The 45,779-nt window shown below is 68.1% G+C and carries 38 protein-coding genes and 1 tRNA gene; 13 read left to right on the forward strand and 26 right to left on the reverse strand.

All coding sequences use genetic code 11. From position 1 onward, the window contains the following. Positions 1-1,593: TonB-dependent receptor domain-containing protein (locus tag KK7_RS22840; protein WP_010543858.1), on the forward strand; the 1,593-nt coding region annotated here is incomplete at its 5' end. 84 nt (positions 1,594-1,677) lie between these two features. Here KK7_RS22840 and KK7_RS0106645 read toward each other — a convergent pair. Both KK7_RS0106645 and clpB read right to left on the reverse strand, forming a co-directional pair. After that, the gene (locus KK7_RS0106645) at positions 1,678-3,141 is read right to left on the reverse strand and encodes a tetratricopeptide repeat-containing sulfotransferase family protein (protein WP_010543859.1); all 1,464 of its coding nucleotides are present in this window, start codon (positions 3,139-3,141) and stop codon (positions 1,678-1,680) included. Positions 3,142-3,218: 77 nt separating this feature from the next. After that, positions 3,219-5,798, reverse strand: coding sequence for an ATP-dependent chaperone ClpB (gene clpB / locus KK7_RS0106650; protein ID WP_010543860.1), 2,580 nt, complete (start codon positions 5,796-5,798; stop codon positions 3,219-3,221). A 263-nt stretch (positions 5,799-6,061) separates the two neighbouring features. Between clpB and KK7_RS0106655 the strand changes: the two genes are divergently transcribed. Further along, positions 6,062-8,362 (forward strand): TonB-dependent receptor domain-containing protein, encoded by a 2,301-nt coding sequence (locus KK7_RS0106655; RefSeq protein ID WP_010543861.1) that lies wholly within the window; start codon positions 6,062-6,064, stop codon positions 8,360-8,362. 80 nt (positions 8,363-8,442) lie between these two features. Here KK7_RS0106655 and KK7_RS0106660 read toward each other — a convergent pair whose 3' ends face one another. From KK7_RS0106660 to KK7_RS0106670, 3 genes are read right to left on the reverse strand one after another with little or no spacing between them, the layout of a single operon-like run. Beyond that, positions 8,443-8,670, reverse strand: coding sequence for a hypothetical protein (locus KK7_RS0106660; protein ID WP_010543862.1), 228 nt, complete (start codon positions 8,668-8,670; stop codon positions 8,443-8,445). Further along, positions 8,670-9,620: an aldo/keto reductase gene (locus KK7_RS0106665; protein WP_010543863.1), complete on the reverse strand. Its 951-nt coding sequence runs from the start codon at positions 9,618-9,620 to the stop codon at positions 8,670-8,672. The genes KK7_RS0106660 and KK7_RS0106665 overlap by 1 nt, the downstream gene beginning before the upstream one ends. Positions 9,621-9,657: 37 nt before the next feature. Beyond that, positions 9,658-9,891 (reverse strand): hypothetical protein, encoded by a 234-nt coding sequence (locus tag KK7_RS0106670; RefSeq protein WP_010543864.1) that lies wholly within the window; start codon positions 9,889-9,891, stop codon positions 9,658-9,660. Between the two features lie 117 nt (positions 9,892-10,008). On the opposite strand from KK7_RS0106670, the gene KK7_RS0106675 reads away from it, so the two are divergent. From KK7_RS0106675 to metH, 4 genes are all read left to right on the forward strand, one after another. Beyond that, complete coding sequence (locus KK7_RS0106675) at positions 10,009-10,959, forward strand: ArsR/SmtB family transcription factor (RefSeq protein WP_010543865.1); 951 nt, start codon at positions 10,009-10,011, stop codon at positions 10,957-10,959. A 14-nt stretch (positions 10,960-10,973) separates the two neighbouring features. Then, a complete protein-coding gene (gene metF / locus KK7_RS0106680) occupies positions 10,974-11,873 on the forward strand; it encodes a methylenetetrahydrofolate reductase (protein ID WP_010543866.1) in 900 nt (299 codons plus the stop codon). 133 nt (positions 11,874-12,006) lie between these two features. Further along, entirely contained in the window at positions 12,007-13,053 is a 1,047-nt protein-coding gene (locus tag KK7_RS0106685) for a homocysteine S-methyltransferase family protein (protein ID WP_010543867.1), read from the forward strand. Between the two features lie 146 nt (positions 13,054-13,199). Beyond that, positions 13,200-15,800, forward strand: a complete 2,601-nt coding sequence (gene metH / locus KK7_RS0106690) for a methionine synthase (protein WP_010543868.1) — start codon at positions 13,200-13,202, stop codon at positions 15,798-15,800. 264 nt (positions 15,801-16,064) lie between these two features. Here metH and KK7_RS0106695 read toward each other — a convergent pair whose 3' ends face one another. From KK7_RS0106695 to KK7_RS0106725, 7 genes are all read right to left on the reverse strand, one after another. After that, on the reverse strand, positions 16,065-16,316 hold the full coding sequence (locus tag KK7_RS0106695) for an ATP synthase F1 subunit epsilon (RefSeq protein WP_010543869.1): 252 nt from the start codon (positions 16,314-16,316) through the stop codon (positions 16,065-16,067). A 149-nt stretch (positions 16,317-16,465) separates the two neighbouring features. Then, complete coding sequence (atpD, locus tag KK7_RS0106700; RefSeq protein ID WP_010543870.1) at positions 16,466-17,938, reverse strand: F0F1 ATP synthase subunit beta; 1,473 nt, start codon at positions 17,936-17,938, stop codon at positions 16,466-16,468. A 27-nt stretch (positions 17,939-17,965) separates the two neighbouring features. After that, on the reverse strand, positions 17,966-18,841 hold the full coding sequence (locus KK7_RS0106705; protein ID WP_010543871.1) for a F0F1 ATP synthase subunit gamma: 876 nt from the start codon (positions 18,839-18,841) through the stop codon (positions 17,966-17,968). Between the two features lie 14 nt (positions 18,842-18,855). Further along, positions 18,856-20,385, reverse strand: a complete 1,530-nt coding sequence (gene atpA / locus KK7_RS0106710; RefSeq protein ID WP_010543872.1) for a F0F1 ATP synthase subunit alpha — start codon at positions 20,383-20,385, stop codon at positions 18,856-18,858. A gap of 11 nt (positions 20,386-20,396) precedes the next feature. Next, the gene (locus KK7_RS0106715; RefSeq protein WP_010543873.1) at positions 20,397-20,951 is read right to left on the reverse strand and encodes a F0F1 ATP synthase subunit delta; all 555 of its coding nucleotides are present in this window, start codon (positions 20,949-20,951) and stop codon (positions 20,397-20,399) included. A 236-nt stretch (positions 20,952-21,187) separates the two neighbouring features. Beyond that, a complete protein-coding gene (locus KK7_RS23355) occupies positions 21,188-21,898 on the reverse strand; it encodes a PEPxxWA-CTERM sorting domain-containing protein (protein WP_010543874.1) in 711 nt (236 codons plus the stop codon). Positions 21,899-22,179: 281 nt separating this feature from the next. Beyond that, positions 22,180-23,679: a DEAD/DEAH box helicase gene (locus tag KK7_RS0106725; protein WP_010543875.1), complete on the reverse strand. Its 1,500-nt coding sequence runs from the start codon at positions 23,677-23,679 to the stop codon at positions 22,180-22,182. A 294-nt stretch (positions 23,680-23,973) separates the two neighbouring features. Here KK7_RS0106725 and KK7_RS20250 point away from each other — a divergent pair, with 294 nt between their 5' ends. Further along, the gene (locus KK7_RS20250) at positions 23,974-24,351 is read left to right on the forward strand and encodes a PilZ domain-containing protein (RefSeq protein ID WP_010543876.1); all 378 of its coding nucleotides are present in this window, start codon (positions 23,974-23,976) and stop codon (positions 24,349-24,351) included. 67 nt (positions 24,352-24,418) lie between these two features. On the opposite strand, the gene KK7_RS22510 is transcribed toward KK7_RS20250, so the two are convergent. The 3 genes from KK7_RS22510 to KK7_RS0106740 form a co-directional block, all read right to left on the reverse strand. Next, positions 24,419-24,817, reverse strand: coding sequence for a surface-adhesin E family protein (locus KK7_RS22510; RefSeq protein ID WP_138983926.1), 399 nt, complete (start codon positions 24,815-24,817; stop codon positions 24,419-24,421). Between the two features lie 83 nt (positions 24,818-24,900). Beyond that, positions 24,901-26,532, reverse strand: coding sequence for a glycoside hydrolase family 43 protein (locus tag KK7_RS0106735; protein ID WP_010543877.1), 1,632 nt, complete (start codon positions 26,530-26,532; stop codon positions 24,901-24,903). Further along, on the reverse strand, positions 26,529-27,779 hold the full coding sequence (locus tag KK7_RS0106740; RefSeq protein ID WP_010543878.1) for an MFS transporter: 1,251 nt from the start codon (positions 27,777-27,779) through the stop codon (positions 26,529-26,531). Before KK7_RS0106740 ends, KK7_RS0106735 begins: the two co-directional genes overlap by 4 nt. 137 nt (positions 27,780-27,916) lie before the next feature. On the opposite strand from KK7_RS0106740, the gene ada reads away from it, so the two are divergent. Then, on the forward strand, positions 27,917-28,960 hold the full coding sequence (gene ada / locus KK7_RS0106745) for a bifunctional DNA-binding transcriptional regulator/O6-methylguanine-DNA methyltransferase Ada (RefSeq protein WP_010543879.1): 1,044 nt from the start codon (positions 27,917-27,919) through the stop codon (positions 28,958-28,960). A gap of 1 nt (position 28,961) precedes the next feature. On the opposite strand, the gene KK7_RS0106750 is transcribed toward ada, so the two are convergent. From KK7_RS0106750 to KK7_RS0106760, 3 genes are all read right to left on the reverse strand, one after another. Beyond that, positions 28,962-30,512, reverse strand: coding sequence for a S1C family serine protease (locus KK7_RS0106750; RefSeq protein ID WP_193377998.1), 1,551 nt, complete (start codon positions 30,510-30,512; stop codon positions 28,962-28,964). Positions 30,513-30,571: 59 nt separating this feature from the next. After that, positions 30,572-32,083, reverse strand: coding sequence for a hypothetical protein (locus tag KK7_RS0106755; RefSeq protein WP_010543881.1), 1,512 nt, complete (start codon positions 32,081-32,083; stop codon positions 30,572-30,574). Between the two features lie 87 nt (positions 32,084-32,170). Further along, on the reverse strand, positions 32,171-34,336 hold the full coding sequence (locus tag KK7_RS0106760; RefSeq protein ID WP_010543882.1) for a primosomal protein N': 2,166 nt from the start codon (positions 34,334-34,336) through the stop codon (positions 32,171-32,173). Positions 34,337-34,413: 77 nt separating this feature from the next. On the opposite strand from KK7_RS0106760, the gene KK7_RS0106765 reads away from it, so the two are divergent. From KK7_RS0106765 to KK7_RS0106780, 4 genes are all read left to right on the forward strand, one after another. Continuing rightward, positions 34,414-34,866, forward strand: a complete 453-nt coding sequence (locus tag KK7_RS0106765) for a hypothetical protein (protein WP_010543883.1) — start codon at positions 34,414-34,416, stop codon at positions 34,864-34,866. 65 nt (positions 34,867-34,931) lie between these two features. Continuing rightward, entirely contained in the window at positions 34,932-35,348 is a 417-nt protein-coding gene (locus KK7_RS0106770) for a hypothetical protein (RefSeq protein ID WP_010543884.1), read from the forward strand. A gap of 36 nt (positions 35,349-35,384) precedes the next feature. Beyond that, entirely contained in the window at positions 35,385-36,038 is a 654-nt protein-coding gene (fsa, locus tag KK7_RS0106775; protein WP_010543885.1) for a fructose-6-phosphate aldolase, read from the forward strand. Between the two features lie 164 nt (positions 36,039-36,202). Then, a complete protein-coding gene (locus tag KK7_RS0106780; protein WP_010543886.1) occupies positions 36,203-37,096 on the forward strand; it encodes a tyrosine recombinase XerC in 894 nt (297 codons plus the stop codon). A gap of 104 nt (positions 37,097-37,200) precedes the next feature. On the opposite strand, the gene KK7_RS0106785 is transcribed toward KK7_RS0106780, so the two are convergent. From KK7_RS0106785 to rsmI, 4 genes are read right to left on the reverse strand one after another with little or no spacing between them, the layout of a single operon-like run. Then, a complete protein-coding gene (locus KK7_RS0106785) occupies positions 37,201-37,788 on the reverse strand; it encodes a DedA family protein (protein WP_010543887.1) in 588 nt (195 codons plus the stop codon). 15 nt (positions 37,789-37,803) lie between these two features. Continuing rightward, on the reverse strand, positions 37,804-38,760 hold the full coding sequence (gshB, locus tag KK7_RS0106790; protein WP_010543888.1) for a glutathione synthase: 957 nt from the start codon (positions 38,758-38,760) through the stop codon (positions 37,804-37,806). 30 nt (positions 38,761-38,790) lie between these two features. Beyond that, the gene (locus KK7_RS0106795) at positions 38,791-39,150 is read right to left on the reverse strand and encodes a YraN family protein (RefSeq protein ID WP_010543889.1); all 360 of its coding nucleotides are present in this window, start codon (positions 39,148-39,150) and stop codon (positions 38,791-38,793) included. 1 nt (position 39,151) lies between these two features. Next, positions 39,152-39,985, reverse strand: a complete 834-nt coding sequence (gene rsmI / locus KK7_RS0106800) for a 16S rRNA (cytidine(1402)-2'-O)-methyltransferase (RefSeq protein ID WP_029622977.1) — start codon at positions 39,983-39,985, stop codon at positions 39,152-39,154. 11 nt (positions 39,986-39,996) lie between these two features. On the opposite strand from rsmI, the gene KK7_RS0106805 reads away from it, so the two are divergent. Continuing rightward, the gene (locus KK7_RS0106805) at positions 39,997-41,196 is read left to right on the forward strand and encodes a penicillin-binding protein activator (protein ID WP_010543891.1); all 1,200 of its coding nucleotides are present in this window, start codon (positions 39,997-39,999) and stop codon (positions 41,194-41,196) included. 4 nt (positions 41,197-41,200) lie between these two features. On the opposite strand, the gene hemW is transcribed toward KK7_RS0106805, so the two are convergent. The 4 genes from hemW to KK7_RS20255 form a co-directional block, all read right to left on the reverse strand. Continuing rightward, positions 41,201-42,343, reverse strand: a complete 1,143-nt coding sequence (hemW, locus tag KK7_RS0106810; protein WP_010543892.1) for a radical SAM family heme chaperone HemW — start codon at positions 42,341-42,343, stop codon at positions 41,201-41,203. 11 nt (positions 42,344-42,354) lie between these two features. After that, positions 42,355-42,428 (reverse strand) — tRNA-Gly (locus tag KK7_RS0106815). Positions 42,429-42,466: 38 nt separating this feature from the next. Further along, complete coding sequence (locus KK7_RS0106820) at positions 42,467-43,984, reverse strand: efflux transporter outer membrane subunit (RefSeq protein ID WP_010543893.1); 1,518 nt, start codon at positions 43,982-43,984, stop codon at positions 42,467-42,469. Next, the coding region (locus KK7_RS20255) for an efflux RND transporter permease subunit (RefSeq protein ID WP_010543894.1) at positions 43,981-45,779 on the reverse strand (1,799 nt) is incomplete at its 5' end. The genes KK7_RS0106820 and KK7_RS20255, both read right to left, overlap by 4 nt.

A 45,779-nucleotide genomic window follows, 5' to 3' on the forward strand; every position in this document is an offset into this window, starting at 1 on the left:
CCCCCCGCCTATAACGCTGGATATGGCGGTGCGGGCCTCACCTATCAGGTCGCCGCCAACGGTCAGGTCATCCTGAACTACTATAATTCGGGCGGTGCGTTCGACGCGAAGAACAAGGCGTTCTACCTGCAGGACGAGTGGCGGATCACCGACCGGCTGACGCTGAATCTCGGCGTTCGTCGCGACGACTTCTCGGTCAACCGTCCGGACGGCAAGCGTCTCGTCAACCTCGACAAGAACTATGCGCCGCGCATCGGCGCGACGCTGAATCTGTGGGGCAATCAGTCCGGCAAGCTCTATGCCTCCTATGGCAGCTATTTCCTGCCGTTCGCCAGCAACACCGCGTTCCGCCAGACCGGCCGCGAGGTCTATTTCCGCGAGCGCTGGCGCTATTCGGGATTCGACGGAAACGGCATCCCGATCCTGACCACGCAGGTGGCCACGAACGTGAACTACCAGGTCGCCTGCCCGTTCAAGCTGACGCCGACGTCGAGCGGGCAGAACTGCTCGGTGACGGGCAACGGCACTGTGCCGGATTCGAGCACCGCAATCGCCGCCAACCTGAAGGCGACCAAGGAAAACGAACTCGTGTTCGGCTATGAGCACAAGTTCGGCCGCTGGACGGTGGGCCTGAACTTCACCCACCGCACCCTTGTCACCAACGCCGAGGACGTGGCGATCGACCAGGCCGTGCTCGCCTATTGCACCGCCAACAAGATCGCCGGCTGCGAAGACATCTGGACCGGCTTCCACCAGTATTCGATCGTCAATCCCGGCAACGACGTGACGATCAATCTGTCGGGACTCGACGGGCGCCAGGTGACCTTCAAGGCCAACACGCTCGGCTATCCGAAGGCGAAGCGCACCTATGACGCGGTCGACCTCACCTTCAACCGTCCGTGGGACGGCAAGTGGAGCGTGGGCGGCAGCTACACCTGGTCGCAGGCCAAGGGTAACTCGGAAGGCTTCGTCCAGTCCGACTTCGGCCAGAGCGACGCGGGCATCACGCAGGACTTCGACCAGCCGAGCTTCCTGCAGGGCGCCTATGGCTATCTGCCGACCGACGTTCGTCACCGGATCAAGCTCTGGGGGTCGGTCGCGCTGAGCGATGCCTTCACCTTCGGTACCAACATCCAGGTGCAGTCGCCGCGTTCGCTGAGCTGCTTCGGCTACAACCCGGGCTCCGCGCCGGGTTCGAGCGATCCGTACAGCGACTTCGGCAACGTCTATGACCAGGCCTCGCGCTACTGCGCGGGTGGCCAGCAGATCGGCGTGTCCGACAGCGGCATCCCGGTCTATGGCAGCGTCTTCACGCCGCGCGGTACGGCGCAGAAGAGCCAGTGGCAGTCGACGATCAACCTGTCGGCCCGCTACAACATCAAGTTCGGCGAGCGTACCGTCACGCTGCGCGGCGACGTGTTCAACCTGTTCAATTCGCAGGCGATCACCAAGCGCAACGAGGTGGGCGATCTGCTCGGCGTGGTCACCGCGACCAACGGCCGGGTCGGGGTCAGCAAGAACCCGAATTACGGCCTGCCGACCGTCTACCAGGCGCCGCGCTACGTGCGTCTCGGCATCGACGTGACGTTCTGATCCCGGCGATCGGAATGCGGGGAAGGGGCGGGCATTGCCTGCCCCTTTTTCGTTTCAGACGACCGCCTTCACCGCGCGAGCGTTTCAGGTGCGATAGGCGTCGCTGAATGGTTTGAGCAGGGTTGCGAGCGGGCGTGCTCGGCCGACGCTTGCGGTCGAGATCGGTCCGCGTACCTGCTGGACGCTGGCCGTCCCGACGCGCCGCTCGGCCTGGTGGGCAGAAAACTGCCCCGGCTCCACCGCAAGCCCGGCATGTGCCGCAATGCGCGGAATCCACTCTGTAGGATCGCGCACGAGGTCCTCATACGGCACCGCCAGGATGCGATCGGGGAACAGTGCCTGCCAATGCGCGAACAGCCGGTCTTCCTGTCGGAAATGGCGGGCGAGCCGTTCGGGCGTCCAGCTCCAGGGCAGCGGCGTGTTGAAGAAGGTGCGCAGGCACGACAGCGCATTGTCTTCCGGGTCGCGACGGATCCAGATCAGACGCGCGTCGGGCAGGGTGTGGAACTGCAGCCCCAGCAGGTGCGACTGGTTGAGCGTCTTGTCGACGACATGGCCGGGAACCGGGAAGCGTTCGGCGAGCAGCCGGTGATAGGTGGCGCGCACCCGGCCCCAGGGGTCCTTGTCCGCCTCCCGCGCCTGGTAGGCGAGCGCGCCGGCCAGCGAGCGATCGCCCGTCGCGAGCAATGCCGGCCCCATCAGGTTGATCTCGCCGCCATCGGCCACTGCCGAATGCGCCGCCAATATCTGTTCGACCAGCGTCGTGCCGGAGCGGGGCAGCCCATGCACGAAGAGGGCGCGCGACTTCTCCTGTTGCCGGGGCGGCGCGAGCCGCGCCAGCCCCTCCGGCGTGAAATCGGCGATGCATCGGGCGGTCTGGCGTTCCACCGCCTCGGGATCATAGGGTGCCTCGGATGCGCGCAACCGGCCGCTTTCGGCGTAAAGCCTGAACGCCGCGGCCGTATCGCCGCAGTCGTCGAGCGCCTTGCCCCGGGCGAAGCGCAGCCGGGCGCGAAGCGGCGCCGGAGCCTGGGCGAGCGCACGTTCCGCCTGCTCGAGCGCGGCAAGGTCAGGGTCGCCGGCATGGAAGCGCTTGATCATCGCCAGCGCCAGCCAGGTGGCCGGTTGGGCCGGGGCGCGGTCCAGTACCTGCCGGTACAGCCCTTCCGCCGTGTCGAACGCACCCATCTCGCTCGCCAGCGTCGCCCTAAGGTGAAGGATGGCGGGGTGCTCCTGCACCGCAGGCGGCAAGCCGGCCACAAGCGCTGCGATCTCCGCATCGCGACCGAACGCCGCCAGATCCTCGCAGAGCGCCAGCAGCCGCTCCAGGCTGAACGGTTCGGTCCGGGCGTAACGGCGCGAGGCTTCGATCGTCAGCTCGATCTCGCCAATCTGTCGGGTGAGCATCGCGACGCTGCGCCAGCGATCCCCACTGGAGGGGCCGTTGCGAAACTCCACGTGAAGGAGGCCAAGCGCGGCATCGCGATCGAATGCCTGCAGCGCACGGATAGCGGCGGGGATCTGGCTGAGAAGCGGGGCGGGAGACATGGCCCGTTGGTAGAGCAAGCTTCCCGCGCTGCCTATGGCGGAGGCGCGGGCCACCTTCAGCCCGCGCCCCTGTCGATTCACCCCACCCGCAGCGCCAGCGCGCCGTCGCCTTCATCGACATGGACGGTGGACCCGTCCTTCACGGCGCCGCGCAGGATGAGGTCCGCCAGCGGATCCTGCAGATAGCGCTGCACCGCGCGCTTGAGCGGCCGTGCGCCGTAGACCGGGTCATAGCCCACCCGGCCCAGCCATTCGCGCGCTGCCGGGGTGAGGTCGATCGTCACCTTGCGGTCCTTCAGCAGCTTGCCCACCCGGCCCACCTGAATGTCGACGATCGGCGCCATATGGTCCGCGCCCAGCCGGTGGAACAGGATGATCTCGTCCAGGCGGTTGAGGAATTCGGGGCGGAAATGCGCCCGCACCACGTCCATCACCTGCGGCTCGACCTCCTCCACCGGATGACCGTCGGCCAGATTGGTGAGATACTGGCTGCCGAGGTTCGAGGTGAGGATCACGATCGTGTTCGCGAAATCCACCGTGCGGCCCTGGCCGTCGGTCAGGCGACCGTCGTCGAGCACCTGGAGGAGGATGTTGAACACATCGTTGTGCGCCTTCTCCACTTCGTCGAACAGCACGACCTGATAGGGGCGCCGGCGAACCGCTTCGGTGAGCACGCCGCCCTCCTCATACCCGACATAGCCCGGCGGGGCGCCGATCAGCCGCGCGACCGCGTGCTTCTCCATGAACTCGCTCATGTCGATGCGCACCATCGCGTTGGGGTCGTCGAACAGAAACTCGGCGAGCGCCTTGGTCAGCTCGGTCTTGCCGACGCCCGTCGGCCCGAGAAACAGGAAGCTGCCCAGCGGCCGGTTCGGATCCTGCAGCCCCGCGCGGCTGCGGCGCACGGCGGTGGAGACCGCCTTGACCGCATCGGCCTGGCCGATCACCCGGCGCCCAAGCTGCTGTTCCATCTGGAGCAGCTTCTCGCGCTCGCCCTCCAGCATCCGCTCCATCGGGATGCCGGTCCAGCGCGCGACCACCCCGGCGATGTCGTCCCCGGTCACTTCCTCGCGCAGCATCGCGCCCTTGGCGGCGCTCTGCGCCTCGTCGAGCTGGCGGGTGAGCTGCGGGATCACGCCGTAGGACAGTTCGCCGGCCCGCGCGAGGTCGCCGGCCCGCTGCGCCTGCTCCAGTTCCAGCCGCGCCTGGTCGAGCTGGCCCTTGAGCACCGCCTCGGCGTTGATCTTGTCCTTCTCCGCCTGCCAGCGGGTGGTCAGCTCGGCCGATTGCTGCTCGAGATTCGCGAGATCCTCCTCCAGCGTGGCGAGCCGGTCGCGCGAGGCTTCGTCGGTCTCGCGCTTCAGCGCCTCGCGCTCGATCTTGAGCTGGATGATCCGCCGGTCGAGCGTCTCGATCTCCTCGGGCTTGCTCTCCACTTCCATGCGGATGCGGCTGGCGGCCTCGTCCATCAGGTCGATCGCCTTGTCGGGCAGGAAGCGGTCGGCGATGTAGCGGTTGGAGAGCGTCGCCGCGGCGACGATCGCCGCATCGGTGATCCGCACGCCGTGGTGCAGCTCATACTTCTCCTTGAGCCCGCGCAGGATCGAGATCGTGTCCTCGACCGTCGGCTCGCCGACGAACACCGGCTGGAACCGCCGCTGCAGCGCGGGGTCCTTCTCGACATGCTTCTGATATTCGTCGAGCGTGGTCGCACCGATGCAGTGCAACTCGCCACGGGCAAGCGCGGGCTTGAGCAGATTGCCGGCGTCCATCGCGCCCTCGGCCTTGCCGGCGCCGATCAGCGTGTGCATCTCGTCGATGAACAGCACGATCTGGCCCTCGGCGCCCTTCACCTCGTCGAGCACGCCCTTGAGCCGCTCCTCGAATTCGCCGCGATATTTTGCACCCGCGATCAGGCTGCCCATGTCGAGCGCCATCAGCGTGCGGTCCTTCAGCGTATCGGGCACGTCGCCATTGGCGATGCGCAGCGCGAGACCCTCGGCGATCGCGGTCTTGCCGACGCCGGGCTCGCCGATTAGCACCGGATTGTTCTTGGTGCGGCGGGCGAGGATCTGGATCGTGCGGCGGATTTCCTCGTCGCGGCCGATCACGGGATCGAGCTTGCCGGCACGCGCCGCCTCGGTCAGGTCGCGGGCGAACTTCTTGAGCGCGTCGTACCGGTCCTCGGCCGAAGACGTATCGGCGGTGCGGCCGCCGCGCATGGCGTTGATCGCGGTGTTGAGCGCCTCGGGCTTGGCGTTCGCCGCCTGCAGCGCCTTGCCGGCGGCGGTGTTGAGGCTGAGCGCCAGCGCGACGAGCAGCCGCTCGACGGTGACATAGCTGTCGCCAGACTTCTGAGCGATCGTCTCGGCCTGATCGAGCACGCGAACGAGGTCGTTGTCGAGGCCCGGTGTCGACTGCGCGCCCGAGCCGCTGACGGCGGGGATCTTCGAGAGCGCGAGGTCGGTCTCGCTCAGCGCGCGCTTGGCGTCGCCGCCCGCCGCCTGGATCAGGCCGCTCGCCATGCCCTGCTCGTCCTCGAGCAGCGCCTTCAGAAGATGTTCCGGGCTGATCCGCTGATGGTTCATGCGGATCGCCACGGTCTGCGCCGATTGCAGGAAGCCCTTGGCGCGGTCGGTGAATTTCTCGAGGTTCATGCCTGATCCCTGTTCGAATGTGACCAGCAGATAGTGTTGCAAATCAGCAACACAAGAGGGGGCTCCTGCGTGCCATGCGTTCGGTGCACCGCCAGAGGATTACCGGAAATGCGGAGTTTTCCGAGCGTTGCTTGCGACGTCACCGAAATGTCGCGCAACCGCCGCCATTCTGCAACCGGAACAGCCCGATGTTGCAACGCAGCGCGCGTAGCGGCCGCACAGCACGGGCGAGGGGTCCGGGCTTTCCCAAGGGGTTCTTGCGCATGCGCATCCGTATGCTTGCCGCCGGCCTGCTCGCCGGCACGTCGCTCTTCACCGCCGGCGCCGCCTTCGCGCAAACCGCACCGGCCGCCACCCTGGTCGACGACACCGCCCCGCAGAGCGGCGGCGACGAGATCGTGGTGATCGGCAAGGGCGAGACCCGCCAGATCCAGACCCTCACGCAGAACGACATCGCGCTACTCGCTCCGGGCACCAGCCCACTCAAGGCGATCGAAAAGCTGCCGGGCGTCAACTTCCAGGGTGCCGACCCGTTCGGTTCCTATGAATGGGCGGGCCGCATTTCGATCCGCAGCTTCAACCAGAACCAGCTCGGCTACACGCTGGACGGCATCCCGCTCGGCGATGCCAGCTACGGCAACGTCAACGGCCTGCACATCAGCCGCGCGATCATCAGCGAGAACATTGCCGAGACGCGCGTGTCGCAGGGCTCGGGCTCGATCGACACCCAGGCGACCAACAATCTCGGCGGCACGCTCGAATTCCTGTCCAGCGATCCCAAGGAGACGCTGGGCATCGACGTCAACGCTACCGGCGGCAGCGACAATTTCTGGCGCGTGTTCGGCCGGCTCGATTTCGGTGAGCTGACGCCCGGCGGCACCCGCGCCTATCTGTCCTATCTCCACTCCGATACCAACAAGTGGAAGGGCTGGGGGGCGCAGCGCGTCAATCAGGTCAACGGCAAGATCGTCACGCCCCTGAGCCCGGACCTGCGTGCGGTGGGCACGTTCGATTTCTCCGATCGTCGCGAGAACGACTATCAGGACATGTCGCTCGAGATGGTCAAGCGCCTGGGGTATGGCTGGGACAATATCTCGAACGACTACGCCAAGGCGATCCTGGTCTCGGACATCGGCGCGAACAACGGCTATACCGGTTTGACGCCCACCAATCCCGGTGCCGGCAAGGTCTATCCCGCGCCCTTCGCCAACCCGGACGACGCCTATTACAACGCCGCCGGCTTGCGCCGCGACTATCTCGCCTCGGCAGGTCTCGAGACGACCGGCGGCGACGTGCACGGCGTGCTCAAGGGCTATTTCCACAACAATCACGGCCAGGGCCTGTGGTACACGCCCTATGTCGCCTCGCCGAACGGCGTGCCGATGTCGCTGCGGACCACCGAGTACGACATCCGCCGCGGCGGCGTGTTCGGCAATGTCGGCACCCGGATCGGCGCGAACGACGTGACCGTGGGCGGCTGGTACGAGCGGAACAACTTCCGCCAGGCGCGGCGCTTCTACGCGCTGGACAGTCGCACCGATCCCGGCCGCGACAGCCTGGCATTCCAGAGCAACCAGTTCGCCACCCAGTGGTACTGGCGCTACCAGACCGATACTGTCCAGTATTACGTCCAGGACAAGATCGAGCTCGGCGCACTGACCGCGAACCTTGGCTGGAAGGGCTTCGCCGTCACCAACCGCGCGACGCCGATCGTCTCGGGCGGTCTCGCGGGCGGCAAGATCAAGGTAACCGACTGGTTCCAGCCCCATGCCGGCCTCAACTACCGCGTGACTCAGAATGCCGAGCTGTTCGCCGGCTTCACCCAGGTCACCCGCGCCTTCGTGTCGGCGGCGACGAGCGGGCCATTCGCGACCACCCAGGCCGGCTTCGACGCGCTCAACAGCGGGTCGACCAAGCTGAAGCCGGAAGCCTCGGACACCTATGAGGTGGGCGGCCGCTTCCGTTCTGGCATCTTCACCGGCTCGCTGGCGGGCTATTACGTCAACTTCCGCAATCGCCTGCTGGCGGTGACGACCAGCGCCGGCATCGTCGGCAACCCGGCGATCCTGCAGAATGTCGGCGACGCCCGCTCGATCGGTGTCGAGGCGACCGGCGACCTGCGCTTGCCGATGGGCTTCGGGCTGTTCGGCTCGTACAGCTACAACGACTCGACCTATCGCGATGACGTCCGCACCGCCACGGCGGTGATCCCCACCAAGGGCAAGACGGTGGTGGATTCGCCGAAGCACATGCTGAAGGGCGAGGTGACCTGGACCGGACAGGGCTTCAACGCCCGCGTCGGCGCCAACTACATGAGCAAGCGCTACTTCACCTACACCAACGACCAGTTCGTGGATGGCCGCGTGGTGGTGGATGCGACGCTCGGCTACAAGTTCGACCTTGGCGGCCGCAAGCTCGAGGTCCAGGCGAACGCGACCAACCTGTTCGACAAGAAGTATATCTCGACGATCGGCACCAACGGCTTCGGCAACAGCGGCGACAACCAGACGCTGATGGTCGGTGCGCCGCAGCAGTTCTTCCTGACGCTGAAGGTCGGCCTGTAAGGTCTGCCAGGAGAGGGTGAGGGGGGCGGGGCACTGCGGTGCTCCGCCCCTTTTTTTCGCCGGGATGACGGTGCGAGGGTTCAGCCCGTCACGATCGGATAGGTGATCCGCAGTTCGTCGAGGAGCTTCTCCACCGCCGCGACGTCGCCCGCCGCACCGCTGGGGGCGAGCGACCAGTTGCAGTGCGGGTGCGTCTCGGCGTCATAGACGCGCACCTTGCCCAGCACCGTCTTCCAGCGCCGTACGGTGCCGCCATGACGGCGGACGAGCTGGGCCACGATACGGTCGATCAGGTCGGCTGCGGTCATCAGGCCCCGGCGGCGGTCAAGCGGTCGAGCTGGTCGCGGCTGAGCGCCACATCCCAGGCGCCGATCAGTTCGTCGAGCTGCTCGATGCTCGTCGCGCTGGCGATCGGCGCGGTGACGCCGTCCTGCGCGGCCAGCCAGGCCAGTGCGATCTGGGCGAGGTTCGCCCCGGTCTCGGTCGCGACCTCGTCCATCACTGCCAGCACCGCGCCGCCCTTGCCGGCGAGCAGCTTGGCCATGCCGCCGCCGCGCACGCTCTTCGCAAGATCGGCTTCGCTGCGATACTTGCCGGTGAGGAAGCCGGAGGCGAGGCCGTAATAGGGGATCACGCCGAGATTGTGGGTGACGCACAGATCCTGCAGCTCGCCCTCGAACTTGCGGCGGCTGACGAGGTTGTATTCGGGCTGGAGCACGCGGAAATGTGGGAGGCCTTCCTTCACGGCGAGGTCGAGCGCCGATTTGAGCCGCATCGCATGGAAGTTGGACGCCCCCAGCGCGCGGACCTTGCCCGTGTCGATCAGTTTGCCGAACGCCGCCAGATAGTCCTCCTGGGGCATGTCCTCATCGTCCTGATGGGCGAAATATAGGTCGATCGTCTCGATGCCGAGCCGCTGAAGCGAGGCTTCCGCCGCCGCAGCGATCCGCGCCGGCGCCAGCTTGGCCCCGCCCTCCCCCGGCAGCATGCCGACCTTGGTGGAGATCAGCACCTGGTCGCGCTTGCCGGAGGTGCGCAGCCATTCGCCGATCACGCTTTCCGATTCGCCGCCCGTATGGCCCGAGACCCAGGCCGAATAGACATCGGCGGTATCGATCATCACCCCGCCGCGTTCGGCGAAGCGATCGAGGATGCGGAAGCTCGTGGCCTTGTCGGCAGTCCAGCCGAACACGTTGCCGCCGAGGACGAGCGGCGAAATCTCGAGGCCCGAGGCGCCGAGGTGGCGAAGATGCGGCATGGACGGTCTCCGATGGAAGGGGAGGGCGAGGAACGCGTCAGTCGGTAATCTCGTTGCCCGCCGGGCCCGAGCTATTCGAATAGGCGCTCTCGGCGTTGGCGAAGGCGGCGTCTTCGGCGGCGTTCACGTCGGCGACCGCATCGCCCATCGTGTTGCTGTCGCCGGCCATTGCCTCATTGGCTTCGGCAGCCTCGTTCTTCGCCTTGTTGCCGCAGGCGGCGAGGCTGGTCAGCGCCAGTGCGGCGACGGGAAGGAGGAGAAGCTTGCGCATGGGAATGGGTTCCTTCACGAGAGTTGCAGCCGGGGCTAGCCAGAGCCGCAAACGCACGCAACCGCACAGCGATGCGTTGACCTGATATAAAGATATCTTTATATCTATAAGCCGCCAATGACAGAACCCCTCGCCATCTTCCGTGCGCTCGCGGATTCGACCCGGTTGCGGATCGTCGCGCTGCTGCGCGCGATGGAGTTGAGCGTGGGCGAGCTGGCGCAGGTGCTGGGGCAGAGCCAGCCGCGCGTTTCCCGCCATGTGAAGATCCTGTGCGATGCCGGCCTGGCCGAGCGGCGCAAGGAAGGCAGCTGGGTGTTCGTGGCGCTCGGCCGGCGTGCGGTGACCGCGCCGGTGCTCGCCGCGCTTGATGCCTGGGAACTGGCGGGCGATCCCTCGGTCCTCGCCGATCAGGCGCGGCTCGATGCCGTGCGCGCCGATCGCGCCAGTGCGGCCGAAGCCTGGTTCGAGAGCAATGCCGGCCAGTGGGACGCAATCCGCTCGCTCCACGTCGCCGAGAGCGAAGTCGAAGCGGCGATGGGCGCGGCACTGGGCGAGGGCTCGCTCGGCACGCTGGTCGATATCGGCACCGGCACGGGCCGCATGCTCGAGCTGTTCGGCCCGCGCTCGGCCCAGGCGGTGGGGATCGATCGCTCCTCGGAAATGCTGCGGCTGGCCCGCGCCAAGCTGGCCGATCTCGGCCATGCCGAGCTGCGCCAGGCCGATCTCTATGCACTGCCCTTGGCGGACGGCGCTGCGGATACTGCTATATTGCATCATGTGCTCCACTTCGCCCAGCAGCCGGCAGCGGCGATCGGCGAGGCGGCCCGCGTGCTCGGCCCCGGCGGGCGGCTGCTGATCGTCGATTTCGCGCCGCACGAGCGCGAGGAACTGCGTACCCGCGATGCGCATGCGCGCCTGGGGTTCTCGGACGAGCAGATGCTCGGCTGGTTCGATCGCGCCGGGCTCGCCCCGGTGCAGGTGCAGACGCTGGAAGGCGGTGCGCTGACGGTGAAATTGTGGCTCGGTCGCAAGACCGGGGAGATTGCAGAGAAGGTGAAGGCGGCATGAGTATCCTAGACCCCATGGCGCCGCCCCTGTTCGCCGATGTGGCGGGCGATGTGGCGGTGAGCTTCGAATTCTTCCCGCCCAAGACCGAGAAGATGGAAGAGACGCTGTGGCAGTCCATCGAGACGCTGTCGCCGCTCGGCCCCCGCTTCGTGAGCGTCACCTATGGCGCCGGCGGCACCACCCGCGAGCGTACCCATGCCACGGTCTCGAAGATCGCGCGCGAGACGCCGCTGGCGGCCGCCGCGCACCTCACCTGCGTCGAGGCGACGCGCGAGGAGATCGACCAGATCGCCGAGGAATATTGGGCGGCGGGCGTGCGCCACATCGTCGCCCTGCGCGGCGATCCGCCCCGTGCCGGCGAGAAGTATCGCACCCATCCCGGCGGCTATGAGAATGCCGCGGACCTGGTCGCGGGCCTGCGCCGGCTCCACCCGTTCGAGATTTCGGTGAGCGCCTATCCCGAATGCCATCCGGATTCGCCGAGCCCCGAGGCCGATCTCGACAACCTGAAGCGCAAGATCGATGCCGGCGCCAACCGCGCGATCACCCAGTTCTTCTTCGAGGCCGAGACCTTCCTGCGCTTCCGCGACCGCGCGGCGGCGGCCGGGATCGATGCCGAGATCGTGCCGGGCATCATGCCGGTGATGAATTACGCCAGCGTCGTGAAGATGTCGGCGATGTGCGGGACGGACGTGCCGGCCTGGATGGAGAAGCTGTTCGAGGGGCTCGACGAGCATCCCGGCGCGCGGCAGCTGGTCGCGGCGACGCTGGCGGCGGAACTCTGCCGCAAGCTCTATGCGGGCGGCGTGCGGCAGTTCCACTTCTACACGCTCAATCGCGCCGAGCTGAGCTACGCGATCTGCCACCTGCTGGGCCTGCGCCCGCGGCAGCAGGCGGCGGTGGCGGCGGCGTAACCCAACCTAAGCCCCTCCTCCTGGGAGGAGGGGTTGGGGGTGGAGGGATGCCAGACCCTCTGTTGGTCTAGGTGACACCCTGCCCCACCCCAACCCCTCCCCTGAAGGGGAGGGGCTAAAGTAGGAAATTGACATGACTGCACGCGAGAAACTGCTGGCCGAAGCCGCCAAGCGCATCCTGATCACCGACGGGGCGTTCGGCACCGAGATCCAGAACTGGAAGCTCGACGCGGCCGCCTATGCCGGCACCCTCGGCCTTGCCCATGACCAGAAGGGTAACAACGATATCCTCGCGCTGACCAAGCCCGAGGTGCCCGGCTCGATCCACCGCGCCTATTTCGAGGCCGGCGCCGATATCGCCGAGACCAACACCTTCTCCGCCAACCGGATCAGCCAGGCCGATTACGGCGCCGAGCATCTGGTCCGCGAGATCAACATCGAGAGCGCCAAGCTCGCGCGGCAGATCGCCGACGAGTTCGAGGCCAAGGACGGCCGCCCGCGCTTCGTCGCCGGCGCGCTGGGCCCGACCAACAAGACGCTGTCGCTGAGCCCGGACGTCAACGATCCCGGCTATCGCGAGATCGACTTCGATACCCTCAAGGACGTGTACCGCGAGCAGATCGACGCGCTGGTCGAAGGCGGCATCGACTTCGTGCTGATCGAGACGGTGTTCGACACGCTCAACGCCAAGGCCGGCATCATGGCGGCGATCGAGGCGGGCGAGGCGCTGGGCCGCGACCTGCCGATCATGCTGTCCATGACGCTGACCGATCTGTCGGGCCGCAACCTTTCCGGCCACACGGTCGAGGCGTTCTGGCACGCGGTGCGCCATGCCAAGCCGGTGACGATCGGGCTCAACTGCTCGTTCGGCGCCGAGCAGTTGCGCCCGCATGTGAAGACGCTGTCGGCGCTCTGCGATACGCTGATCATGGTCTATCCGAATGCGGGCCTGCCCAACGAACTCGGCGCCTATGACGAGCTGCCGGCGACCACCGCGGGTCTCGTCAAGGAATGGGCCGATGCGGGGCAGGTGAACATCCTCGGCGGCTGCTGCGGCTCGACGCCCGCGCATATCGGCGCGATCGCCAAGGCGGTGCAGGGGCTGAGCCCGCGTGCCATCCCGACGCCCGAAGTGCGCACGCGGCTGGCGGGCCTCGAACCGTTCACCATGGCGGCTTGAGGCTTGCGATCCTCCCCTGCAAGGGGAGGTGGCAGGCCGAAGGCCTGACGGAGGGGTGTCCCCCTCTCGATAGCGCGATACCCCTCCACCATGCTTCGCATGGTCCCCCTCCCCCTCGGGGGGAGGATCGAAGAAGAAGAAACCCGATGACCACGCCTTCCTCCACCAACTTCGTCAATGTCGGCGAGCGCACCAACGTCACCGGATCGGCCCGCTTCAAGAAGCTGGTGATGGCCGGCGACTATACCGCCGCCGTCGAAGTCGCGCGCCAGCAGGTCGAGAACGGCGCGCAGGTGATCGACGTCAACATGGACGAAGGCCTGCTCGACGCCGTCGAGGCGATGACCACCTTCCTCAAGCTGATCGCCGCCGAGCCGGACATCGCCCGCGTGCCGGTGATGATCGACAGCTCGAAATGGGAGGTGATCGAGGCGGGGCTCAAGTGCGTCTCGGGCAAGCCGATCGTCAATTCGATCAGCATGAAGGAAGGCGAGGAGGCGTTCCTCGCCCACGCGCGCAAGTGCATGGCGTACGGCGCCGCCGTGGTCGTCATGGCGTTCGACGAGGTCGGCCAGGCGGACACGCAGGCGCGCAAGGTCGAGATCTGCGAGCGCGCCTACAAGCTGCTCACCGGCATCGGCTTCCCGCCCGAGGACATCATCTTCGATCCCAACGTGTTCGCGGTGGCGACGGGCATCGAGGAGCACAACAATTACGGCGTCGACTTCATCGAGGCGTGCCGCGAGATCAAGAAGCGCTGCCCGCACGTCCATATCTCGGGCGGCCTGTCGAACTTGTCGTTCAGCTTCCGCGGCAACGAGCCGGTGCGCCGGGCGATGCACAGCGTGTTCCTCTACCACGCGATCCCCGCGGGCATGGACATGGCGATCGTCAATGCCGGCCAGCTCGACGTGTATGACGCGATCGATCCCGAGTTGCGCCAGGCGTGCGAGGACGTGGTGCTCAACCGCGATCCCGAGGCGGGCGAGCGGCTGGTCGCGCTCGCCGAAAAGTATCGCGGCACCGATGCGGTGGCGGAGAAGCAGGCGGCCGAATGGCGCAGCTGGCCGGTCGCCAAGCGGCTCGAGCATGCGCTGGTCAAGGGCATCGACGCGCATGTCGTCGAGGACACCGAGGAATGCCGCCTGATCTTCGCCCGCCCGATCGAGGTGATCGAGGGCCCGCTGATGGACGGCATGAACGTCGTCGGCGACCTGTTCGGCTCGGGCAAGATGTTCCTGCCGCAGGTGGTCAAGTCCGCCCGCGTGATGAAGAAGGCGGTCGCGCACCTGCTCCCCTATATCGAGGCGGAGAAGGAGGAAGGCGCCAAGGGCAAGGGCAAGATCGTGCTCGCCACGGTGAAGGGCGACGTGCACGATATCGGCAAGAACATCGTCGGCGTCGTGCTCCAGTGCAACGGCTTCGACGTGGTCGACCTCGGCGTGATGGTGCCTTGGTCGACCATCCTGCAGGCGGCGATCGACAACGATGCCGACATGATCGGCCTGTCCGGCCTGATCACCCCCAGCCTCGACGAGATGGTGACCGTCGCCGAGGAGATGCAGCGCGCGCAGATGACGATGCCGCTGCTGATCGGCGGGGCGACCACCAGCCGCGTCCACACCGCGCTGCGCATCGATCCGGCCTATACCGGCCCGGTGGTCCATGTGCTCGACGCCAGCCGCGCGGTGGGCGTGGCGACGGCGCTGGTCTCCGACACCCAGCGCGATCCCTATGTCACCAAGATCGCCGACGAGTATGAGCATGTCCGCGTCACCCGCGCCGGCAAGGGCCAGAGCGAGCTGCTGCCGCTGGAGGATGCCCGCGCCAACGCCTTCGAGGCGGACATGACCCTCAAGCCGGGCAAGCCGCGCATGCCGGGCGTCCACACGTTCGACGACTGGGACCTGAAGGACCTGCGCGACTATATCGACTGGACGCCCTTCTTCCGCGCCTGGGAGCTGGCGGGCAACTATCCGGCGATCCTCACCGACGAGGTGGTCGGCGAAAGCGCGACCTCGCTGTTCGCCGATGCGCAGAAGATGCTCGACAAGATCATCGCCGAGCGCTGGCTCACCGCGCGGGGTGTGGCGGGGCTGTGGCCGTGCCGGCGCGAGGGCGACGACGTGATCGTCCACCTCGACAACGAGGAGCATGTCCGCCTTCCGTTCCTCCGCCAGCAGATCGCCAAGCGCGAGGGCCGCGCCAATATGTGCCTGGCCGACTTCATCGATCATGACGGCGACTGGATCGGCGGCTTCGCGGTCTCGATTCACGGCATCGAGCCGCACCTCGCCCGCTTCAAGGCCGCGATCGACGATTATTCGGACATCCTGCTCAAGGCGCTGGCCGATCGCCTCGCCGAGGCCTTTGCGGAACGCCTCCACAAGTTCGTCCGCACCGCGCTCTGGGGCTATGCCGAGGGCGAGCAGCTCGACAATGACGCGCTGGTGCGCGAACAGTATCGCGGCATCCGCCCGGCGCCGGGCTATCCGGCCTGCCCCGAGCACAGCCTCAAGCCGATCCTGTTCGACCTGCTGGGCGCCCACAAGCGCACCGGCATCAGCCTCACCGAAAGCTTCGCGATGCTGCCCACCGCGGCGGTGTCGGGCTTCTATTTCGGCCATCCCCAGGCCGAATATTTCGGCGTGGCGCGCGTCGGGCCGGACCAGCTCAAGGATTACGCGGTCCGCCGCGGTATCAGCGAGGAACTGGCGGCCCGCTATTTGCGGCCGAACCTCGACTGAGGTTGCCCGCGGGCTCCCCTGCACGGCGTGGGGAGCCCGACAGCCATGATTGCAGGACAATCGTCACGACGGCCCCCGGTGCACGGGTCGCCGCCCTGTATCTGGTCGCAATGCTTTGGATCGTAGGAGATGCGGGCCGGGAGGTTTGTCCTCTACCGTGCCCCGGGGCTGCCTATGGCTGCCATGTCCCCCGATGGGGGCCGCCCCGCGCTGGCGGGGGGCGGCGGGTAGGTCGGAGCCGGGTAGTCGTGCCCGGCGTCCTGCTTATTCAGCGCGTTCGGCCAGCACGGTCAGGCCGCGCTCGTTGACTTCGGCGAAACCGCCCTCGACGCGGATCAGTTCGGGCGTGGTGGAGCCCGCCTTGTAGACCTCGATATTGCCGTCGCGGATCGTCGACATGATCGGCGCATGGCCTTCGAGCACGCCGAAATCGCCCTCGCTGCCGGGGACGACGACCATATGGACCTCTTCCGAGCGGACGAGACGTTCCGGGGTGACGAGTTCGAAGTGCAGCATCTTTTCAATCCTAAGCCCCTCTCCTTTAGGGGAGGGGTTGGGGTGGGGGACACCGCCCCCGACGTCGGTATTCGCTGGGGTTACGGGGCGCTCGCTTCGCTCGCGCCCCACCCCAACCCCTCCCCTGAAGGGGAGGGGCTAGTAGTAGCTTACGCCTCGTCGGCGAGCTTCTTGGCCTTGGCGATCGCGTCGTCGATGCCGCCGACCATGTAGAAGGCCGCTTCCGGCAGGTGGTCATATTCACCGTCGACCACCGCCTTGAACGAGCGCACCGTGTCTTCCAGCTGCACGAAGGCGCCCGGAATGCCGGTGAACACTTCGGCGACGTGGAAGGGCTGGCTGAGGAAGCGCTGGATCTTGCGGGCGCGGGCGACGGTCAGCTTATCCTCTTCGGAAAGCTCGTCCATGCCCAGGATCGCGATGATGTCCTGCAGCGACTTGTACTTCTGCAGAATGGCCTGCACCGCACGCGCCGTCTCGTAATGCTCCTGGCCGACGACGCGCGGCTCGAGCACGCGGCTGGTCGAGTCGAGCGGATCCACGGCCGGGTAGATGCCCAGCTCGGAGATCGCGCGGTTGAGCACGGTCGTCGCGTCCAGGTGGGCGAACGACGTGGCCGGTGCCGGATCGGTAAGATCGTCGGCGGGCACGTACACGGCCTGCACCGAGGTGATCGACCCCTTGTTGGTGGAGGTGATGCGCTCCTGCAGCGCGCCCATGTCGGTCGACAGGGTCGGCTGATAGCCCACGGCCGACGGAATACGGCCGAGCAGTGCCGACACTTCCGCGCCCGCCTGGGTGAAGCGGAAGATGTTGTCGACGAAGAACAGCACGTCCTGGCCTTCGACGTCGCGGAAATATTCGGCGATCGTCAGGCCCGAGAGCGCGACGCGGGCGCGGGCGCCCGGCGGCTCGTTCATCTGGCCATAAACGAGGGCGACCTTCGAACCTTCCGAGATGGCGTTGCCGTCGGCGTCCTTGGCGATAACGCCGGCGTCGAGGAACTCGTGATAGAGATCGTTGCCCTCACGGGTACGCTCGCCGACGCCCGCGAACACCGAGGTGCCGCCATGGCCCTTCGCGATGTTGTTGATCAGTTCCTGGATGAGCACGGTCTTGCCCACGCCGGCGCCGCCGAACAGGCCGATCTTGCCGCCCTTCGCATAGGGCGCGAGCAGGTCGATCACCTTGATGCCGGTGACGAGGATGGCGCTGTCGGTCGACTGGTCGACGAACAGCGGGGCCTCGGCGTGGATCGGCGCGCGCAGGTCGGTGCCGACCGGGCCGCGCTCGTCGATCGGCTCGCCGACGACGTTGAGGATGCGGCCGAGCGTTGCCGGGCCGACGGGCACCTGGATCTGGTTGCCGGTGTCGGTGACGGTCTGGCCGCGGGTCAGGCCCTCGGTGGCGTCCATCGCGATCGTGCGGACGGTGTTCTCGCCCAGATGCTGCGCGACTTCGAGCACGAGGCGCTGGCCGTTATTCTCGGTCACCAGTGCCGAAAGGATCGCGGGCAGGTTGTTCTCGAACGTCACGTCGACGACCGCGCCGATCACCTGGCTGATGCGGCCGACATTGTTGGTGCCCGTGGTCGGGGGGGTGTCTACAGCGGCGGTTGCCATTGTTGCTTTCCTTGCTTCGTGCAGCTTTTAGAGCGCTTCGGCGCCCGAAATGATTTCCACCAGTTCGGTCGTGATCGCGGCCTGGCGGGAACGGTTATACTGGATCGTCAGCCGGTTGATCAGGTCGCCGGCATTGCGCGTCGCGTTGTCCATCGCGGTCATCGACGCGCCCTGCTCGCTGGCCTGGTTCTCGAGCAGCGCCTTGAACAGCTGCACCGTCAGGTTGCGCGGCAGCAGATCGGCGAGGATCGTCTCTTCGTCCGGCTCATATTCCACCGCCGCGCCCGAGCTGGCCTCGGTGGTCGCGGGGACCGAAACCGGGATCAGCTGCTGCTCGGTCGGCACCTGGGCCAGCGCCGAGCGGAAGTGCGAATAGAACAGCGTCGCCACGTCGAACTCGCCCGCGAAGAAGCGGTCGGTCACGTCTTTGGCGATCGCGCGGGCCTCGTCGAAGCCCGGGGTGCGCACCGCGGTCGTGTCGAACTGGGCGACGATCATGCCGGGGAAGGTACGGGCGATCACCGCGCGGCCCTTGCGGCCGACGAGGTAGAACTTCACCGTCTTGCCCTCGGCGATCAGCGCGCGCGCCTTGAGGATCGCCGCCTTGACGATGTTGGCGTTGAACGCACCCGACAGGCCCTTGTCGCCATTTGCGACGAGCAGCAGGTGCGTGTCCGCCTTGCCGGTGCCGGCGAGCAGACGGGGCGCGCTGTCGCTCGCCCCCACCTTGCTCGCCAGGCTGGCGACCACGCCCTCGAGGCGCTGGGCATAGGGGCGCGCGGCTTCCGCGGCGGCTTGCGCCTTCCGCAGCTTCGCCGCCGCGACCATCTGCTTGGCCTTGGTGATCTTCTGGGTCGACTTGACCGAGGCGATCCGGCCCTTGAGTTCCTTGAGGTTGGCCATCCGGCTGACGTTCCTTAGGCGAAGGTCTTGGCGAAGGCGTCGAGGACGGCCTTCACCTTGTCTCGCGTGCCGTTCTCGAACGCCTTGGTGGTGCGGATCTCGTCCAGCACCGCGGCATGCTGCGAACGGAAGTGCGCGAGCATCGCAGCTTCGAAGCGGACCACGTCCTTGACGGCGACGGCATCGAGATAGCCGTTGGTGCCGGCGAAGATCGAGATGGTCTGCTCTTCGAACGGCAGCGGGCTGAACTGCGGCTGCTTGAGCAGCTCGGTCAGGCGCGCACCGCGGTTGAGCAGCTTCTGGGTCGAGGCATCGAGGTCCGAACCGAACTGCGCGAACGCGGCCATTTCGCGATACTGCGCCAGCTCGAGCTTGATCGAGCCCGACACCTTCTTCATCGCCTTGGTCTGCGCCGACGAACCCACGCGGGACACCGAGAGGCCGACGTTGATGGCCGGACGGATGCCCTGGTAGAACAGGTTGGTCTCGAGGAAGATCTGGCCGTCGGTGATCGAGATCACGTTGGTCGGGATATAGGCCGACACGTCGCCCGCCTGGGTCTCGATGATCGGCAGCGCGGTCAGCGAGCCCGAGCCGTTGGCGTCGTTCATCTTCGCGGCGCGCTCGAGCAGGCGGCTGTGGAGATAGAACACGTCGCCCGGATAGGCTTCGCGGCCCGGCGGACGGCGGAGCAGCAGCGACATCTGACGATAGGCGACGGCCTGCTTCGAAAGATCGTCATACACGATCACGGCGTGCATGCCGTTGTCGCGGAAATACTCGCCCATCGCGCAGCCGGTGTACGGTGCGAGGAACTGCAGCGGCGCGGGCTCCGACGCGGTCGCGGCGACCACGATCGAATATTCCATCGCGCCATTCTCTTCGAGCTGGCGGACGATCTGCGCCACGGTCGAGCGCTTCTGGCCAATCGCGACGTAGATGCAGAAGAGCTTCTTCTGGTCGTCGTCCGACGCGTTCGGGCCCTTCTGGTTGATGAAGGTGTCGATCGCGACGGCGGTCTTGCCGGTCTGGCGGTCGCCGATGATCAGCTCGCGCTGGCCACGGCCGATCGGCACCAGGGCGTCGATCGCCTTGAGGCCGGTCTGCACCGGCTCGTGCACCGACTTGCGCGGGATGATGCCCGGTGCCTTCACTTCGACGCGGCGGCGCTCGGTATATTCGATCGGGCCCTTGCCGTCGATCGGGTTGCCGAGACCGTCGACGACGCGGCCGAGCAGGCCCTTGCCGACGGGGACGTCCACGATCGTGCCGGTGCGCTTGACGGTGTCGCCTTCCTTGATCTGGGCGTCCGAGCCGAAGATCACGACGCCGACATTGTCGGCTTCGAGGTTGAGCGCCATGCCCTGCACGCCATTGGCGAATTCGACCATCTCACCGGCCTGGACATTGTCCAGCCCGTGGATGCGCGCGATGCCGTCGCCGACCGACAGCACCTGGCCGATTTCCGACACCTGGGCGTCGGTGCCGAAATTGGCGATCTGGTCCTTGATGACCTTCGAGATTTCTGCGGCGCGGATATCCATCTTCTTCAGCCTTAGCCTTTCATCGCGTGCGCGAGGGAGTTCAGTCGGGTCTTGATCGACGAATCGATCATCTGGCTGCCGATCTTCACGACCAGGCCGCCGAGCAGCGAGGGGTCTACCGACAGGTCGACCGAGACCTCGCGGCCGATACGGGTGCGGAGCTGCTGCTTGAGCGCGTCGACCTGTTCGGCGTCAAGCGGGTGTGCCGAGGTCACTTCCGCGGTCGTCTCGCCGCGATGACTGGTGGCCAGCGCGCGGAAGGTGCGGATGATCGCCGGCAGCTGCGCCAGACGACGGTTCTCGGCGAGCACGCCGAGGAACTTGGTCGTCGTCGCATCCAGTGCCATCGCACCCGCTGCGGCGGCCACGGCCTTGCCGGCGTCCTTGCGGCCGATCAGCGGACTGGTGGTCAGCGCCTTGAACTCGGGCGATTCGTCGAGCGCCGCCCGCACGGTCGCAAGGCTGGCTTCGACGGCCTCGATGGCCTTGGCGTCACGTGCCAGCTCGAACAGCGCGGTTGCGTAGCGTCCGCTTAGGCTGGCCTGAATACCGCCGGAATTCTCCACGCGATTCGTTTCCTCTCGGAGGGTCGGAAGTGACCCCATGCACAAAAGGGGGGCGACGCATACTGCGCCCCCGATGGGTTGCCGGGCTGCTAGCATCGCGGTTGAAGGGATGCAACCCGAGTCGCCGAAACGTCACACGCCCATTTCATCTTCGTGCTTCGACATGTTGTGACGGGCGCAGGAAAAAGGGCGGGCGAGGGGATCGCCTGCCCCGATGTTGCGAGTCGCTGGCGCGCTCAGGCGAGTCGATAGGCGGCGGACCGTCGGCGACGCAGCATGCCGCCGACCAGTGCAAAGCCGCCGATCATCGTTGCCCAGCTGGCCGGTTCGGGTACCGCGCTCAGGAAGACCTGGCTCTGCCGGTCCTTGGAGAAGAGCAGCTGGAGCTTGTGCCCGGCAACCGCTGTCCAGCCGCCCGTGGTGATCTGGGTAAGATAGCTGTTGGCGAGCGCGCGGGCATCGTCGCTGTTGCCGCCCATGGTGTAGAATTGGCCGCTGGTGGTGTCGTAGCTGCCGCCATGCTCCTCCATGATCTCCCACACCGCCAGCTGGGTGGCGGCGGAGATGGTCTTGCGGGCGAGCAGGTCGGTTTCCTTGCCCAGCAGGAGATCGGAGTGGGTGAGCAGCGTCAGCAGTTGTTGCTGGCGAGTGGTATCGCCAAGCAGCACGGAGATATTCGCGCGCTCGAAGGTGCCGGTATCCAGTGCCGTTAGCGCAGCGACGCAGTAGGTCAGGAACTCGACGGCCTTGCCGTTCTCGGTACCCGTGAAACGGAAGCGGCTCATGCCCGGGTCGGTGCCCTGGAAGCCGGCGGGCGTGTAGACCATCAGGTCGCCCTTGAGATAGCCGGGATCGTCGTCGATGCCGGTGATCACCACGCTGGCGTGTGCGGCGGCGGGCATCACGGCGCCCAGCGCCAGAGCGGCGGCCATCAGTGCAGTGCGCATCGTCGTCTGTTCCCACCCGTTGAGTGGGCCGAGCGCTACCGCGCGGGTTGGACGGCCGCTAGATTATTGAAATTGGTGAATGACCGGCTTTGGCACAGCCGTGCCGGGTTGGGACGGGAAGGCATCACCAACGCCCGGAAGCCGTCATCCCCGCGAAGGCGGGGATCCATTTGCCAGGACGACACAGCAAGCGCCGATACGTTCCCACCAATGGATCCCCGCCTGCGCGGGGATGACGATCGCTAGAAAGGGCCGCGCGGACAAGCCCCGCGGCCGATCGCTCAGCGCGCGCGCCCTGCGCCGCCGCCCTGGCCGCGATTCCCGCCGGGGCGGCCCTGGCTGCTGCCGGCCGGGCGCGCGTTGAACTTGCGCTTCGGCGCGCCCGGGCCGCGACCCGCGCCAGCACCTGCGCCGGCATGGCCGGCACCGTCCTGGCGACGCGGCTGGTCGCTACGCGGACCGCCCTCGGCCCGGCGCTGCTCGCCACCGCGCGGCGCATCGCTGCGCGGACCACCGCGACCGCCGCGCGCCGGCTGGCCGTCGCCACGACGACCCTGGGCATGCTGCATCGCGCGGCCGTTGCGGCCGTTCTGCTCGTCGCGGCTCGCCGGCATCGGCGAGCGGGTCGACTTGATCTTGTCGGCCTCGGCCATGAAATTCTCCGGCAGCGGCTGCACGGTGAGCTTCTGGCGGGTCAGCCGCTCGATGTCCTTCAGGTACGGACGCTCGTCATCGGCGCAGTAGCTGATCGCGATGCCGTCGGCGCCGGCGCGCGCGGTGCGGCCGATGCGGTGGACATATTGCTCCGGCACGTTGGGCAGCTCGAAGTTGAACACATGGCTCACCCCCGACACGTCGATGCCGCGCGCGGCGATGTCGGTCGCCACCATCAGCTTGACCTTGCCCGAGCGGAACTCGCCCAGTGCCCGCTCGCGCTGCGGCTGGCTCTTGTTGCCGTGGATCGCGTTCGCGGCGATGCCGTTGCCGGCGAGCAGCCGCACGACGCGGTCGGCACCATGCTTGGTGCGGGTGAAGATCAGCGCGCGATCGATCTCGAGATTGCGCAACTGCATCGTCAGCAGCGCCTGCTTCTCGGTCTGGTTCACATAGGTGACGAACTGCTCGACGCGCTCCGCCGTGGTGGCGACCGGGGTCACCTTCACTTCGACCGGATTGTGGATGAACTGGCTGGCCAGCTCGCGGATCGTCTTGGGCATGGTCGCCGAGAAGAACAGCGACTGGCGCTTGGCCGGCAGCTCCTTCACGATGCGGCGCAGCGCATGGATGAAGCCGAGGTCGAGCATCTGGTCGGCTTCGTCGAGCACCAGGATCTCGATGCCGAGCAGGATCATGTAGCACTGGTCGAGCAGGTCGACGAGGCGGCCCGGCGTGGCGACCAGGATGTCGACGCCGCGCGCCAGATCGGTCTTGTTCTTGTGGACCGAGGTGCCGCCGAACACGGTGGCGATGCGCAGGCCGGTGCCGCTGGCATAATGCTTGGCATTGTCGGCGATCTGCGCGGCGAGCTCGCGGGTCGGCGCGAGGACGAGCATGCGGCAGCCGCGCGGCTGGGCGCGCTTGCCGCTGGCGACGAGGCGGTCGATCGAGGGGAGCATGAACGCGGCGGTCTTGCCGGTGCCGGTCTGGGCGATGCCGAGCAGGTCGCGGCCTTCGAGCAGCGCGGGGATCGACTGCGCCTGGATCGGCGTAGCTTCATTGTAGCCCTTCGCCGAAAGCGCAGCAAGGACAGTCTCGGAAAGGCCGAGGTCTTTGAACAACATGGAAAACCCTTACAAATGGGCCGGCGCACGGCCGTCTTCGAAGGGCGCGTGCGTAGGCGGGGTCAACAAGTGACGCCCCGCGTGATTTGGGAAGCCGGTAAGGACGAGGCAGAGCCGAGCGGCGCTTTTCCCTGGATAGGGCACGCGCCGCCGATCACGCTGCATGTAAATGCCTCGTCGTGAGGGCGCATATGGCAGCGATGCTGCGGCGCGTCAAGAAGCGCCGGCATGTTGGTCGTCCGTTAACTTCGATGGCTGTAGATTCGTGCATCTTGGGGCAAGGGAAAGGCGCTGGTGCTCGTCGCGAGGCTGGAAGTATGGGGCAGCATGGACGCGCGCGGCGCAGTGCGCTTCCTCGTGCAGAGCGAAACCACGGTGCGCGGCATGGACGGGCGGCCGTTCGATGCGGTGGTCGAGAATTTCTCGCGCACCGGCTTTCTGTTCAAGGCCGAGGTCGCGCTGGCGCCCGGCACGCTGATCTGGATCGGCCTGTCGGGCGCGGGCGCGCGCGAGGCGCGGGTGGTGTGGCGCGAGGAAACCCGCCACGGCTGCGAATTCCTGATGCCGCTCAGCCAGCGCGACCTGCAGCATGCGTTTCGGAGCCGGGAGCGCATGGTGGAGGATCTGGAGGCGCGGCTGCGGCGGGCGAGCATGTTGCGCGAGGGGGAGTAGGGCGTCTGCTCAGCATAGTTCGGTAGGCAGTGTCGCGCGGCAGCTCCCGCCCCAGTTGTGGAAATTCCTACAAAGCCGGTGCTGCGTCAGGGGTAGGTTTCATCAATTTGCAGACATGCTCCATTGTCACCCAGTCGATTGAGTTGGGGATGACGGGCAAGTATCGCTTTTCCGGCTTGTATCTGTCATTGCCGATGGATCCGCTAGCCAGATAACTGATCGCTGCAATGTATTTGCTGGTCCGCTCGTGGCAGTTGAATGAAATGAGGATCTTTTCGCGAGCGTATTTACTGCCGGGCAAATTGTCGCGCCGCGTCCAAACTTCTGCCACTCCATCCGACTTTGAGATGATCGTGGAATCATCCACGAAGAAGGATGTTCCATCCTTGCTCTGGCCCAAGGCACGCCAGTTCGGTTGAGCCTCTTGCGGCACCGGACTCACAGCAGACAACCAAAACAGTAGCATCGACGCCCCCCCCCTAGCGGGGAAATAACAACGCTAATTACCGCTTTCCACCAGATTCGGCTATGGGTGACGTGCCTATGCCTTTAGCCCGTCGGATCCGCCACATACTCCCGCTCCCGATATTCAAACCAGTCGAAATCCGCCGGCGTGCCCGTGCCGCCCATGTCCTGGCAGGCCATGCCGATGAACGCGCCGGTGAAGTTGGGCAGGCCGGGGGCGCTTGCCTCGTCGGAGAGGATCGAGGCGTCGAACAGGTCGGGGAGCCAGTGCCAGGCCTCGCTGCCCATCATGCGCCAGCCGAAGCGCAGCCGCTCGTAATCCACCTCGCAGCGCAGCTCGACCGGACCTGCCGGCAGCGGGACCGGCGTGGTGAACGCGTCGCCTTGGGGCGCATCGGGCAGGGCGGTCATCACGCGGAGATGGCGGCCCACGTCCTCGTCGTGGCTGACATGGAGATAGTGGAACTTGGTGCCGCTGTAATAGGCGACCAGCCCCGCCGCCTGCTGGAAGTCCTTTGGCTCGAAGTCGAGCGCGCAGCTGGCGGAGTAGCAGAAGGCCTGTTGCCGCCGCGCGACCAGCGCCTGGGTGAAGACGCTGCCGATCGTCTCGCGCCCGAACAGTCGCAGATGACCGGGCCGGGCGGTGAGGCTGAAGATTCGGGATGACTCGGGGGTGCGCAGCCATTGCAGGTCGATCGGCAGCATCGTCAAGTCGAAGTCGTGCCGTTCCTCGGTCGCGCGCGCAGGCGAGGCCGGGCCGGGCAGCGCCTGCATGTCCAGTTCCGGCAGCCCGAGGCCGTTGCGGGTGTACAGCCAGCCGTCCTCGCCCCAGCGCATCGGCTGGATTGCGGTCTCGCGTCCCAGCACGCAGCGCCCGCGACCGGGCAGCGGACGGCCGCACAGATAGGCGAGCCAGGGCTCTCCCTCGGGCGTGTGGACGAGATCGGCATGGCCGGCGCGCGCCAGCACCGCGTCCGGCCGGGTGCGGCTGGAGAGGATATGGGTGTCCGGGTGCAACTCGTACGGGCCGGTGATGTGGCGCGACCGGGCCATGGTGACGGCGTGGTTCCAGCCGGTGCCGCCCTCGGCGGTGATCAGATAGTAATAGTCCCCCCGGCGATAGAGGTGCGGTGCCTCGGTCAGCCCCAGCGCGGTGCCGGGAAAGATGTTGGTGCGTGCCCCCACCAGCATGCCTGCGATCGGGTCATATTCCTGCAGCACGATCCCGGCGAAGCGGTTGCGCCCCGGGCGGTGGTCCCACAGCTGGTTGACCACCCATTTCCTGCCATCCTCGTCGTGGAACATCGAAGGGTCGAACCCGCTCGAATTGAGGTGGACCGGATCGGACCAGTCGCCGTCGATCGTCTCGCAGGTCACGAGATAGTTGTGAAAGTCGCGCAGCGACGCGCCCGAGGCGCCGCCCACCGTAGTGCGGCCATAGCGCTTCACATCGGTGTAGCAGAGGAAGAACCGCTCGCCGTCATGGGTGAGGCATGGCGCCCACACCCCGCAGCTGTCCGGATCGCCGCGCATGTCGAGCTGCGCGGCGCGGACGAGCGGTCGCGCCACCAGCGTCCAGTTGGCGAGATCGCGGCTGTGGTGGATCTGCACGCCGGGGAACCACTCGAAGGTCGAGGTGGCAATGTAGTAATCGTCGCCGACGCGGCAGATCGACGGATCGGGGTTGAAGCCGGGGAGGATCGGGTTTCGGATCATCGGGGCGCCTTGACGAGGGTCCAGAGAAGCAGCGCGGCGAGCAGGTCGAGCAGCCCGAGCGCGACGAAGAAGGGGCCATAGCCGAGCGAGGCGACCAGCCCGCCGATCAGCAGCGAGAAGATCAGGATGCTGCCATTGGCGAAGGTGCCCGCCAAGCCGGCGACGGTGCCGAGCTCGCTGCGCGGGAACAGGTCGCTGGCCATGGTGATGACGGTGACCGACAGGGTCTGGTGCGCGAAGCCGCCAAGGCAGAGCAGCGCGACCGCCGCCCAAGCGCTCTCGACGCTGGCGACGAACACCATGCCGGTCATCAGCACGGCGCCGAAGGTGAAGGTCCAGCGCCGTGCGTTGATCAGGCTGATGCCGCGCCGCTGGAGGAACAGCGCCAGCGCAGGCCCGAACATGCAGCCGAGGTCGGCCGCGATGAAGGGCAGAAAGGCGGAGACCGCGATCTCGCCAAGATTGAAGCCGCGCACCTTCACCAGATAGAGCGGCATCCAGAAGGTGAGCGTGCCCCAGGTCGGGTCGGCGAGGAAGCGGGGTAGCGCGATGCCCCAGAAGTTTTGCTGGGTGAGCAGCCGGACGAGCGAGGGGCGCTCGCCGCGGTCCTGGATATGGGGCTCCTGGCCGCTGAGAATCAGGTCGCGCTCGCGCGCCGAAATGCCGGGATGGGCTTGCGGCGAGCGGTAGTTGGCGAGCCACAGCAGCGCCCAGAGGAGCGCCAGCACGCCGGTGACGACGAAGGCCGCGCGCCAGTTCCACAAGGCGATCGATCCCGCGACCAGCGGTGCGGCCAGTGCCGCGCCCGCCGAGGCACCGAGATTATAGATTCCGCCCGCGAATCCGCGTTCGCGCGCCGGAAACCATTCGGAGACGACCTTCAGCCCGCCTGTGTGCGATGTGCCCTCGGCAAAGCCCAGCATGCCCCGCAGCGCGAACAGCCATTGCCAGCTGAAGGCAAGGCCGTGCGCCATGCTCAGCAGACCCCAGCCGGCGGCGAACAGCGCCAGGCCCGAGCGCAGGCCGACCACGTCGAGGATATAGCCGACCACCGGCTGCAGCATGATGCCGCCCTGGAAGGCTGCGGTGATGTAGGAATATTGGCGCTCGTCGATATGGAGATCGGCCATGAAGCTCGGCGCGGCGACCGCCAGCGTGCTCCGCGTCAGATAGTTGAGCATCGTGCCCAGCATGACGATGCCGATGATCCACCAGCGCAGCGCGCCCGTGCGGTGCCAGAAGGCCATTCCCTCTCCCTTTCGCGCGCCACTACGCCTGTTAACGTTAACGTTGCCAGCAAAGTCGGCCGGCCGCAAGGTGGTAGACGGATTTGATCGCACGTCCCAGGATGTGTGGCCGCACATCGGCGCGTATAGCAAGCATCATGACCGATGCCGCTGCCCCGGATGATCCCCGCTGGACCGCCTTCGTTGCGCGTGATCGGGCGCAGGACGGACGCTTCGTCGTCGCGGTGACGACAACCGGCATCTACTGCAAGCCCAGCTGCCCTGCACGGCGCCCCCGCCCGGAGCATGTCCGCTTCTTCGAGCGGGGCGAACAGGCCGCCGCATCGGGCTTTCGTGCCTGCCTGCGCTGCAAGCCGGATGATGCCGCGCGCGATGCGACGGCGGTAGCACGGGCGACAGCGCTGCTGGACGCGGCGGAAGAGACGATCGGACTGGAGGCGCTGGCGGCGGCGGTCGGCTATGCGCCGCACCATTTCAACCGGCTGTTCAAGCGGGCGACCGGCGTGACCCCGGCGGCGTATGCGCGCGGCCTGCGTGCCCGGCGCGCGGCTGCGGCGCTGAATGCGGAGGATAGCGTGACCCAGGCGATCTACGCGGCAGGCTATTCGGCGCCCAGCCGCTTCTATGCCGAGGCGGGCGCCCGGCTCGGCATGGCGCCGAGCGCGTGGCGGGCGGGCGGTGCAGGCGTCACGATCCGCTGGACGATCGCGGCGACCAGTCTCGGCCCGCTGCTGATCGCCGCAACGCCCAGGGGCCTATGCCGCATCGCCTTCGACGAGGATGCCGCCATGCTCGCCCGCCGCTTCCCCGCAGCGACGGTGGTGCCCGGCGACGCGGCGTTCGCGGCGCTTGCGGCGGAGGTGGTGGCGCTGGTCGAGGACCCCAAGCGCCAGCGCGATCTGCCGCTCGACGTGCAGGGCACCGCCTTTCAGGAGGCGGTGTGGCAGGCGCTGCGAACGATTCCCGCGGGCGAGACCCGCAGCTATGCCCAACTCGCGGCGATGGCAGGCAATCCCGGCGCGGTGCGTGCGGCGGGCACGGCGTGCGGCGCCAATCCGGTCGCACTCGCCATCCCCTGCCACCGCGCGCAGCGCGGCGACGGCAGCATGGGCGGCTATGCCTATGGACTGGCGCGCAAGCGGGCGCTGCGGGCGCGCGAAGGCGTGCGCGAGCGGAAGTAGCTTATTGCCCCGGTGCGGGCGCGCACCGGTAGACCAGCTTCTCGTTATAGGCCGGCGGCAGGCTTGCCCGCATCAGCTGCTGCAGGCTGGCGAGGCTGGCGCGCTTGGCCTGGTCGGCGGTGCATTGGGTCACCGGCACCGGCGCCTTCACGTCGCGCACCTTCTGCATGTCCGCGGCGGAGAGGAAATAGCGGGTGTCGGTCAGCGTCGCGGCATCGGGATCGAATTCGCGTACCGTCACCGTCTGCTCGTCGGTGGGAACCAGTACGCGCTGCCAGCGCCGGCCCGATTCGGCATATTGGGTGCCGCCGTCGACGCAGCCGTCCGGCCCCACATTCACCCGCACCGGCTCGCCCGCCGACACCGTGATCCGGCTCCGCTCCGGCTGAAGGGTGCAGAGCAGCGGTCCCTGCGCCGCATCGGCCGGTAGCTTCGCCTCGGCGGTTTCGTTGCCGGTGCCGGGCGCCGCGATGCTGGCTTCGTCGAAGCTCGGCCGCAGCACGAACAGCGCGACCGCGCCGAGCAGCAGCGCCCCGCCGCCTACCGCGGCCCAGATGCCCGGTCGCTGCTGGTCGCGCGAGAGCAGCAGCCCCGCCGCGCCCAGCGCCAGCGCGCCGAACACCAGCAGCACGGCCGCGCCCGCCATATAGGTCTCGCGGGTCGATTCGTTCGCGGCGCGCGCCCTGTCGATCGCCGCCTCGCGGGCGCGGGCCGCCGCCGATTCGGCCTGCGCCGTCCGGCTCGCGGCGTCGGCGCGGTCCTTCTCCTCGTCCGCCTTGTCGAGCGCCATGCGCTGCTCGACGCTGATGCACGGCGCCGCGATCTGTACGAAGGGCTGCTTGGCCTGGGTGAGGAAGCCGGTCAGCTCGCTGTCCGAAATGGCGAAGGCGAAGGTCGCGTCGCCTTCCTCGCTGTTGGTGATCGCCGAATTGACGCCGAGTACCCGCCCGCACGCGTCGAGCAGCGGCCCGCCCGAATTGCCGCGGGCGATGTTGGCGGTGTGGAGCAGCACCGAAATGCCCTCCAGCGTGCGCGTGCCGGCAAAGCCCCCTTGCGAGCGCACCGGCGACTGGGGTGTGATGAAATCCGCCGCCGAGCGCGCCGTGGCGATGTCGACATTGCCGGGATAGCCGAGCGCGATCAGCGTCTCGCCATCGGTGGCGGTGCCGCTGAACAGCGCGAGCGGCGGCAGCTTGGCGCCGGTGAATTCGATCAGTGCCAGGTCGCGCTTGGTGTCGATCGCGATCAGCTTGCCCTGGAACGACTTGCTGCCTTCGGACGGCACGACGCCGATCACCACGTTGCCGGGATAGCGCGAGGCGAGCTCGACGACATGGGCGTTGGTGACGACGCGGTTGGGCGCCACCGCGAAGCCGCTGCCATGGCCGAAGCCGACCACCTCGTCGTCGGCCACCGCGATGGTGACGATCCGCACCACGCCGCGCCCCGCTGCCGAGATGTCGTCCGCCCGCGCGGGCGAACTCCAGGCGAGCAGGAACGCCACCAGCATGATCATCTGCCGCATGCGCGGAAACACCCCGGTTGTAGCCATGCGCGGCGCTTTCGGCGAAAAGCGGCGGCGGTTCAAGCCGCGGCGGGGCACCGGCGCGGCTATTTCGCCGGTCCCGGCGCTGGGCCCGCGCCGTTCTTCCGCGCGTCGATCGTGTCGATCAGCGTCGAGGCGGCGGCGCCGATTCCCGAGGCGTGCGGATCATAGGTGAGCGCCAGCAGGAGGGATCGTGCCTGTGCCGGCTTGCCGTCGGCCAGCAGCATCGTCGCCGTCTGCATCCGCAAGCCGCGGTCCTGCGGCGCCAGTTCATAGGCGTGGAGCAACCCCTCCCGTGCGATCGGGGGCGGCATCTGGCCGAGCGCGGCATAGCTGTTGAAGAACAGGATCAGCGGCCGGGGATCCTCGGTGTCCAGGCGGTTGGCGCGGCCGATGGTGCGGCGGATCTCGGCCCAGCTCTCGGGCTTGCGGTCGTTCGCCGCCTGCGCGATCGCCATCAGCGCCATCGCCCGGTAGCAGTGCGCCTCGACCAGGCCGGGATCGAGCGCGATCGCCCGGTCGGCGGCGGCCAGCGCCGCGGCGTACTCGCCCGCGTCATAGGCCGCCTCCGCCAGCGCCCGCTGCACGCCGGCATGGTCGGGAAAGCGGGCGGCGACCTTGCGCGCCTCGGCCAGTATCTCGGGCGCGGTGCGTGCGTTCACGCCGGCCTGCGAACGGACGATCACCGGGAGGATCGCCGCTTCGGCCGGCCCCAGCACCCGGATCGCCACCGGGGGGATCGCCAGTTGGTCGGCCGCGATGCGGAAGCCGCTGATCCGCGGCTTGCCGAGGAAGCGCTCCAGCTCCCGGTTGAGCGTGCCGAGATCGCCGAACACCGAGGCCGCCGCCTCGGGCGTTTTGCGCTCGCGGCTGATCGCGTCGAGATAGGCGCCGAGCTGCCCCTTCCGGCTGGGTTCGAAGGTCAGATAATGGACCAGCGCCCAGCCGCGCCCGTACAGCGCGTCGGTCTGGTCCGGTCGCAGCTTGCCTGCCGCACCGGCGAGGATGGTCTGGATCGGCAGCGGCGTGCCGGTCAGCAGGCCATAGGCGCGATAGGCGGGCGCGGCGCCGAACTGGATGGTGCCCGCGCGATCGAAGCTGGCGGTGGCGTGGAACTCCGCCCAGCCTTCGGCCACCCAGCTGGGAAAGGCGGCGTTGGGCCAGGTAGTGAACATGAAGTGGTGGGCATATTCGTGCTGGAGCACCTGTTGCGGGCTCAGCGCGGTCCGCCCGCCGTCCGCCAGGTCCTCGGGCACGAACGCCACCGAGGCGCCGGCGCGGGGGATGTAGAAGCCCGCGATGTTCGCGTTGCGGGCGAGCGCCGCCACCCGATCCTGCGAGTTGAGCAGGAACACGGTCAGCCGCCCTGCCTTGCCCGGCGGCACGTCCGGCACGCCGCGTGCCAGCCGCAGCGCCTTGTCGAATTTCTCCAGCCGTTCGGCATAGCGGCGCAGCACCGGCTCGGCGGTTTCGCCATAGACGACGAAATGGCGCGTCTCCGCCACCCGCCAGTCGGCAACAGCGGGCGTGCTGATCAGGCTGGCCAACAACAGCGCCAGCACCGTTAGCCCCTTCATCACGCCTCCCCCGGGGACCGACATTGGCGCCCCGAATGCGAACACTATCGCCGAACGGCGTGCGCGAAAACGCGATTCTGCGCGGAATCAGACGAAGCTGTAGGGATCCACATCCACCGCCACCCGCACCCTTGCACTCCAGCTCAGCGCCCCCAGCCAGTCGCGGATCGCGTCCTGCACCGCGAAGCCGCGCTTGGCGTGGACGAGCAGGCGAAAGCGGTGCCGTCCGCGCAGCATGGCGAGCGGGGCGGGGGCGGGGCCATAGACGTGCATCTCCGCCGTGTCGGGTGCCGATCGCCCGATCATCCGCGCGGTTTCCTCCGCCGCCGCCTTGTCCTCGGAGGAAACGATGATCGCGGCATAGCGGCCGAAGGGTGGGGCATCGGCTTCGCGGCGCGCCTCGGTCTCGGCGGCGTAAAAGGCCTCGGCGTCACCCGAAACCAGCGCCTGCATCACCCGTGCCTCCGGCGCATGGGTCTGGAGGAACACCGTGCCCGGCTTCTCGCCGCGCCCGGCCCGTCCCGACACCTGCATGATCTGCTGGAAGGTGCGTTCGGACGCGCGCAGGTCGCCGCCGTCGAGCCCGAGATCGGCATCGACCACGCCGACCAGCGTGAGGTTGGGGAAGTGATAGCCCTTGGTGACGAGCTGGGTGCCGACGACGATGTCGATCGCGCCATGCTCCATCCGCGACACGAACTCGGCCGCCTTGGCCGGGGACCAGAGCGTGTCCGAGGTGACGATCGCGGTGCGCGCCTCGGGCCACAGCGCCGCCACCTCGTCGGCGATGCGCTCGACGCCGGGGCCGCATGCGACCAGCGTGTCGTCGGACTTGCACTCGGGGCACATGCTCGGCGTCGGCATGGTGTGGCCGCAATGGTGGCAGGACAGGCGGTGGAGCAGCCGGTGCTCGACCATCCACGCGGTGCAGTTCGGGCACTGGAAGCGGTGGCCACAGTGGCGGCACAGGGTGAGCGGCGCATAGCCGCGCCGGTTCAGGAACAGCAGCGACTGTTCCCCGCGCTTGAGCGTCTCGTCGATCGCCGCGACCAGCCGGGGCGCCAGCCAGCGGCCGCGCTCGGGCGGTTCGCGGATCAGGTCGATCGGCTCGATCTTCGGCAGTTCGGCGGCGCCGTAGCGACCGGGGAGCTTCAGTTCGGCATAGCGGCCCATCTCCACCTGGTGCCGCGTCTCGATCGCCGGCGTGGCGGAGGCGAGGACGACCGGGCAGCGCTCGAACATGCCGCGCATCACCGCCACGTCGCGGGCGTGATAGTGCACGCCGTCTTCCTGCTTGAAGCTGGTCTCGTGCGCCTCGTCGACCACGATCAGGCCGAGCTTGGGATAGGGCAGGAACAAGGCCGAGCGCGCGCCCACCGTCACCATCGCCTCGCCGCTGGCGATCGCCCGCCAGGCGCGGCGGCGCTCGGAGCTGCGCAGGCCCGAATGCCAGGCGACCGGCTCGCAGCCGAAGCGGCCGGCGAAGCGGGTGAGGAAGGGTTCGGTCAGCGCGATCTCGGGGAGCAGCACCAGCGTCTGCTTGCCGGCTTCCAGCGCGGCGGCGACGGCCTCGAAATAGGTCTCGGTCTTGCCCGATCCGGTGACGCCGTCGAGCAGGAAGGGCTGGAAGGCGGCTTCGTCCACCGCCGTGTGCAGCGCGCTTGCCACCGCCGCCTGGGCAGGATTCAGGTGCGGCGGCGCGAAGGCCGGGTCGGGCAGCGGATAGGGTGCCTGCGTGTCGACCGTTACCGCCTCGATCGCGCCCGCCTTCACCAGTCCGCGGATCACCGCGTCGGAGACCTCGGCAATGGCGGCGAGTTCGCGGACCAGCCCCTGGCGCTCGCCGATCCGCTCCAGCGCCTGGGCGCGTTGCGGGGTGAGGCGATCGGGCAGCTGGCCGGTTGCGCGATATTCGGTGATCGTCGGCGCCGCCTCGAACGCCGCCGAAGTGCGCAGCGCCATCGCCAGCACCGCCGAAGCGGGCGCGAGATAATAGTCCGCCGTCCACTCGACCAACCGGCGCACCGGCGCGGGAATCGGGGGCGCGTCTGCCACGGCGAGGATCGCGCGCAGCCGATTGTCGCCGATCTCCTCGGTCGGCAGGCGCTCGGCTTCCCAGACGACGCCGGCGAACTGGCGCGGGCCGATCGGCACGATCACGATGCTGCCGGGCGCGACCTCCATGCCCGGCGGCACGCGATAGTCGAGCGGCCCCAGAGCCGGATGGAGGACGAGAATGCGCGCGCGGGCCATGATCGGCCCCTCATATGGGCATTCTCAGCGGAACGGGAATCTCTTATTGCCGGTTCGTCGCCCGAGGAGATCCGCCGATGCTCATGCTCGCCCTGCTGCTCGCCCAGACCGTGCCTGCCCAGGCGACCACCGCCTGTAAGGCGCCGGACGCCAGCCTGCCCGCCGCGCTGGCCGGCTGGACCACCCCCGGGGACACACTCGCCACCGACAGGGCGGTATCGCTGGATACGGTGGACGGCGCGACGCTGAAGGGTCTGCCCGCCCGCACCCGGTCGGGGCGGGTGGCGAGCCTCGAGTTCCGCGTTGTTCGCGCCGGCACCTATGGCATCGCCCTCGACCAGCCCGGCTGGATCGACGTGCTGCCGGGGGCGGAAGGCGGCGCGGCGCTCGCATCGGTCGCCCACGGCCACGGCCCGGATTGTTCCACGATCCGCAAGATCGTGCGCTTTCAGCTGGCGGCGGGGACATATCGGGCATTTGCGAGCGGGCTCCGGCAGGACAAGGCCAAGTTGATGCTGGTGGCCCAGTAACATTCCACTTGTGACGAAGGTGGAACGAATATAGAACGGCGACTCGCTGGACAGGGGAGTCTGCGATGCTGATTTTGGCTGCTGGACTGATGCTGACGGTGCCGCCGTGCACCGATCTTCCGCGGAATCTGTCGGGCTGGGAGCATACCGCCGGCGGGCTCGATACCCGCCATGCTACGCTGGTGGTGGCGAGGAACGGCGCAGCGGAAACACGGGTCACGATTCGCAAGGCCGGGACGTTCGGCATCGCCGCCGACCAGCCGGGCTGGATCGATGTGGCGCGCGGGACGGGCAAGCCGCTGCGCGTGGCGTTGCGCGGCCCCGGCGTCGCCTGCGCGAAGATCGAGAAGATCGTTTATTACCAGCTGCAACCCGGCACCTACCGCGTGACGATGGGCAAGCTGCAAGCGCCGCAGGTCAAGCTGATGCTGGTCTATGGCGCGCGCGCAAGGGGGTTTGCCCGGAGGGCCCGCGTCGGCTAGGCGGACGGCGAAATCCTACCGGAAGGTTCCGCTGCCATGAAGTTCTTTGCCGACACTGCCATCATCGACGACATTCGCGACCTCGCGGACGCGGGTCTGCTCGACGGCGTCACCACCAATCCGTCGCTGATCGCCAAGTCGGGCCGCAACTTCCTCGAAGTGGTGGCGGAGATCTGCGCGATCGTCGAGGGCCCGGTGTCGGCCGAGGTCGTCGCGCTCGATTACGAAGGCATGATGCGCGAGGCGGAAATCGTTCGCAAAATCGCGGACAACGTCACGGTCAAGCTGCCGCTGACCATCGACGGCCTCAAGGCGTGCAAGGCACTGACCGACGACGGGACGATGACCAACGTCACGCTCTGTTTCTCGGCCAACCAGGCGCTGTTGGCGGCCAAGGCGGGTGCGACCTTCATCTCGCCTTTTGTCGGCCGGCACGATGATATCGGCTTCGACGGCATGGACCTGATCGAAGACATTCGTCTGATCTACGACAATTACGATTTCGCGACCGAGATCCTGGTCGCGAGCGTTCGTCATCCGGTGCACGTGCTGCAGGCTGCCAAGATCGGTGCCGATGTGATGACCGCGCCGCCCTCGGTCATCAAGCAGCTCGTCAAGCACCCGCTGACCGACAAGGGGATCGAGGCGTTCATGGCCGATTGGGCCAAGACCGGCCAGACGATCGCCTGAGGCCTGTCCTTCATGTCCCCCTCCCGCCCGCGGGAGGGGCTAGGGGATGGTGTGGAGATGGATATGCCACGGGCTCGAATCTTCCCCTCTCCCGCCCCCTCCCCCACGCGGGAGGGGAGCGCAGGTGGCACGGGCAGGGCGCTCTCCAAGAGTCATTTGCTGCGATGACCGATCTCCCGCTGCCACGCCGCTTCGCAGAGCATCTCGGGCGCGACCGCCGGCGTTCCGCGCATACCATCCGCGCCTATGAGGCGACCGCGCTTCGGCTGCTCGGCTTTCTGCAAGGGCATTGGGGCGGTCCCGTCGACGAGGGCGCGCTCGTGCGGGTCAGCGCCGCCGACCTGCGCGCCTATCTCGCCCATCGCCGCGACCAGGGCCTGTCCAACACGTCCGCCGCGCGCGAGCTCTCCGCGGTTCGCGCCTTTCTGAAGTTCGCCGGTGGCGAGGATGCCCAGCTGCCGAGGCTGCGCGGCCCCAAGATCAAGCGGGGCCTGCCGCGCCCGATCGCGCCGCACGAGGCGGTGGCGCTCGCCGAATGGGCATCGGACGAGGCGAGCGAGCCCTGGATCGCCGCGCGCGACTGGGCGGTATTGCTGCTGCTCTACGGCGCGGGCCTGCGCATCGGCGAGGCGGTGGCGCTCACCGGCGCGGTACTGCCGCTGGGTGCCACCCTTCGTGTCACCGGCAAGCGCGACAAGACCCGCGACGTGCCGCTGCTGCCTGAGGTCCGCGCCGCGATCGAAGCCTATGTCGATGCCTGTCCCTGGGGCACCGGGCGCGATCTGCCGCTGTTCCGCGGCGCCAAGGGCGGGCCGCTCCCGCCCGGCGCGATCCGCAAGGCCGTGCGCTCGGCGAGGACCAGCCTCGGCCTGTCCGATCGCACCACGCCGCACGCGCTCCGGCACAGCTTTGCGACGCACCTGCTCGGCCGGGGCGCGGACCTGCGCGCGCTGCAGGAACTGCTGGGCCATGCGAGCCTCAGCTCGACCCAGGTGTATACGGCGGTGGATGCGGCGCATCTGCTGGACGTGTACCGCGCGGCGCATCCGCGGGCGTAATCGCCAACCCACCCGTGATCCCGGCGAAGGACGCGACGGAAACTGCATCCTTCGCCGGGATTGCGATGGTCGAAGCCGGCTGCCGCTCGCGGCCGGATCGCTGCTTACGCCTGGCGCGGCTTCCAGGTCAGCACGCGCCACAGATAGAAGACCAGCATCGCGATCACGCCGATGACGATCACCGGCGTCACGAACCGGTCGATCTCCGCCACCGCCGCGCCCAGGCCATAGCCCACGCCGACCAGCGCCGCATTCCACAGCGCACTGCCGGCCGCCGTGTACAGGCAGAAGCGCCAGAACGACATGTGCATCAGCCCGGCGGGCACCGAGATGATGGTGCGACCGAACGGCATGAAGCGGAACACGAAGATCGTCGGGCCGCCCCAGCGATCGAAATAGCCCTTGAACCGCTCGACATCGTGCCACTCCACGGTCAGCCAGCGGCCCCAGCGCGCGATGAAGGGCCGGAGCCGCTCGTAGCCGAGACGCCGGCCGATCTCCCACCAGAAGAGATTGCCGAGCACCGTGCCGAGCGTGCCGACCAGAACCAGCAGCGCAGGATCGAAATGTCCGCGCGCGGCGCCGATGCCCGCCATGCCCATAATCGCTTCGGAGGGTACCGGGGGCACCACATTCTCCAGCACCATGAGGAGGAAGATGCCCCAATAGCCCCAGCCGAGCAGCGTCGCCATCGCCCTAGACCCGGATCAGCCGCGCGCCGCCACGCGGGCCTCGATCGCATCCCATATCAGGCCCGCCGTGTCGGTGCCGTTGAACCGGTCGATCGCGACGATGCCCGTGGGCGAGGTGACGTTGATTTCGGTGAGCCATTGCCCGCCGATAACGTCGATACCGACGAAAAGGAGCCCGCGCTTCCTGAGTTCCGGCCCGAGCACCGCGCAGATTTCCTTCTCCCGCTCGGTCAGTTCGGTCTTCGCCGCCGAGCCGCCGACCGCGAGGTTGGAGCGGATCTCGCCTTCCCCCGGCAGCCGGTTGATCGCGCCCGCCACCGCGCCGTCGACCAGCACGATGCGCTTGTCGCCCTTGGCGATGTCCGGAAGGAAGGCCTGCACCATGTGCGGCTCGCGATAGGCGGTGTTGAACACCTCGATCAGCGAGGAGAGGTTGGCGCCGTCGCGACCGATCTTGAAGATCGCCTTGCCGCCATTGCCGTGCAGCGGCTTGACGACGATCTCGCCATGCTCGGCGAGGAACGCCTTGGCCTCGTCGACCGAGCGGGTGACGAGAGTCGGCGGCATGAACTGCGCGAAATCGAGCACCCACACCTTCTCGGGCGCGTTGCGGACCTGGGCGGGATCGTTCACCACCAGGGTGCGGTCGGCGATGCGCTCGAGCAGGTGGGTCGCGGTGATATAGCCGAGGTCGAAGGGCGGGTCCTGCCGCATCAGCACCACATCGGCTTCGTCGCCGAGATCGAGCTTCACCGGATCACCGAAGGTGAAATGGTTGCCCTCTACCCGCTGCACCGTCACCGGATGCGCCTTGGTCCAGACGCGGCCGGCGCTGTAGTTCAGGTCCTCCGGCGCATAGTGGAACAGCCGGTGGCCGCGCGCCTGGGCGGAGAGCATCAGCGCGAAGGTCGAATCGCCTGCGATGTTGATCGAATCGAGGGGGTCCATCTGCACGGCGACGGTGAGCGACATTCTGCCTCCTAGGTGTCTTGCCGGGCCAACTCACCCGATCCAGGCGTTCTCGATATGGCGAGGCAGTGCGCGCGGGGCAATGAGGATCACGTCGACACGGATATCGTCGCCCGGCCCCGCATAGCGCGGCATCAGCAGTTCGGCGGCCGCCGCGACGCGCGCGAGGCGGCGTTCGTCGATCGCGTAATCGAGCTCGGCGGCGGATTTGCGCGTCTTCACCTCGACAAAGGCCACCAGATTGCCGCGCCGCGCGACGATATCGACCTCGCCCGCCGCCGTGCGCACCCGCTGGTCGAGGATCCGCCAGCCGCGCAGCCACAGCCACCAGGCCGCGCGGCGCTCGCCGTCGCGGCCCCGGGCTTCGGCGGCCTGGCGCTTGGGGCTTTTCATCTCACCCCTTCAATTCCATCGCGCGGGCATAGAGCGCCTTGCGGTCCAGCCCCAGCTTCTTTGCGACTTCCCCTGCCGCCTTGGAGGCGGGCAGGCGGGTAAGTGCCTCCACCAGCGCCGCCTCGCCGTCCTCGAGCGTGGCGGGCGGCGCCTCGCCCGGCGGGCCGACGATGATCACGATCTCGCCCCGGGGCGGCGCCTCGGCATAGCGGGCGGCGAGGGTGGAAAGGGTGCCGGTCACGCACTCCTCGAACTTCTTGGTGATCTCGCGTGCGACGCCCGCCTCGCGGTCGCCCAGTCCTTCGGCCAGCGCCGAGAGGCAGGCAGAGAGGCGCGGGCCCGATTCGTAGAGCACCAGCGTCGCCTTGATCGCGGCGACTTCTGCGATGGCTTCCGCCCGGGCATGTGCCTTGCTCGGCAGGAAGCCGAGGAAGAAGAAGCGGTCGGTGGGCAGGCCCGCGAGCGTCAGTGCGGCGATGGCGGCGCAGGGGCCCGGAATCGTCACCACGGTGTGGCCGGCGGCGCGGGCGTCGCGGACCAGCTTGTAGCCGGGATCCGAGATCAGCGGGGTGCCCGCGTCCGACACCAGCGCCACCGCCTCGCTGCCCATCCGCGCGATCAGGCCCGGGCGGACGGCATCGGCATTATGATCGTGATAGGGCTGCATCGGTCGCTTCACCCCGATGTGGCGGAGCAGACCGGCGGTCACCCGGCTATCTTCCACTGCAACCACATCGGCTTGAGAGAGTATCATGCTGGCGCGCGGCGACAGGTCACCGAGATTGCCGATCGGAGTGGCGACGATATAGAGGCCGGGCGCAAGTGTAGGTTCCATTGGGGAGAGTCATGGCAGAGGGCAGCGGCAGATCGCAACCGGGACGCTTCGCGTTCCTTCGTTTGGCCGTTCCCGGTCTCACCCTGCTGGCCAGCGCGTGCGTGGCACCGCGCGGCGGTCCGCCTCCCGCGCCGCCTGCGCCGGTGGAGCGCCCGGCAGAGCGCCCGAGCACGCCGATCACGCAAGGGCTGCCGCAGGACGTCGCGCGCCACCGCGTCGCGCTGCTGGTGCCGCTCAGCGGGACCAATGCCGGGCTCGGCCGCTCGCTGCAGAACGCGACCCAGCTGGCGATCCTCGACACCAACACCGACGCGATCCGCATCACGAGCTACGATACCGCCGGACCCGGCGGCGCCGCGGCGGCGGCGGACCGCGCGATTGCCGAGGGGAACAAGCTGATCCTCGGTCCGCTGCTGGCCGAAGATGCCCGTGCGGTCGCCCCCGCCGCCCGCAAGGCGCGGGTGCCGGTACTCAGCTTCTCCAACGATGCGAGCGCGGCAGGCGGCGGCGTCTATCTGCTCGGCTATTCGCCGGCCCAGTCGATCGAGCGCGTGGTCGAATATGCCAAGGGCAACGGCATCACCCAGTTCGCCGGGCTGATACCCTCGGGCATCTACGGCCAGCGCAGCTCGACCGCGTTCCTCCGCGCGGTCGAAAGCGCCGGCGGCAAGGTGCTGGCGATGCAGAATTACGATGCGCGGCCGGGCTCGATGAACAGCGCGATCGCCAAGCTTTCGGGCGTGCCCTACCAAGCGATCCTGATCGCGGGCAGCGCGGGATCGGCGACGCTGGCGGTGCCGGCGATCCGCCGCTCGGCCGCCGGCAAGGCCGCGCGGGTGCTCGGCACCGAATTGTGGAATACCGATTCGGCCATCGCCAGCCGCCCGGTGCTCAACGGCTCCTGGTTCGCCAGCGTGCCCGACGGCGTGTACCGGCAATATGCGGTGAAGTATCGCAACCGCTTCGGCGCCGCGCCCTATCGCCTCTCGGCGCTCGGCTATGACGCGGTGCTGCTGACCGTACGGATCGCGCGCGAGTGGAAGAACAACAGCGACTTCCCGGCCGCGATGCTGGTCGACCATGATTTCGGCGGCGTCGACGGCGCCTTCCGCTTCGGCCGCGACGGCATCGCCGCACGCGCGCTGGAGGTGCAGGAAGTGCGCGACGGATCGATCGTGACGGTGTCGGCGGCGCCCGCCAGCGCGAACTGAGGCGTTACGCCACCAGCTCGCGCAGGATCGCCTCCAGCACGGGCATGCCGGTTTCGGTGATCCGCAGCCGGCTGCCGTCGTGTTCGGCGAGGCCGAGGCGCACCAGCCGGTCGAGCGCGGCGCCGTCAACGGGCGCGGTGCCGCCGCCCAGTTCCGCCACGCGGTCGAGATCGACGCCCTCGGCGATGCGCAGGCCCATCAGCAGCGCTTCGGTGGCGCGGTCGTACGGCGCGAGCACGTCCTCGCGCTCCATGCCGTGGCCGTTGCGGTCGAGCGCGGCCAGCCAGTTTTCCGGCTTCTTGTGGCGGAGCGTTGCCAGACCCCCGCGCCGGCCATGCGCGCCGGGGCCGATACCCGCATAGTCGCGGTAGCGCCAATAGGTGAGGTTGTGCCGGCTCTCGGCGCCGGGCCGGGCATGGTTCGAGATCTCGTAGGCGCGCAACCCCGCCGCCGCGGTGATCGCCCGCGTCGTCTCGAACAGGTCGGCGCCCAGATCGGCATCGGGAATGGTCAGCTGGCCCCTGGCCGCCAGCGTGGCGAATCGCGTGCCCGGTTCGATGGTGAGCTGGTAGAGCGAGAGATGCTCGGTGCCGAATCCGATCGCGCGGCGCAGCTCGGCTTCCCAGGTGTCCACCGACTGGCCGGGGCGGGCGTAGATCAGGTCGAAGCTTACCCGCCGGAAGGCCGCCTGCGCGGTGGCGAGCGCCGCCAGCCCTTCGTCGACGCCGTGCGCGCGGCCGAGGAAACGCAGCGCCTCATCGTCCAGCGCCTGCAGCCCCAGCGAGACGCGGTTGACGCCGGCCGCTGCGATATCGGCGAAGCGCTCGGCCTCGACCGAGGAGGGGTTGGCCTCCAGCGTGATCTCGAGGCCGTCCTCGAAGCCCCAGGCGCGCTCCGCCGCGTCCAGGATGGCCGCGACCGTGGCCGGCGGCATCAGCGAGGGCGTGCCGCCGCCGAAGAAGATCGAGCCGAGCCGCCGTCCCGGCAGCACCGCCGCCTCATGCGCAAGATCGGCCAGCAGCGCGTCGCGCCACCGGGCCTGGTCGACGCTTTCGCGGACATGGCTGTTGAAGTCGCAATAAGGGCATTTGGACACGCAGAACGGCCAATGCACATACAGTGCGAGCGGGGCGGATGGATCTGTCATGGGATGCAAAATGGAGCGGGTAGCGGGAATCGAACCCGCGTATTCAGCTTGGAAGGCTGCTGCACTACCATTGTGCTATACCCGCCCGCTGCGACAGCGCCTGCCACAAGCAGGGGCGTGCGGTCAACCGCCTGTGCCGCTGGCGGTTCCGGACGAAGGCACCGGCCGTGGCCCCGCACGCGTGACCTCCAGCTGAGAGTCGCCGCCGAGCGCGCGGTAGAGGTTCACGAGGTTGGTCGCCGCCGTAAGGCGCACCGTCACCAGCTGGCGCTGTGCCGAATAGAGCGAGCGCTGCGCGTCGAGGCTCTGCAGGAAGGTATCGATCCCGCCGCGATAGCGGGCGTTCGCCAGCGTGTAGGTGTCGGCGGCGGCATCAGCCTGGAGCTGGGTGGCGCGGAGCTGCGCATCGATCGTGCCGCGCGTGGCCAGCGCATTGGCGACGTCGCGGAAAGCGGTCTGCACCGCACGCTCGTAGCTGGCCACCGCCGCCTGTTGCTGCGCCTCGCTCAGCTGCACATTGGCACGCGCCGCGCCGGCCCGGAAGATGGGGTAGCTGGCAGTGGTGCCCGCCTGCCAGGTGAACGCATCGCCGTTGAACAGGCTGGTCAGCGCCGTGCTGGCGAAGCCGAGCACGCTGGTGAGGCTGATCCGCGGGAACAGTGCCGCCCGCGCCGCGCCGATCTGGGCATTGGCGGCGCGCAGCTGATACTCGGCCTGCACCACGTCGGGCCGGCGGAGCAGGATGCTCGAATCGAGCCCCGCGGGCACCGCCGCGATGCTGGGGGCCGCCTGTTCGATCGAGGCGGGCAGCAGCGATGGGTCGACCTCCGAACCCGCGAGCAGGCGCAGCGCGTTCACGTCCTGCGCCAGCGCGGTGGTCTGGCGCGCGACGTCGTTTTGTGCCGCCGCGAGGATCTGCTCGGCCTGGCGCAGGTCGGTCCGCGGTGCGACGCCGCCTTCCAGCCGCGCCCGGGTGAGCCGCACGCTATCCCCCGCGCTCTTCGCGGTCTGCTCGGCGACGGCGAGCAGGCTCGCGTCCGAGGCATAGTTGAGCCAGGCGGTGGCGATGTCGCCGACCAGCGTCAGGCGGGTCGCGCGCGCGCCGGCCTCGGTCGCGAAATAGCTGTTCTGCTGGGCGCGGGTGAGCGAGGCGAGGCGGCCGAACAGGTCCAGCTCGAAGCCGGTGATGCCGGCCTGCGTCGTGTAGTTGGTGCGCAGTCCGCCGCCGACATTTCCACCGGCATTTCCACCGGCATTCCCGCCCGCATTGCCGGCGCCGCCGCCGACATTGCCGATATTGTTCACATTGCCGCGCCGCTCGGTGATGCCCGCGCTGACATCAACCTCGGGGAACTGCGCGCCCCGCTGGATGCGGTACTGCGCCCGCGCGGCCGCGATGTTGGCCGCCGCCACCCGCAGGTCGCGATTGTTGGCGAGCGCCTGTTCGATCAGCGTCTGCAGCCGCGGATCGCGGAACACATCGCGCCAGGTGAGCGCGGGAAGCGTCGCCTCGCTGGTACGCAGATAGGCGTCGCCCACCGGCCAGCTGGGCGGCACGGGCGCCGCGGGACGGACGTCCTTCGGCGCCATCGAGCAGCCGGCGAGCGCTGCCGTCGAGAGGAGGAGCAGAACGCGCTTCATGCCTGGGCCTCCGGCCGGTTGCGGCGGCCACGGTTGCGCAGCGCGGCCAGCCCGTCGCGCACGCCGCGGCGGACGAGCACGAAGAACAGCGGGATATAGAAGATGGCGAGGATGGTCGCGGTCAGCATGCCGCCGATCACCGAGGTGCCGATCGCCACGCGGCTGTTGGCGCCCGCGCCGGTGGAGATCGCCAGCGGCAACACGCCGAAGATGAAGGCGAGGCTGGTCATCAGAATCGGGCGGAGGCGGATGCGGGCCGCTTCCAGCGCCGCCTCGATCACCCGCTTGCCCTCCTTCTCGGCTTGCTCGGCGAACTCGATCATCAGGATCGCGTTCTTGGCGGCCAGGCCCATGGTGGTGAGCAGGCCGATCTGCAGATAGACGTCGTTCTGCAGGCCGCGCAGCGTGACCGCGAAGATCGCACCGACCAGGCCCAGCGGGATGACCAGCAGCACCGCGATCGGGATCGACCAGCTTTCGTACAGCGCCGCCAGGCACAGGAACACGACGAGCAGCGACACGCCGTACAGGAGCGGCGCCTGGCCCGAGGAGAGCCGCTCCTGATAGGAGAGCCCCGCCCAGGCGACGCTGGTGCCGGGGATCTGCGCGGCAAGCTCGGCGATACGCTTCATCGCCTCGCCCGAGCTCTTGCCCGGCGCCGCCTGGCCGCTGAACTCGAACGACTGCACGCCGTTGAACCGCGCCATCGAGGTCGGCGCCGTCGCCCAGCTGGTGGTGGCGAAGGAGGTGAACGGCGCCATCTGGCCGTTGCTGCTGCGCACGAACCACTGGGCGAGATCGCTCGGTTCGGAGCGATACGGCGCATCGCCCTGCACATAGACGCGCTTCACCCGACCGCGATCGATGAAGTCGTTGACGTAGCGGCCGCCCCACGCGGTCGACAGCGTCGAGTTCACGTCGGTCTGGCTGAGCCCCAGCGTGGCGAGCTTCTGCTGGTCGAGATCGACCTTGAGCGTGGCGACGTCGGGCAGGTCGGTCAGGCGCACCGCCGTCAGCTCGGGATCGGCCATGGCGGCGGCGAGAAGCCTGTCGCGGGCGGCGAGGAACTGGTCGCGCGGCATCCCGCTGGAATTGAGCAGCTCCATGGTGAAGCCGGTCGATTGGCCGAGGCCGCGGATCGCCGGCGGCACCAGCGCGAAGACCTGCGCGTCGCGGAAGTTGCGGAACGCCCCCGAGGCGCGGGTGACGATGCCGTCGGCGCTGTTTTCCTTGCCCTTGCGATCGGACCAGTCGGCAAAGTTGAGGAAGCCCTGGCCGGTGTTCTGGCCCGCCGGGCCGCCGCCCCCGCCGCCGCCGGCGACCGAGAACATGACCGAGACGTTCTTGGCTTCCTTGGTGAGGAAGTATTTTTCGACCGCGAGCTGCACCTCCTTGGTGCGCGACATGGTAGCGCCGGCGGGCAGGCGGATCTGCAGCGAGGCCGCGCCCTGGTCCTCGGTCGGCAGGAAGCCGGTGGGCAGGCGCACGAACATCAGCACCAGCAGCGCGCAGACGACGAGGTAGAGCAGCAGGAAGATCCACTTGCGATCCACCACCGCCTGAACGCCGCGGACATAGCGATCGACGCCGCGGTCGAAGCCGTTGTTGAACCTGGTCTTGGCGCTGGTCAGCCCGCGCCCGATCCAGGGGAAGCGGCGGGCGAGCCAGCTTTCCTCGATGTCCTTTTCCTGGCTCTTCTGCTTGAGCAGCGTCGCGGTGAGCGCGGGGCTCAGCACCAGCGCGACCAGCACCGAAAGCACCATCGCCGAGACGATCGTCACCGAGAACTGGCGGT

Origin of the sequence: Sphingomonas elodea ATCC 31461, assembly GCF_000226955.1 — a bacterium.
In the GTDB taxonomy this organism is placed as follows: domain Bacteria; phylum Pseudomonadota; class Alphaproteobacteria; order Sphingomonadales; family Sphingomonadaceae; genus Sphingomonas; species Sphingomonas elodea.

Bases quoted from the DNA above. Each gene is read 5' to 3' on its own strand.
- KK7_RS0106645 (WP_010543859.1), bottom strand. From the start codon at position 3,141: ATGTCTCCCGCCCCGCTTCTCAGCCAGATCCCCGCCGCTATCCGTGCG.
- clpB (WP_010543860.1), bottom strand. From the start codon at position 5,798: ATGAACCTCGAGAAATTCACCGACCGCGCCAAGGGCTTCCTGCAATCG.
- KK7_RS0106655 (WP_010543861.1), top strand. From the start codon at position 6,062: ATGCGCATCCGTATGCTTGCCGCCGGCCTGCTCGCCGGCACGTCGCTC.
- KK7_RS0106660 (WP_010543862.1), bottom strand. From the start codon at position 8,670: ATGACCGCAGCCGACCTGATCGACCGTATCGTGGCCCAGCTCGTCCGC.
- KK7_RS0106665 (WP_010543863.1), bottom strand. From the start codon at position 9,620: ATGCCGCATCTTCGCCACCTCGGCGCCTCGGGCCTCGAGATTTCGCCG.
- KK7_RS0106670 (WP_010543864.1), bottom strand. From the start codon at position 9,891: ATGCGCAAGCTTCTCCTCCTTCCCGTCGCCGCACTGGCGCTGACCAGC.
- KK7_RS0106675 (WP_010543865.1), top strand. From the start codon at position 10,009: ATGACAGAACCCCTCGCCATCTTCCGTGCGCTCGCGGATTCGACCCGG.
- metF (WP_010543866.1), top strand. From the start codon at position 10,974: ATGGCGCCGCCCCTGTTCGCCGATGTGGCGGGCGATGTGGCGGTGAGC.
- KK7_RS0106685 (WP_010543867.1), top strand. From the start codon at position 12,007: ATGACTGCACGCGAGAAACTGCTGGCCGAAGCCGCCAAGCGCATCCTG.
- metH (WP_010543868.1), top strand. From the start codon at position 13,200: ATGACCACGCCTTCCTCCACCAACTTCGTCAATGTCGGCGAGCGCACC.
- KK7_RS0106695 (WP_010543869.1), bottom strand. From the start codon at position 16,316: ATGCTGCACTTCGAACTCGTCACCCCGGAACGTCTCGTCCGCTCGGAA.
- atpD (WP_010543870.1), bottom strand. From the start codon at position 17,938: ATGGCAACCGCCGCTGTAGACACCCCCCCGACCACGGGCACCAACAAT.
- KK7_RS0106705 (WP_010543871.1), bottom strand. From the start codon at position 18,841: ATGGCCAACCTCAAGGAACTCAAGGGCCGGATCGCCTCGGTCAAGTCG.
- atpA (WP_010543872.1), bottom strand. From the start codon at position 20,385: ATGGATATCCGCGCCGCAGAAATCTCGAAGGTCATCAAGGACCAGATC.
- KK7_RS23355 (WP_010543874.1), bottom strand. From the start codon at position 21,898: ATGCGCACTGCACTGATGGCCGCCGCTCTGGCGCTGGGCGCCGTGATG.
- KK7_RS0106725 (WP_010543875.1), bottom strand. From the start codon at position 23,679: ATGTTGTTCAAAGACCTCGGCCTTTCCGAGACTGTCCTTGCTGCGCTT.
- KK7_RS22510 (WP_138983926.1), bottom strand. From the start codon at position 24,817: ATGCTACTGTTTTGGTTGTCTGCTGTGAGTCCGGTGCCGCAAGAGGCT.
- KK7_RS0106735 (WP_010543877.1), bottom strand. From the start codon at position 26,532: ATGATCCGAAACCCGATCCTCCCCGGCTTCAACCCCGATCCGTCGATC.
- KK7_RS0106740 (WP_010543878.1), bottom strand. From the start codon at position 27,779: ATGGCCTTCTGGCACCGCACGGGCGCGCTGCGCTGGTGGATCATCGGC.
- ada (WP_010543879.1), top strand. From the start codon at position 27,917: ATGACCGATGCCGCTGCCCCGGATGATCCCCGCTGGACCGCCTTCGTT.
- KK7_RS0106750 (WP_193377998.1), bottom strand. From the start codon at position 30,512: ATGGCTACAACCGGGGTGTTTCCGCGCATGCGGCAGATGATCATGCTG.
- KK7_RS0106755 (WP_010543881.1), bottom strand. From the start codon at position 32,083: ATGAAGGGGCTAACGGTGCTGGCGCTGTTGTTGGCCAGCCTGATCAGC.
- KK7_RS0106760 (WP_010543882.1), bottom strand. From the start codon at position 34,336: ATGGCCCGCGCGCGCATTCTCGTCCTCCATCCGGCTCTGGGGCCGCTC.
- KK7_RS0106765 (WP_010543883.1), top strand. From the start codon at position 34,414: ATGCTCATGCTCGCCCTGCTGCTCGCCCAGACCGTGCCTGCCCAGGCG.
- KK7_RS0106770 (WP_010543884.1), top strand. From the start codon at position 34,932: ATGCTGATTTTGGCTGCTGGACTGATGCTGACGGTGCCGCCGTGCACC.
- fsa (WP_010543885.1), top strand. From the start codon at position 35,385: ATGAAGTTCTTTGCCGACACTGCCATCATCGACGACATTCGCGACCTC.
- KK7_RS0106780 (WP_010543886.1), top strand. From the start codon at position 36,203: ATGACCGATCTCCCGCTGCCACGCCGCTTCGCAGAGCATCTCGGGCGC.
- KK7_RS0106785 (WP_010543887.1), bottom strand. From the start codon at position 37,788: ATGGCGACGCTGCTCGGCTGGGGCTATTGGGGCATCTTCCTCCTCATG.
- gshB (WP_010543888.1), bottom strand. From the start codon at position 38,760: ATGTCGCTCACCGTCGCCGTGCAGATGGACCCCCTCGATTCGATCAAC.
- KK7_RS0106795 (WP_010543889.1), bottom strand. From the start codon at position 39,150: ATGAAAAGCCCCAAGCGCCAGGCCGCCGAAGCCCGGGGCCGCGACGGC.
- rsmI (WP_029622977.1), bottom strand. From the start codon at position 39,985: ATGGAACCTACACTTGCGCCCGGCCTCTATATCGTCGCCACTCCGATC.
- KK7_RS0106805 (WP_010543891.1), top strand. From the start codon at position 39,997: ATGGCAGAGGGCAGCGGCAGATCGCAACCGGGACGCTTCGCGTTCCTT.
- hemW (WP_010543892.1), bottom strand. From the start codon at position 42,343: ATGACAGATCCATCCGCCCCGCTCGCACTGTATGTGCATTGGCCGTTC.
- KK7_RS0106820 (WP_010543893.1), bottom strand. From the start codon at position 43,984: ATGAAGCGCGTTCTGCTCCTCCTCTCGACGGCAGCGCTCGCCGGCTGC.